This window comes from Streptomyces sp. NPDC050509, from assembly GCF_044457965.1.
In the GTDB taxonomy this organism is placed as follows: domain Bacteria; phylum Actinomycetota; class Actinomycetes; order Streptomycetales; family Streptomycetaceae; genus Streptomyces.
The window spans coordinates 455,410-512,287 of record NZ_JBITHL010000005.1 but is presented as its reverse complement, the minus strand read 5'-3'; the positions used below and the strand labels follow the sequence as shown (position 1 = coordinate 512,287).

Annotated in this window: 51 protein-coding genes (2 of these 51 running past the window's edge); 27 read left to right on the top strand and 24 right to left on the bottom strand. The window is 70.8% G+C overall.

What is annotated here, in order from left to right; all coding sequences use genetic code 11:
* From ACIBJC_RS17805 to ACIBJC_RS17785, 5 genes are all read left to right on the top strand, one after another.
* Positions 1-1,566, top strand: the 3' portion of a protein-coding gene (locus tag ACIBJC_RS17805; protein ID WP_399293005.1) for an ATP-binding protein. Its footprint begins 123 nt before the window's first position; 1,566 of the gene's 1,689 nt are visible here — the last part of the coding sequence; its start codon lies off the left edge, out of view; its stop codon occupies positions 1,564-1,566.
* Positions 1,563-2,273, top strand: a complete 711-nt coding sequence (locus ACIBJC_RS17800) for a response regulator (protein ID WP_399293003.1) — start codon at positions 1,563-1,565, stop codon at positions 2,271-2,273. Before ACIBJC_RS17805 ends, ACIBJC_RS17800 begins: the two co-directional genes overlap by 4 nt.
* Positions 2,274-2,414: 141 nt before the next feature.
* Positions 2,415-3,779: an ABC transporter substrate-binding protein gene (locus tag ACIBJC_RS17795; protein ID WP_399293001.1), complete on the top strand. Its 1,365-nt coding sequence runs from the start codon at positions 2,415-2,417 to the stop codon at positions 3,777-3,779.
* Positions 3,780-3,928: 149 nt separating this feature from the next.
* Entirely contained in the window at positions 3,929-4,774 is an 846-nt protein-coding gene (locus ACIBJC_RS17790; RefSeq protein ID WP_399293213.1) for a carbohydrate ABC transporter permease, read from the top strand.
* A gap of 134 nt (positions 4,775-4,908) precedes the next feature.
* A complete protein-coding gene (locus ACIBJC_RS17785) occupies positions 4,909-5,688 on the top strand; it encodes a carbohydrate ABC transporter permease (RefSeq protein WP_399292999.1) in 780 nt (259 codons plus the stop codon).
* Between the two features lie 28 nt (positions 5,689-5,716).
* Here ACIBJC_RS17785 and ACIBJC_RS17780 read toward each other — a convergent pair whose 3' ends face one another.
* Positions 5,717-6,742 carry an ATP-dependent 6-phosphofructokinase gene (locus tag ACIBJC_RS17780; protein ID WP_399292997.1) on the bottom strand — a complete coding sequence of 342 codons (1,026 nt, stop codon included), beginning with the start codon at positions 6,740-6,742 and terminating at the stop codon, positions 5,717-5,719.
* 456 nt (positions 6,743-7,198) lie between these two features.
* On the opposite strand from ACIBJC_RS17780, the gene pta reads away from it, so the two are divergent.
* From pta to pyk, 3 genes are all read left to right on the top strand, one after another.
* Complete coding sequence (pta, locus tag ACIBJC_RS17775; RefSeq protein WP_399292995.1) at positions 7,199-9,274, top strand: phosphate acetyltransferase; 2,076 nt, start codon at positions 7,199-7,201, stop codon at positions 9,272-9,274.
* Positions 9,271-10,581 (top strand): acetate kinase, encoded by a 1,311-nt coding sequence (locus tag ACIBJC_RS17770; protein WP_399292993.1) that lies wholly within the window; start codon positions 9,271-9,273, stop codon positions 10,579-10,581. The genes pta and ACIBJC_RS17770 overlap by 4 nt, the downstream gene beginning before the upstream one ends.
* Positions 10,582-10,655: 74 nt before the next feature.
* Positions 10,656-12,083 carry a pyruvate kinase gene (gene pyk / locus ACIBJC_RS17765; protein ID WP_399292991.1) on the top strand — a complete coding sequence of 476 codons (1,428 nt, stop codon included), beginning with the start codon at positions 10,656-10,658 and terminating at the stop codon, positions 12,081-12,083.
* Positions 12,084-12,177: 94 nt separating this feature from the next.
* Here pyk and ACIBJC_RS17760 read toward each other — a convergent pair whose 3' ends face one another.
* From ACIBJC_RS17760 to ACIBJC_RS17745, 4 genes are all read right to left on the bottom strand, one after another.
* Complete coding sequence (locus tag ACIBJC_RS17760; protein WP_399292989.1) at positions 12,178-13,542, bottom strand: hypothetical protein; 1,365 nt, start codon at positions 13,540-13,542, stop codon at positions 12,178-12,180.
* Positions 13,532-14,110, bottom strand: coding sequence for a DUF6114 domain-containing protein (locus ACIBJC_RS17755; RefSeq protein WP_399292987.1), 579 nt, complete (start codon positions 14,108-14,110; stop codon positions 13,532-13,534). Before ACIBJC_RS17755 ends, ACIBJC_RS17760 begins: the two co-directional genes overlap by 11 nt.
* Positions 14,111-14,208: 98 nt before the next feature.
* Complete coding sequence (locus ACIBJC_RS17750) at positions 14,209-14,844, bottom strand: DUF6230 family protein (RefSeq protein WP_399292985.1); 636 nt, start codon at positions 14,842-14,844, stop codon at positions 14,209-14,211.
* 650 nt (positions 14,845-15,494) lie between these two features.
* Positions 15,495-16,475 carry a tetratricopeptide repeat protein gene (locus ACIBJC_RS17745; protein WP_399292983.1) on the bottom strand — a complete coding sequence of 327 codons (981 nt, stop codon included), beginning with the start codon at positions 16,473-16,475 and terminating at the stop codon, positions 15,495-15,497.
* 174 nt (positions 16,476-16,649) lie between these two features.
* On the opposite strand from ACIBJC_RS17745, the gene ACIBJC_RS17740 reads away from it, so the two are divergent.
* Entirely contained in the window at positions 16,650-17,285 is a 636-nt protein-coding gene (locus tag ACIBJC_RS17740) for a TetR/AcrR family transcriptional regulator (protein WP_399292981.1), read from the top strand.
* Between the two features lie 54 nt (positions 17,286-17,339).
* On the opposite strand, the gene ACIBJC_RS17735 is transcribed toward ACIBJC_RS17740, so the two are convergent.
* The 7 genes from ACIBJC_RS17735 to ACIBJC_RS17705 form a co-directional block, all read right to left on the bottom strand.
* Entirely contained in the window at positions 17,340-18,227 is an 888-nt protein-coding gene (locus tag ACIBJC_RS17735; RefSeq protein ID WP_399292979.1) for an ABC transporter permease, read from the bottom strand.
* Entirely contained in the window at positions 18,187-19,074 is an 888-nt protein-coding gene (locus tag ACIBJC_RS17730; protein WP_399292977.1) for an ABC transporter ATP-binding protein, read from the bottom strand. The genes ACIBJC_RS17735 and ACIBJC_RS17730 overlap by 41 nt, the downstream gene beginning before the upstream one ends.
* On the bottom strand, positions 19,071-19,583 hold the full coding sequence (locus ACIBJC_RS17725) for a MarR family winged helix-turn-helix transcriptional regulator (protein WP_399292975.1): 513 nt from the start codon (positions 19,581-19,583) through the stop codon (positions 19,071-19,073). Before ACIBJC_RS17725 ends, ACIBJC_RS17730 begins: the two co-directional genes overlap by 4 nt.
* 95 nt (positions 19,584-19,678) lie before the next feature.
* The gene (locus ACIBJC_RS17720; RefSeq protein WP_399292973.1) at positions 19,679-21,379 is read right to left on the bottom strand and encodes a methylmalonyl-CoA mutase; all 1,701 of its coding nucleotides are present in this window, start codon (positions 21,377-21,379) and stop codon (positions 19,679-19,681) included.
* 117 nt (positions 21,380-21,496) lie between these two features.
* Entirely contained in the window at positions 21,497-21,826 is a 330-nt protein-coding gene (locus tag ACIBJC_RS17715) for a DUF3817 domain-containing protein (protein ID WP_399292971.1), read from the bottom strand.
* Positions 21,827-21,908: 82 nt separating this feature from the next.
* A complete protein-coding gene (locus tag ACIBJC_RS17710; RefSeq protein ID WP_399292969.1) occupies positions 21,909-22,415 on the bottom strand; it encodes a MarR family winged helix-turn-helix transcriptional regulator in 507 nt (168 codons plus the stop codon).
* A 10-nt stretch (positions 22,416-22,425) separates the two neighbouring features.
* Entirely contained in the window at positions 22,426-23,712 is a 1,287-nt protein-coding gene (locus ACIBJC_RS17705; RefSeq protein ID WP_399292967.1) for an MFS transporter, read from the bottom strand.
* A 136-nt stretch (positions 23,713-23,848) separates the two neighbouring features.
* Here ACIBJC_RS17705 and ACIBJC_RS17700 point away from each other — a divergent pair, with 136 nt between their 5' ends.
* On the top strand, positions 23,849-24,841 hold the full coding sequence (locus ACIBJC_RS17700) for a DUF5937 family protein (RefSeq protein ID WP_399293211.1): 993 nt from the start codon (positions 23,849-23,851) through the stop codon (positions 24,839-24,841).
* Positions 24,842-24,922: 81 nt separating this feature from the next.
* Positions 24,923-26,005 (top strand): glycoside hydrolase family 6 protein, encoded by a 1,083-nt coding sequence (locus tag ACIBJC_RS17695; protein WP_399292965.1) that lies wholly within the window; start codon positions 24,923-24,925, stop codon positions 26,003-26,005.
* 32 nt (positions 26,006-26,037) lie between these two features.
* Here ACIBJC_RS17695 and ACIBJC_RS17690 read toward each other — a convergent pair whose 3' ends face one another.
* Positions 26,038-26,373, bottom strand: coding sequence for an EthD domain-containing protein (locus ACIBJC_RS17690; protein ID WP_399292963.1), 336 nt, complete (start codon positions 26,371-26,373; stop codon positions 26,038-26,040).
* A 144-nt stretch (positions 26,374-26,517) separates the two neighbouring features.
* On the opposite strand from ACIBJC_RS17690, the gene ACIBJC_RS17685 reads away from it, so the two are divergent.
* Both ACIBJC_RS17685 and ACIBJC_RS17680 read left to right on the top strand, forming a co-directional pair.
* On the top strand, positions 26,518-26,925 hold the full coding sequence (locus ACIBJC_RS17685; protein WP_399292961.1) for a MerR family transcriptional regulator: 408 nt from the start codon (positions 26,518-26,520) through the stop codon (positions 26,923-26,925).
* Between the two features lie 356 nt (positions 26,926-27,281).
* Positions 27,282-30,026 carry a hypothetical protein gene (locus tag ACIBJC_RS17680; RefSeq protein WP_399292959.1) on the top strand — a complete coding sequence of 915 codons (2,745 nt, stop codon included), beginning with the start codon at positions 27,282-27,284 and terminating at the stop codon, positions 30,024-30,026.
* A 115-nt stretch (positions 30,027-30,141) separates the two neighbouring features.
* Here the strand turns inward: ACIBJC_RS17680 and ACIBJC_RS17675 are convergent, their stop codons facing one another.
* The 4 genes from ACIBJC_RS17675 to ACIBJC_RS17660 all read right to left on the bottom strand — a co-directional run bounded on the left by ACIBJC_RS17675 (position 30,142) and on the right by ACIBJC_RS17660 (position 34,871).
* Positions 30,142-32,121, bottom strand: a complete 1,980-nt coding sequence (locus ACIBJC_RS17675; protein WP_399292957.1) for a galactose oxidase-like domain-containing protein — start codon at positions 32,119-32,121, stop codon at positions 30,142-30,144.
* Positions 32,122-32,124: 3 nt separating this feature from the next.
* Entirely contained in the window at positions 32,125-33,942 is a 1,818-nt protein-coding gene (locus ACIBJC_RS17670; RefSeq protein WP_399293209.1) for a glycosyltransferase family 2 protein, read from the bottom strand.
* Positions 33,943-34,236: 294 nt separating this feature from the next.
* Positions 34,237-34,530, bottom strand: a complete 294-nt coding sequence (locus ACIBJC_RS17665) for an MTH1187 family thiamine-binding protein (protein WP_384992994.1) — start codon at positions 34,528-34,530, stop codon at positions 34,237-34,239.
* Positions 34,527-34,871, bottom strand: a complete 345-nt coding sequence (locus tag ACIBJC_RS17660) for a DUF3817 domain-containing protein (protein WP_329829525.1) — start codon at positions 34,869-34,871, stop codon at positions 34,527-34,529. The genes ACIBJC_RS17665 and ACIBJC_RS17660 overlap by 4 nt, the downstream gene beginning before the upstream one ends.
* Positions 34,872-35,095: 224 nt before the next feature.
* On the opposite strand from ACIBJC_RS17660, the gene ACIBJC_RS17655 reads away from it, so the two are divergent.
* The 4 genes from ACIBJC_RS17655 (at position 35,096) to ACIBJC_RS17640 (ending at position 37,776) form a co-directional block, all read left to right on the top strand.
* Positions 35,096-35,734 (top strand): AIM24 family protein, encoded by a 639-nt coding sequence (locus tag ACIBJC_RS17655; RefSeq protein WP_399292954.1) that lies wholly within the window; start codon positions 35,096-35,098, stop codon positions 35,732-35,734.
* Complete coding sequence (locus ACIBJC_RS17650; RefSeq protein WP_399292952.1) at positions 35,734-36,384, top strand: AIM24 family protein; 651 nt, start codon at positions 35,734-35,736, stop codon at positions 36,382-36,384. Before ACIBJC_RS17655 ends, ACIBJC_RS17650 begins: the two co-directional genes overlap by 1 nt.
* An 11-nt stretch (positions 36,385-36,395) precedes the next feature.
* The gene (locus ACIBJC_RS17645; RefSeq protein WP_399292950.1) at positions 36,396-37,151 is read left to right on the top strand and encodes an AIM24 family protein; all 756 of its coding nucleotides are present in this window, start codon (positions 36,396-36,398) and stop codon (positions 37,149-37,151) included.
* A gap of 148 nt (positions 37,152-37,299) precedes the next feature.
* Positions 37,300-37,776 carry a MarR family winged helix-turn-helix transcriptional regulator gene (locus ACIBJC_RS17640; RefSeq protein ID WP_399292948.1) on the top strand — a complete coding sequence of 159 codons (477 nt, stop codon included), beginning with the start codon at positions 37,300-37,302 and terminating at the stop codon, positions 37,774-37,776.
* A 90-nt stretch (positions 37,777-37,866) separates the two neighbouring features.
* Here ACIBJC_RS17640 and ACIBJC_RS17635 read toward each other — a convergent pair whose 3' ends face one another.
* Both ACIBJC_RS17635 and ACIBJC_RS17630 read right to left on the bottom strand, forming a co-directional pair.
* Entirely contained in the window at positions 37,867-39,372 is a 1,506-nt protein-coding gene (locus ACIBJC_RS17635; RefSeq protein ID WP_399292946.1) for an ATP-binding protein, read from the bottom strand.
* Positions 39,369-40,031 carry a response regulator transcription factor gene (locus ACIBJC_RS17630; protein ID WP_384993011.1) on the bottom strand — a complete coding sequence of 221 codons (663 nt, stop codon included), beginning with the start codon at positions 40,029-40,031 and terminating at the stop codon, positions 39,369-39,371. Before ACIBJC_RS17630 ends, ACIBJC_RS17635 begins: the two co-directional genes overlap by 4 nt.
* 116 nt (positions 40,032-40,147) lie before the next feature.
* On the opposite strand from ACIBJC_RS17630, the gene ACIBJC_RS17625 reads away from it, so the two are divergent.
* Positions 40,148-40,882, top strand: coding sequence for a PepSY domain-containing protein (locus ACIBJC_RS17625; RefSeq protein WP_399292943.1), 735 nt, complete (start codon positions 40,148-40,150; stop codon positions 40,880-40,882).
* Between the two features lie 107 nt (positions 40,883-40,989).
* Here the strand turns inward: ACIBJC_RS17625 and meaB are convergent, their stop codons facing one another.
* Positions 40,990-41,958, bottom strand: coding sequence for a methylmalonyl Co-A mutase-associated GTPase MeaB (meaB, locus tag ACIBJC_RS17620; RefSeq protein WP_399292941.1), 969 nt, complete (start codon positions 41,956-41,958; stop codon positions 40,990-40,992).
* A gap of 52 nt (positions 41,959-42,010) precedes the next feature.
* Positions 42,011-43,213: an acetyl-CoA C-acetyltransferase gene (locus tag ACIBJC_RS17615; protein WP_399292939.1), complete on the bottom strand. Its 1,203-nt coding sequence runs from the start codon at positions 43,211-43,213 to the stop codon at positions 42,011-42,013.
* Positions 43,214-43,460: 247 nt separating this feature from the next.
* On the opposite strand from ACIBJC_RS17615, the gene mce reads away from it, so the two are divergent.
* The 7 genes from mce (at position 43,461) to ACIBJC_RS17580 (ending at position 53,176) form a co-directional block, all read left to right on the top strand.
* Positions 43,461-43,889, top strand: coding sequence for a methylmalonyl-CoA epimerase (mce, locus tag ACIBJC_RS17610; protein WP_399292937.1), 429 nt, complete (start codon positions 43,461-43,463; stop codon positions 43,887-43,889).
* A gap of 159 nt (positions 43,890-44,048) precedes the next feature.
* Entirely contained in the window at positions 44,049-47,771 is a 3,723-nt protein-coding gene (scy, locus tag ACIBJC_RS17605) for a polarized growth protein Scy (RefSeq protein ID WP_399292935.1), read from the top strand.
* A 386-nt stretch (positions 47,772-48,157) separates the two neighbouring features.
* Positions 48,158-49,096, top strand: a complete 939-nt coding sequence (locus ACIBJC_RS17600; protein ID WP_399292933.1) for a cellulose-binding protein — start codon at positions 48,158-48,160, stop codon at positions 49,094-49,096.
* A 97-nt stretch (positions 49,097-49,193) separates the two neighbouring features.
* Positions 49,194-50,120, top strand: a complete 927-nt coding sequence (locus ACIBJC_RS17595; protein ID WP_399292931.1) for an ABC transporter ATP-binding protein — start codon at positions 49,194-49,196, stop codon at positions 50,118-50,120.
* A gap of 2 nt (positions 50,121-50,122) precedes the next feature.
* The gene (locus tag ACIBJC_RS17590) at positions 50,123-50,902 is read left to right on the top strand and encodes an ABC transporter permease subunit (protein WP_399292929.1); all 780 of its coding nucleotides are present in this window, start codon (positions 50,123-50,125) and stop codon (positions 50,900-50,902) included.
* 220 nt (positions 50,903-51,122) lie between these two features.
* A complete protein-coding gene (locus ACIBJC_RS17585; protein ID WP_399292927.1) occupies positions 51,123-52,274 on the top strand; it encodes an ABC transporter ATP-binding protein in 1,152 nt (383 codons plus the stop codon).
* Complete coding sequence (locus ACIBJC_RS17580) at positions 52,271-53,176, top strand: ABC transporter permease (RefSeq protein WP_399292925.1); 906 nt, start codon at positions 52,271-52,273, stop codon at positions 53,174-53,176. Before ACIBJC_RS17585 ends, ACIBJC_RS17580 begins: the two co-directional genes overlap by 4 nt.
* A 31-nt stretch (positions 53,177-53,207) precedes the next feature.
* On the opposite strand, the gene ACIBJC_RS17575 is transcribed toward ACIBJC_RS17580, so the two are convergent.
* A complete protein-coding gene (locus ACIBJC_RS17575; protein ID WP_329829508.1) occupies positions 53,208-53,537 on the bottom strand; it encodes an ATP/GTP-binding protein in 330 nt (109 codons plus the stop codon).
* Between the two features lie 222 nt (positions 53,538-53,759).
* Here ACIBJC_RS17575 and ACIBJC_RS17570 point away from each other — a divergent pair, with 222 nt between their 5' ends.
* Entirely contained in the window at positions 53,760-54,788 is a 1,029-nt protein-coding gene (locus ACIBJC_RS17570; protein ID WP_399292923.1) for an LLM class flavin-dependent oxidoreductase, read from the top strand.
* A 105-nt stretch (positions 54,789-54,893) separates the two neighbouring features.
* Here ACIBJC_RS17570 and ACIBJC_RS17565 read toward each other — a convergent pair whose 3' ends face one another.
* Complete coding sequence (locus ACIBJC_RS17565) at positions 54,894-55,286, bottom strand: SCO5389 family protein (protein ID WP_399292921.1); 393 nt, start codon at positions 55,284-55,286, stop codon at positions 54,894-54,896.
* 216 nt (positions 55,287-55,502) lie between these two features.
* On the opposite strand from ACIBJC_RS17565, the gene nucS reads away from it, so the two are divergent.
* Positions 55,503-56,174 (top strand): endonuclease NucS, encoded by a 672-nt coding sequence (gene nucS, locus ACIBJC_RS17560; RefSeq protein ID WP_385003485.1) that lies wholly within the window; start codon positions 55,503-55,505, stop codon positions 56,172-56,174.
* 131 nt (positions 56,175-56,305) lie between these two features.
* On the opposite strand, the gene ACIBJC_RS17555 is transcribed toward nucS, so the two are convergent.
* Positions 56,306-56,878, bottom strand: partial view of an ATP-binding protein gene (locus ACIBJC_RS17555; RefSeq protein WP_399292919.1) — the final stretch only. 2,367 nt of this gene lie beyond the right edge of the window; 573 of the gene's 2,940 nt are visible here — the last part of the coding sequence; its start codon lies beyond the right edge, outside the window — the gene reads right to left on this strand; its stop codon occupies positions 56,306-56,308.

Genomic DNA, 56,878 nt, shown 5'->3' with positions numbered 1-56,878 from the left:
GAGACCGCACGCAAGCAGGTTCTGGCCACCGCGCACGCGCTGGCCGACTCCCCGTCGGTGCGGGAGGCCATCCGTACGCCGGATCCGAGCGCCAAGCTCCAGCCGTACGCGGAGCGGGTCCGGCACGACACCGGCATCGACTTCATCACGATCATGAACCCGCGGGGCATCCGCTGGACGCACCCCGACCCCGGGCAGATCGGGCAGCGCTTCCTGGGCCGTACGGCTCCCGCGCTGCACGGCAGGACGTTCACGGAGACGTACACGGGCACGCTCGGCCCCTCCGTGCGGGCGGTGGTCCCGGTGCGGGACGGCAGCCGGATCACCGGGCTGGTCGCCGTCGGGATCACCGTGCAGCGGATCTCCAGCGAGGTGACACAGCAGGTCAGGGTCCTGGCGCTGGCGGCGGGCGCGGCGCTGGCGCTCGGCGGGCTCGGTACGTACGTGATCAACGCGCGGCTGCGCCGGCACACCCACGGGATGAACGCGGCGGAGCTGAGCGCGATGCACGACTACCACCAGGCCGCGCTGCACGCGGTGAGCGAGGGGCTGCTGATGCTGGACGGCGGGCGCAGGATCGCGCTGGTGAACGACGGCGGACGGGAGCTGCTGGGGCTTGACGAGTCCGCCGTGGGCCGCCCCGTCGCGGAGCTGGGGCTGCCCGCGCCGCTGACGGGCGCGCTGCTCGCCTCGGAGCCGCGGGTGGACGAAGTGCACATGACCGCCGACCGGATCGTGGTGGTCAATACGCGACCGGTGGTCGGCGGGGAGCAGCGCGGTACGGTGATCACCTTGCGCGATCACACGGAACTTCAGGCGCTGTCAGGTGAGTTGGACTCGGAGCGCGGGTTCACCCAGGCGCTGCGTTCGCAGGCGCACGAGGCGGCCAACCGGCTGCACACGGTGGTCTCGCTGATCGAGCTGGGACGGGTGGAGCAGGCGGTGGAGTTCGCCACGGCGGAGCTGGAGCTGGCCCAGGAGCTGACGGACAAGGTCGTCGGGGCGGTCGCCGAGCCGGTGCTCGCCGCGCTGCTGCTGGGCAAGGCGGCGCAGGCGAACGAGCGCGGTGTGGAGCTGGTGCTCGCCGACGACAGCCGGATCGACGACGGGGTGCTGCCGCCGACGCTGCCTCCCCGTGACCTGGTGACCATCCTGGGCAATCTGATCGACAACGCGGTGGACGCGGCGCAGGGCGGCGAGGGCGCGCGGGTGACGGTGACGGCACTGGTCGACGCGGCGGCCGGCGAGCTGCTGCTCGGGGTACGGGACACCGGGGCGGGGGTCGATCCGCACGACCGGGACGAGGTGTTCCTGCGCGGCTGGTCCACCCGGGGCCCCGGTCGCGGGCTGGGGCTCGGCCTCGTACGGCAGGCGGTGCACCGCGCACGCGGGACGGTGGAGCTGGCGCGGGGCGCGGAGGGCGGCGCGGAGTTCACCGTACGGCTGCCGCTGGGCCCGCGGCCGGACCGTACGGACGGGGCGGCGGACCGTACAGGCGCGTCGCCGGGCCGTACGGACGGGGCGGCGGCCGGTGCTCCGGGCGGCTCCACGGAGGCGGACCGGTGAGCGCGCTGCCCCCCACGGGCCAGGCAGGACCGGCAATCCGGGTGCTGGTCGTCGAGGACGACCCGGTCGCCGCCGACGCGCACCAGCTCTACGTGGGCCGGGTGCCCGGCTTCGCGGTCGCGGGCGTCGCCCACTCGCGCGCCGAGGCGGGGCGGCTGCTGGACCGCACCGAGATCGATCTGATCCTGCTCGACCTGTACCTCCCCGACGGGCACGGCCTCCAGTTGCTGCGCAGCCTGCGCGCCGCCGGGCACCACGCGGATGTCATCGCGGTCACCTCGGCGCGCGATCTCACGGTGGTGCGGGAGGGTGTCTCGCTCGGTGTCGTCCAGTACGTCCTGAAGCCCTTCACGTTCGCGACGCTGCGTGACCGGCTCACCCGGTACGCCGAGTTCCGCGCGGCGGCGGGCGAGGCCAGCGGACAGGAGGAGGTGGACCGGGCGCTGGGCGCGCTGCGGGCGCCGCAGCCGTCCTCGCTGCCGAAAGGGCTGAGCGCGCCGACGCTGGAGGCGGTGACCCGTACGCTCCGCGCGTCCGCGACCGGGCTGACCGCCAGCGAGATGGGCACCGAGGTGGGCATCTCGCGGATCACCGCGCGCCGCTATCTGGAACATCTGGTGACCAACGGGCGGGCGGTACGCAGTCCGCAGTACGGACAGGTGGGGCGGCCCGAGCTCCAGTACCGCTGGCTGCCCGCGTCCCACTGAGCGCGCGCCCCGGACGGTTCTGCGCCGGGGCTCACGCCGGGGGGAGCCAACTACTGGCCCCTGCACGGGGATTGACCCTGCGATTGAGCTGGTCCTACGGTCGCCGGGCAGCCCCCCGTGGCTCATGAGGAGGTCGTGCCCGTGCGCCCCACCGCCCCGCTCATCCTCGCCTCTGTCCTCGCCACCGTCCTCGCGGCCGGTTCGCTCACCGCGTGCGGCGGCGGTTCCGGCAGCGATCCGGACACCGTGAAGGTCGCGTACAACCGCTCCACCGACAACAAGATCCGCTTCAAGGACCAGCATCTGGATTCCGTGAAGCGGGAGTTCGAGAAGGCCCACCCGGGCAAGAAGGTCAAGCTGATCCCGATCCAGGCGCCGGACAACGACTACGCGACCAAGGCGCAGCAGATGATGCGCTCCGCGAAGACCGCCCCGGATCTGGTCTACGAGGACACCTTCCTGATCAACTCCGACATCAAGGCGGGCTATCTGCGCCCGCTGGACACGTACGTGGCGAAGTGGGACGCCTGGGACCAGTTCGTCGACACGGCGAAGACGGCGGCCAGGGCCGAGGACGGAAAGACGTACGGCATCCCGGACGGGACCGACACCCGCGGCCTCTGGTTCAACAAGAAGATCTTCGCGCGGGCCGGGCTGCCCGCCGACTGGGCACCGAAGAACTGGGCGGAGGTCCTGGACGCGGCCCGTACCGTCAAGGAGAAGGTCCCCGGGGTCGTCCCGCTGAACGTCTACACGGGCAAGGCGCCCGGTGAGGCGGCGGTGATGCAGGGCTTCGAGATGCTGCTGTACGGGACGGGCGCGGACCCGCTCTACGACCCGGCCGCCAAGAAGTGGGTGACCGGCGGGCAGGGGTTCCGGGACGCGCTGGACTTCGTCCGCACGGTGTACGCGGAGAAGCTGGGCCCGGACGTCTCGGACGCGCTCGACCCGAACATCGGTACGCGGGTCGCGACGGAACTCCTCCCCGAGGGAAAGCTGGCGATCTCGCTGGACGGCTCCTGGATGGGCCAGAACTGGATCAACCAGGGGCCGAAGGAGTGGTCCGCGTGGTCGCGGGAGCTGGCGCAGACGCCGATGCCCACCCAGCGCGGCCAGGCGCCGGGCGCGGTGTCGATGTCCGGCGGCTGGACGTGGGCGATCCCGCGGAAGGCCAACAACCCTGATCTGGCCTGGGAGTTCATCAAGACCTTGCAGACGGCGGAGAACGCGGTCGCGTGGGACGTCGCCGCCGCGCAGATCGCCGTACGGAAGGACGTGGCGGCCGATCCGCGCTATCTGAAGTCCATGCCGGGCATCCGGTTCTTCACCGGGCTGGTCGAGTTCACCCACTACCGGCCCGCGCTGCCGGTCTATCCGCAGGTGTCGACGGCGATCGGCGAGGCGATGGAGACGGTGACGACGGGGGACGGCACCCCGGCCGAGGCGGCGACGGCGTACGACGAGCAGCTACGGACCATCGTCGACGGCGCGGTGACCGGCGAGTGAGTACGGCGGGGCTCCGGGCCGGGACACCGGACGGGGTGCCGGGCGGTACGGCGGACGGGACGCCGGGCAGCGCGCCGGACGGGTCCGGGGCCGGTTCCGGGGCCGGCCGGCGGCGCTCCGGCCTCCGGAAGGGACGGCGCCCGAGCGGGGTGTGGCGGTGGCTGCCGATCGCCCCGGCCACCGCCCTCCTGCTGCTCTTCCTGGCCGGGCCGATCGGCTACTGCGCCTGGATCGCCTTCACCGACACGCAGTTGACGGGCTCGTCGTCCTCGGACTTCGTCGGTCTGGCGAACTTCCGCCGGGCCTTCGCCGACGAGGCGTTCCGCAACGCGGTGTGGCTCACGCTCGTCTTCACGGTCGTCTCGGCCGTCCTCGGCCAGAACACCCTGGGGCTGGCGCTCGCGGGGCTGATGCGCGCCGCCTCCCGCCCGGTCCGTACCCTCACCGGCGCGCTGGTGATCGCGGCATGGGTGCTGCCCGAGATCGTCGCCGCGTTTCTGCTCTACGCCTTCTTCCGCCGCGAGGGCACCCTCAACGCGATCCTGGAGACGCTCCATCTCCCCTCCCAGAACTGGCTGTTCACCCTGCCGATCCTGGCGGTGTCGTTCGCCAACGTCTGGCGCGGCACGGCCTTCTCGATGCTGATCTACTCGGCGGCGCTCGCCGAGATCCCCCAGGACGTGACGGAGGCGGCGCAGGTCGACGGCGCGAGCGGGGTACGGCGACTGTGGCACATCACCCTGCCGATGATCCGCCGCTCCATCGGCACCAACCTGATGCTCAACACCCTCTCCACCCTCTCCGTCTTCGGGCTGATCTGGGCGATGACCCGCGGTGGCCCCGGCAACCGCAGCCAGACGCTGCCGGTGTTCATGTACGACCAGGCGTTCCTGAAGAGCCTGATCGGCTACGGCACGGCGGTCGCGCTGCTCCTGCTGCTGGTCGGGGCGCTCTTCTCGGTGGTCTATCTGCGGCTGATGAAGGTGGAGGTGTGATGCGGCCACGGATCGGACTCCCGGAACGTACGAGACGTCGGCTCCCGGGAGGGCCACGGGCCGGACTCCCGGAACGTACGAGACGTCCGCTCACACGCCGCACACGTGGCCGACTGGCCGCCGACGCGGCCCTGTTGCTGACGGCGGCGGCGTTCGCCCTCCCCCTCGTCTGGCTGCTCCTGGCGTCCGTCGACACGGACGCCGATCTGCGGGTACGGCTCCCCTCCGCGGCCACGACGGAGAACTTCGACGCGGTCCTCACCGACGAGATCACCTTCACGCCGATGATCAACAGCGTATTGCTGTGCGGGAGCGCGACCCTGCTGACGGTGGTCTGCGCGGCGCTCGCCGCGTATCCGCTCTCCCGCTACCGCTCGCGCTTCAACCGCCCGTATCTGCTGACGATCCTGTTCACGACCTGCCTGCCGATCACCGCGATCATGGTCCCGGTGTACGGGCTCTTCGTGCAGGTCGATCTGATCGACACCCTGCACGGCACCGCGCTCTTCCTCGCCACCTCCCAACTGCCGTTCTCCATCTGGCTGATGAAGAACTTCATGGACGGTGTCCCGGTCGTCCTGGAGGAGGCCGCGTGGACGGACGGGGCGTCGAACCTCCAGACGCTGACCCGGGTGGTGCTGCCGCTGATGGGCCAGGGGCTGACCGTGGTGACGATCTACACGTTCATCCAGCTCTGGGGGAACTTCTTCGTCCCGTTCATGCTGCTGCTCACCCCGGAGCAACTGCCCGCCTCCGTCTCCATCTTCACCTTCTTCGGCAACTACGGCTCGGTGATCTACGGGCAGCTCGCGGCCTTCTCGATCCTGTACTCGGTGCCGGTGCTGGCGCTCTACATCCTGATCTCGCGCAAGCTGGGCGGCGGCTTCGCCCTCGGCGGCGCGGTGAAGGGGTAGGGCCAGGGGCCAGGGCTCCGGTGGAGGCCTAGAACACCGACTCCGCCTCGAACATCCGGTCCGCCGGCACGGTCTTGAGCTGCGTGACCGCCTCCGCCAGCGGCACCATCTCGATCGCCGTGCCGCGCAGCGCCGTCATCCGGCCGAACTCGCCGCGGTGCGCCGCCTCCACCGCGTGCCAGCCGAACCGCGTCGCGAGCACCCTGTCGTACGCCGTCGGGGTGCCGCCGCGCTGGACATGGCCCAGGATGACCGGCCTGGCCTCCTTGCCCAGCCGGCGCTCCAGCTCCGACGCGAGGACGTTGCCGATACCGCGGAACCGCTCGTGCCCGAACTGGTCGATCTCGCCCTTGCCGTACTCCATCGAGCCCTCCGCCGGGTGCGCGCCCTCGGCGACACAGATCACCGCGAACTTCTTGCCCCGGGAGAAGCGCTCCTCGACCATCTTCACCAGGCTGTCGACCTCGAAGGGCCGCTCCGGCAGGCAGATCCCGTGCGCGCCGCCCGCCATCCCGGACTCCAGCGCGATCCAGCCCGCGTGCCGCCCCATGACCTCGACGACCATCACCCGCTGGTGGGACTCGGCGGTGGTCTTGAGGCGGTCGATGGCCTCCGTGGCGACCGTGACGGCGGTGTCGAAGCCGAAGGTGCGGTCCGTGGAGTGGATGTCGTTGTCGATGGTCTTCGGTACGCCGACGACCGGCATGCCCGCGTCGGAGAGCAGCCGGGCCGCGGTCAGCGTGCCCTCGCCGCCGATCGGGATGAGGGCGTCTATGCCGTACCGGCGGGCCAGCTCGGCACAGTTCTCGGCGGCTTCGCGCAGTCTGCCGCGCTCCAGCCGGGCCGAGCCGAGGATGGTGCCGCCGCGCGCGAGGATGCCGCTGACCTCGTTGAGGTCGAGGGGGCGGTAGTGGCCGTCGAGCAGCCCCTTGAAGCCGTCCTCGAAGCCGATGACCTCGTCGCCGTGGCCGGTCATGGCGCGGTGCACGACCGAACGGATCACTGCGTTCAGGCCGGGGCAGTCGCCGCCTGCGGTGAGAACTCCGATACGCATCGTGCTGTGTCTCCTGCTCGCTCGTGGTGCCGTATGCCGCGTCGCGCGCATCTTCGTACGCGGCCCCGTGCGCGTCCGATCCTCCCACGGGTGATCGGGGCCACGTACCGGCCATCGCTCTTGTTGACCGCGTCACTGTTCGTTTCGTACGAGGGCGCCGGGGTAGCCGCCGGGGACGCGCCCAGCGGCCTGAAGAAACGCTTCGACCTGCGCTTTCTCCTGCCGTCGCAGTCGCTGTAAACCCGGGGATTCCCCGGGCGCGTTAACGACCCCCGGAGGTATTGTCAAGAGGACATGGCCACCCCAACGGGATCGCGCCATTCATGCGCCACTCACCGGGGGCGCGAACTCCCCTGGTGGTCCACACGAACCGGGACCCGTCCCGCGGGGCCACGGGGACGATCCCCCGACCGGCGCGCCGCGGAACGGGCCATGAGCAGGAACGGGAGAGCACGCGTGACGCGCAGCGTGTACGTGACCGGGATCGATCGCGGGGACGGCCGGCAGGTCGTCGAGCTGGGAGTCATGGAACTCCTGACCCGCCAGGTGGACCGGGTGGGGGTCTTCCGGCCGCTGGTCCACGACGGCCCCGACCGCCTCTTCGACCTGCTGCGCGCCCGCTACCGGCTGTCGCAGGACCCGTCCTCCGTCTACGGCCTCGACTACCACGAGGCCGCCGCCCTCCAGGCCGAGCGGGGCACCGACGAACTGGTCCAGCGGCTGGTGGAGCGGTTCCACGGGGTGGCGCGGGGGTACGAGGTCGTCCTCGTCCTGGGCACGGACTTCGCCGCCACCCAGCTCCCCGACGAGCTGTCCCTCAACGCCCGGCTCGCCAACGAGTTCGGCGCCTCCGTGATCGCCGTCGTCGGCGGCAAGGGCCAGAGCGCCGAGTCCGTACGCGCCGAGGCGCGCAACGCGCACCGCGCCTACGAGGTGCTCGGCTGCGACGTCCTGACCATGGTCGTCAACCGGGTCGCCGCCGAGGACCGGGCGGCCATCGCCGAGGGCCTGGCCGCGCAGCTCCCGGTCCCCTGCCACGTGCTGCCCGACGAGCCCGCGCTCGCCGCCCCGACCGTCGCCCAGATCACCCAGGCGCTGGGCGGCACCGTGCTGCTCGGCGACGACTCCGGGCTCGCCAGGAACGCGCTGGACTTCGTCTTCGGCGGCGCCATGCTCCCCAACTTCCTGGGCGCCCTCACCCCCGGCTGCATGGTGGTCACCCCCGGCGACCGGGCCGATCTGGTGGTCGGCGCGCTCGCCGCGCACTCGGCCGGCACCCCGCCCATCGCGGGCGTCCTGCTCACCCTCGACGAGCGGCCCGACGACACCGTCCTCACCCTCGCCGCCCGGCTCGCGCCCGGCACCCCGGTGGTCTCCGTACCGGGCCGCTCCTTCCCCACCGCCACCGAACTCTTCGGCATGGAGGGGAAGCTGAACGCGGCGACGCCCCGCAAGGCGGAGACCGCGCTCGGCCTCTTCGAGCGCCATGTCGACACCGCCGATCTGCTGGCGCGGATGTCGGTGGCCCGCAGCGGCCATGTCACGCCGATGATGTTCGAGCACGACCTGCTGGAGCAGGCGCGCTCCCTGCGCCGCCGGGTCGTACTGCCCGAGGGCACCGAGGAGCGCGTACTGCGCGCCGCCGACGTACTGCTGCGCCGCGACGTCTGCGACCTGACCCTGCTCGGCGACGTCGACGTCCTGCGCAAGAAGGCCGCCGACCTCGGCATCGACCTGTCCGCCACCCAGCTCATCGACCCTGCCACCTCCGACCTGCGCCAGGACTTCGCGGAACGGTACGCGGAGCTGCGCAAGCACAAGGGCGTCACGGTGGAGCTGGCGTACGACGTGGTGGCCGACCCGAACTACTTCGGCACGCTCATGGTCCAGCAGGGCCTCGCGGACGGCATGGTCTCGGGCTCGGTGCACTCGACGGCCGCGACGATCCGGCCCGCCTTCGAGATCATCAAGACCAAGCCCGACGCGTCGATCGTCTCGTCGGTCTTCTTCATGTGCCTCGCCGACAAGGTGCTGGTGTACGGCGACTGCGCGGTCAACCCGGACCCGAACGCGGAACAGCTCGCGGACATCGCCGTCCAGTCCGCCGTCACCGCCGCCCGGTTCGGGGTCGAGCCGCGGATCGCGATGCTCTCGTACTCGACGGGCACCTCGGGCTCCGGCGCGGACGTCGACAAGGTGCGCGAGGCGACGAAGCTGGTGCGCGAGGCCCGGCCCGAGCTGCGCATCGAGGGCCCGATCCAGTACGACGCGGCGGTCGAGCCGTCCGTCGCCGCGACCAAGCTGCCGGACTCGGAGGTGGCCGGGCAGGCGACGGTGCTGATCTTCCCGGACCTGAACACCGGCAACAACACCTACAAGGCCGTGCAGCGCTCGGCGGGCGCCGTGGCCGTGGGTCCGGTGCTCCAGGGGCTGCGCAAGCCGGTCAACGACCTGTCGCGCGGCGCGCTGGTGCAGGACATCGTGAACACCGTCGCCATCACCGCGATACAGGCGCAGGACGCCCCCGTATGACCGCGCCGCACTCCCAGTCCCGTCCCCGTCCAGCAGAAGGCCAGCAGCCAGTGACTCCCCGCGCCACCCGTGTCCTCGTCCTCAACTCCGGTTCCTCGTCCGTGAAGTACCAGCTCCTGGACATGGCGGACAGCTCCCGGCTCGCCGTCGGACTGGTCGAGCGCATCGGCGAGGAGAACTCCCGCCTGGTGCACACCCCGCTGGCGTCAGGACCCGGCGGGAAGCGCGAACGTACGGGCAGGATCGCCGACCACGCGGCGGCGCTGGAGGCCGTCGCGGCGGAGCTGGCGCACGACGGGCTCGGTCTCGACTCCCCCGAGCTGGCGGCGATCGGCCACCGGGTGGTGCACGGCGGGCTGAAGTTCAGCGCGCCGACGGTCGTGGACGACGCCGTACTGGCGGAGATCGAGCGGCTGGTGCCGGTCGCGCCGCTGCACAATCCGGCCAACCTCACCGGGATCCGTACCGCCCAGCGGCTCCGCCCCGACCTGCCGCAGGTCGCCGTCTTCGACACCGCGTTCCACACGACGATGCCGGAGCACGCCGCGCGGTACGCGATCGACACGGCGACGGCCGACGCGCACCGTATCCGCCGCTACGGCTTCCACGGCACGTCGCACGCGTACGTCTCGCGCAGGACGGCCGAGCTGCTGGGCAAGGACCCGTCCGAGGTCAATGTCATCGTGCTGCACCTCGGCAACGGCGCCTCCGCGTCGGCCGTCGAGGGGGGCCGCTGCGTGGACACGTCGATGGGGCTGACGCCGCTGGAGGGGCTGGTGATGGGGACGCGCTCCGGGGACATCGATCCGGCGGTCACGTTCCATCTCAAGCGGGTGGCGGGCATGTCCGTGGACGAGATCGATGAACTTCTGAACAAGAAGAGCGGTCTGGTCGGCCTCTGCGGGGACAACGACATGCGCGAGATCCGCCGCCGGGTGGAGGAGGGCGACGAGCGGGCGCGGCTCGCGTTCGACGTCTACATCCACCGGTTGAGGAAGTACATCGGCGCGTACACGGCGGTACTCGGCCGGGTGGACGCGGTGGCGTTCACGGCGGGTGTCGGGGAAAACGCGGCGGCGGTACGGGAAGCTGCGGTGGCGGGCCTGGAGAACCTGGGTCTGGCGGTGGACGCCGAGCGCAATACCGTACGTTCCGACGAACCGCGGGTCATCTCGCCGGACGGTGCCCGGGTGGTGGTGGCCGTGGTGCCGACCGACGAGGAGCTGGAGATCGCGCGGCAGAGCTTCGCCCTGGTGGAGCGGACGGACGGCGACGAAACGCCCACCCTTCGCACACCTATCGCCTGAGCGCACACCCGCCCATTTGTACTTTCCACCAGACGGAATATTCCGCATCGAAACAAACCGATAGGATCCGCCTCATGCGCCGTTCCAAAATCGTCTGCACCCTGGGCCCAGCCGTCGACTCGTACGAGCAGTTGAAGTCGCTCATCGAGGCCGGCATGAATGTGGCCCGTCTGAACATGAGCCACGGGAGCCACCCGGAGCACGAGGAGCGGTACCACCGCGTCCGCAAGGCCGCGGAGGACACCGGTCGCGCGGTCGGCGTGCTCGTCGACCTCCAGGGCCCCAAGATCCGCCTGGAGACCTTCGCCGAGGGACCGGTCGAGCTGGTGCGCGGTGACGAGTTCACCATCACCACCGAGGACGTCGCCGGCGACAAGTCGATCTGCGGCACCACCTACAAGGGCCTGCCCGGCGACGTCTCCAAGGGCGACCAGATCCTCATCAACGACGGCAACGTCGAGCTGCGGGTCGTCGAGGTCGAGGGCCCCGAGGTCAAGTCCATCGTCATCGAGGGCGGTGTGATCTCCGACCACAAGGGCATCAACCTGCCCGGCGCGGCGGTCAACGTCCCGGCCCTCTCCGAGAAGGACATCGACGACCTGCGCTTCGGGCTGCGGATGGGCTGCGACATGGTCGCGCTGTCGTTCGTCCGCGACGCGCACGACGTGCTGGACGTCCACAAGATCATGGACGAGGAGGGCCGCCGGGTCCCCGTCATCGCCAAGGTCGAGAAGCCGCAGGCCGTCGCCAACATGGAGGCCGTCGTCGCGGCGTTCGACAGCGTCATGGTGGCCCGTGGTGACCTGGCCGTCGAGTACCCGCTCGAAAAGGTCCCGATGGTGCAGAAGCGCCTCATCGAGCTGTGCCGCCGCAACGCCAAGCCGGTGATCGTGGCGACCCAGATGATGGAGTCGATGATCACCAACTCCCGTCCGACGCGCGCCGAGGCGTCCGACGTCGCGAACGCGATCCTGGACGGCGCGGACGCGGTCATGCTCTCCGCCGAGTCGTCGGTGGGCGCGTACCCGATCGAGACCGTCAAGACGATGTCGAAGATCGTGGTCGCGGCGGAGGAGGAGCTGCTCTCCAAGGGCCTCCAGCCGCTGGTCCCGGGCAAGAAGCCCCGTACGCAGGGCGGTTCCGTGGCCCGCGCGGCGTGCGAGATCGCGGACTTCCTGGGCGGCAAGGCGCTGATCGCCTTCACCCAGTCCGGCGACACGGCCCGCAGGCTCTCCCGCTACCGCGCCGAGCAGCCGATCCTGGCCTTCACGACGGACGAGTCGACCCGCAACCAGCTCGCGCTGAGCTGGGGCGTGGAGTCCTTCATCGTCCGCTGGGTGCACAGCACGGACGAGATGGTCGACCTGGTCGACGAGGAACTGCTGAAGCTCCAGCGCTACAACGAGGGCGACTCCATGATCATCACCGCGGGCTCGCCCCCCGGCGTCCCCGGCACGACGAACATGGTCCGCGTCCACCACCTGGGCGGCGCCTCCGCCTGACGCACCCGCTCGTCCCCGCGGCCCCGCCGGCGCTCTGCCTGCGGGGCCGCGGCGCGAGCTGGACCGGGGGCAACCGGGCCCCGGGGCAGCCGGCTCAGCCGGTGATGTAGTTGTGGAGGCCCGGGATGGTCAGGGTGCCGCCGAACTGGCCCGCCTGGGTGACCTTGACGTCCGTGAAGAAGGCGAACGGGACGTTCAGCGGGGGCGGGGTCTCCGGGCTGAAGGTGATCGGGATCAGGCCGAAGAGATTGCCCTTCAGCTCCTCCGTGTACATCGTCACCTCGCCGTCGCGGATGGTCGACGTGGAGCCCGCGCGCGCCTCCACATGGGCCGTCCGGCCCTGGGGGTAGACGACGGTCTGGTCCAGGTCCTTGATGTCCAGGGACGCGGCCGTGAACTTCAGGACCTTCTTGACCTTGCCGCTGTAGGTCCGTACCTCGACGATGCCCTTGTAGTCGAGGCCGTTCAGCGTCAGCAGCGAACTGTTGAGTGTCCAGGGGTCGTCGGGGAGCAGCGGGAGTCCCTGCTCCTCCGTGGCCGCGGCGAGGGCGTCGGGGTCGGCCGTCGGGCAGGGGTAGGGTTCCTTGCCCTTCGCGCCGGCCGGGATGTCGTCGTCCTCGCGGGCCTTGAGCCCCTTGGCGTCGTCGCCGAGTTCCTCGACCTCGGCGCCGGCCTTCCTGGCCGCCTCCTTGATCGCGTCCTTGGCCTTCTCGGCCGCCGGGTCGTCCTTCGTACCCTCGTCGTCCGAGCCCGCCCCGTCGTCCGACGATCCGGTGGACGGCTTCCCGGCGGGCTTCTTCTCGTCGTCCTTCCCCGCCTCGTCGTCCTTCCCCGCCTCGTCCGGCTTCCCGGTGGCGGAGGCGCCGGTGCTCGGCGCGGGGCTGCTCGTCGCGTCCTTGTCCGGTACGCCGAGGAGGTCGCCCAGCGCGTCACCGAGCCCCAGCGGGTCCAGCGGGTTCGTGGACTCCGTAGAGGTGGGGGTGGGGCTGGGGCTGGAGGTGGCCGTGGGGTCCGGGTCGACGGGCTTCTGCGCATCGCCCGCTCCGGAGCCGGACCCGGACCCCGCGCCGGACCCCGACGGCTCCGGCCGCGCGGTGTCCGAGGCCGAGGGCGACGGGGACGCGCCGGGCTCCTCCGTGTCCGGGTCCGTACCCGGCTTCGTCGCGGACGCCGAGGGCGACGGCGACTCCGAGGCCGACGCGGACGGCTCGTCCGAGCGGGTCACGCACGGGCCCGGCGCGAAGGGGATGTCGTCGCTGCCCTCGGCCATCGCGAGCCGGGGCGTGAGCCCCATGCCCACGAAGACCGCGGTGGGCATCGCCGCCAGGGCCATCGCCTTGCCGGCGGGTATCTGGAGCTTCGTCAGAAGGGACTTCTTCGGGGCCGCGTGCCGCGGCCCTTTTCTCACCCTGGGGCCATCGCCACCCGCCGCGATGCGCTGTGCGTCGTCACCCCGCACTGTTCCTCCCGCCGTTGGCATGGGCAGTCGTATCCGTCACGTTCGGGTCCTCCCCGTCCCGTGAACCGGGGAAGGGAAGGCGGTCACCGGAGCCGTCGGGCCCCGGAGCCTCGTGCGGGGTGCGGCCCTCGGTGCCGGGCGCGGCCGGTACGCCGGGAGCCCAGGAGATCGAGAGCGCGCCGCCGATCAGGGCGAACAGGAAGCCGATGAGAAAGCCGCCGAGATTGGAGACCGGGATCGACACCAACGCCAGCAGGATCGTAGCGACGCCCGCGAACACTCTGACGATCGAGTGGAACCACATCGTCAGGCCGAGCGTGACCAGCAGGACGCCGATGATCAGCGACCCGGCGCCGGCCGTCGTCGCCATCGCCAGGGTGAGTCCCCCGATCTTCACTTCCGCGTAGGGGAAGTAGGCGATCGGCAGCCCGCTGAGCAACGTGAGCAGCCCCGCCCAGAAGGGCCGGGTACCGCGCCAGGCCCGGAAACGCAGCCGCCAGTAGGTGAATGGGCCGGGAGAACCGGGGGAATCCGAGGAGCCTCGGGGATCAGAAGACTCGGCGCTCATGGAAAACAGCTCCCTGGTACCGGTGTTGCCGTGAGAAAGAGTTCGGAGCGGGCGGACGGGCCCGTGCCGTAACGGAACCCGCCCGCCCCGGGCGGTGCTTAGTAGCACTCCTTGACGCCCTTGTGCAGCTTCAGGCTCAGATTGCTCAGCGTGAAGGTGCCGGCCGTGGTCGCCCATGCCGTCTGCTCCACGTTGGTGAGCGTGGCCTTCTCGGCACGCTGCGCGAAGCCGAACTCGTTGGCCTGATCACCAGGGTTGATGCCGGTCTTGTTGTTCTTGTCGCCCGCCGCCACACCGATGTCGATCTTCTCGAACTCGGCGTCGGCGTCCAACTGGGCGATGTCGATGTAGATGTTGGTCGCCTTGACCGGCTTGTTCGCGTTCGTACCGGCCCGCAGCTCCAGGCTGACAGAGCCGAAGATCGGCACGTTCGGCGTGACCACCGACTGGCACATGTTGGTAATCGTGGCCCGGCTGAATCCGGAGACGGCGACCGGGTTGGCGGTCTTGTTCCCCTTCAGGTCCGTGCCCGCGTCGATGCTGCCGTACTGAATGAAGTCGTAACCGACCAGTTGGTCCGCGCTGACCTTGAAGCTCTGGCCGGACACGCTGAACGAGGCCGCGAGCGCGCCCTGTGCCAGCGCGACACCTATCGCTGCCGTCGCGGCCACACTCGGCACCATGACGACGGCGAACCGCCTCCATCTGGTCCCGCCACGAACTTGGGACTCCATGAATGTCCTCCTTCTCGGACGTACATCTCCGGATCGGGTGGGAGCCCGTCCTGGGATGGGAGAAGTGCTACGTCCTCGGGAAGGAGAGCGCCTGCCTCCGGAGGCGCCAACCGCGTCCCGGAATCACCGGCGATCACCCCCGAGCGACAACCACTGGCCACGCGTTCGCGCAACCTCTGGACAGGCCCTGCCGGGTGGGCAGGAACCCCCCTGTCCGGGCCGGCGGCAGTGCCGCCGGACCGCTCGGTGGGGACCCATGGACCGAGGGCGCGACTGGCTGCCGTGCTGATGCGGAAATGGACCGAGCGTCGCCGATCGTGGTGCATTCGCGCTGTTGACACAAGGGGTTCGTTACTCGCTGGTAACGGCCAGATAACCGGCACGCGACCAGGCGATATCGCGCGACCACACAGGGTGCCGCGTGCCGATGCGTCAGAAGCGGTGATTGCCCCCCATAGCGGGACAGACCAAGGGAGTTGATTTACTGCGGGTAACAGTAATCTCTTTTACCAAGTTTTGGTAAAGAGCGACGCCTGTTGGCGTCAAGTCGCCAAATCTGCGGTGGGACCGCGGAGTCGGCCGTGCCGACACCACCACCGACCGGTTCACCGGTGCGCCGGCACGACGGACGCCTCGTCAGCACCCCGGAATCAGAAGAGGACCCGGGCCAGCGACGACCGTGCCGCGGTCACCCTCGGATCGTCCCCGCCGATCACCTCGAACAGCTCCAGCAGCCGGACCCGCGCCGCCTCCCTGTCGTCACCGGCGGTACGGCGTACGGCTTCCACGAGCCGGCCGAACGCGTCCTCCACATGCCCGCCGACCAGATCCAGGTCGGCCGCGGCGATCTGCGCCGCCACATCGGCCGGCCGGTCCGCCGCGTCCTTGCGCACCTGCGCCTGGTCCATCCCCTGGACCCGCGCGAGCAGTTCCGCCTGGGCGAGGCCGAGCTTGGCCTCGGTGTTGCCGGGATCGTCGGAGAGCACGCTGCGGTAGGCCTCGGCGGCGGCGGGGAAGTCATTGGCGTCCAGCGCCTGTACGGCCGCTTCCAGCAGGGCGTCGTACGGACCCTCCGGTACGGCGGCCTCCTGCTCCGCGGCGTCGTCATCCTCGCCGTCGGTCGCGTCGACCGCGATCCCGGTGAGCCCGAAGCGCTCCTCACCGACCTGGATGAGCTGGTCCAGCGTCTGACGGATCTGGGTCTCGGGGGCCGCGCCCTGGAAGAGCGGCAGCGCCTGCCCGGCCACCACCGCGAAGACCGCGGGGATGCCCTGGATCCCGAACTGCTGCATCAGCATCTGGTTGGCGTCGACATCGATCTTGGCGAGAACGAACCGGCCGTTGTACTCACGGGCCAGGCGTTCCAGTACGGGGCTCAACTGCTTGCACGGCTCGCACCACTCGGCCCAGAAGTCGATGACGACCGGTACCTCGGTGGAACGCTGGAGGACATCGCGCTCGAAGCCGGCTTCGTCGACGTCGATCACCAGGCTGGACGGGGGTACGGCGCCGGCGCCGCCCTGCCGGGCGGACTCGGCACGGGCCTGCTCCGCCTTCACCTTGGCCTCACCGGCCGCCTTCACCGCGGCGAGGTCGACGACGCCGCTCATGGACATGTTCCTAGGCTGCATGAGTACATCCTCCCCCCTCGGCGCGCACTTGAGAAAAGCGGTGGGCCCGCTCCGGCCGCACACCGCTTCCGCTACGGGTCGTAGCGTAACTGTCGCGTCAGCGACGTGTACAGACTCCCCCCGGCTCCCCCGGTGAGCCGGCTCACACCCCTACCGGCCGGTATGGTCGCGGGCATGCGCAGCGACAGCCGCCCCGGCCCCCGTGACAGCCGCTCCGGGCCGCGTGGACGCCCCCGCAGCGCCGAGGCCGACGCCGCGATCCTGGAGGCGACCAGGGCGGCCCTGGGTGAGCTCGGGTGGACGAAGTTGACGATGGGCGACGTGGCGGCCCGCGCGGGCGTCGCCAAGACGACGCTCTACCGGCGCTGGCCGTCCAAGAGCGAGCTGGTGGTGGACGCCGTCGCGGCCCCGTTCGACTTGATGGAACTCGCCGACCTGGGCAGTCTGGCGGCCGACGTCGAGAGCGCCGTCCTGCAGTTCGCGGCGCTGCTGGAGCGGCCGGAGACCAAGACCGCGCTCATGGCGGTGATCGCGGAGTCCACCCGGGACGAGGCGCTGCGGCGGCGGATCAGGGTCTCGATCGTCGAACGGCAGAAACGGCTGGTGCTGCTGGGCCGCGAGCGCGCCCAGGCCCGCGGTGAACTCCCGTACGAACCGGACGCCGCGACGGCGGCCCGTACCGCGGACCTGATCTTCGACGTGATCGCCGGCGCCGTGGTCAACCGCACCATGGTGAGCGCGGAGCCGGTGGACGAGGTGTGGGCCCGTACGTTCACGGAACTCCTGCTGGGCGGCCTGACCCCGAGGTGACCCGGGGCGGGCCGCTTGTCCTCACGCGGGGCATCCCGCAGGCATCCCGGGGTGTCATCTCGCCAGCCGGCCCAGCAGCGACGAGGCCGCCGCGATCCCCAGCACCGCCGCCCCCAGCAGCACCCCGTAGTCCAGCGCGAGATGCGACGGCGTACCGAGCAGCAGCCCGCGCAACGCGTCCACCTGGTAGCTCAGCGGGTTGATCCGGCTGACCGTCTGGAGCCAGCCGGGCATGATCGCCACCGGGTAGAGGGCGTTCGAGGCGAAGAACAGCGGCATCGTGATGGCCTGGCCGATGCCCATCAGCCGGTCGCGGGTCAGCACGATGCCCGCGATCGTCATGGACAGGCAGGAGAAGAAGGCCGAGCCGAGGATCACCGCGACGGCCACGCCGAGCAGTCGCAGCGGGTTCCAGGTCAGCCCCACCCCGAGGGCCGCCGCGATGACGATCACCACGACCGCCTGGATCAGCGCCTTCACCCCGGACGCGAACGCCTTGCCGCTGATCAGCGCGGCTCTCGGGGTGGGTGTGACCAGCAGTTTGGTCAGGATGCCCGCATCACGCTCCCAGATGATCATGATGCCGTAGAAGATCGCGATAAACATCGCGGACTGGGCGATGATGCCGGGCGCGAGATAGTCGATGTACGGGATGCCACCGGTCGGGATGGCCTTGATACGGGTGAACGTCTCGCCGAAGATCAGCAGCCAGAGGGCGGGCTGAACGGCCCGGGTGTACAGCTCGGTGCGGTCGTGGCGCAGCTTCTGGAGCTCCACGACACACATCGCGAGGACCCAGGCGGGCAGCACGCGCCAGCCGGTGCGGGCCCGCGGCGGGACCAGCAGCAGGGCGAACCGCCCGGCGTCGGGGCCCGGGCCCGTACCCCCGCCCTCGGCCGTCTCAGCCGACCCGGGACGCGGTGCGGCGGGTGGACCTGACATCACGGAAGTCGCCTCCCTCTTCGTCCAGACCACTGCCGGCGACGTCCCTGAAGACGTCCTCCAGCGTCGGAACGGGGTCCCCCGGACCGGCGAGGGCCCCGGCGACCCGGCGGTCGCGCAGCTCGGCCCGCAGCTCGTCGGGCGTGCCGAGGGCGTGGACGCGCCCGCGGTGCATCAGCGCGACGCGGTCGCAGTACTGGTCGGCCTCGTCCATGTAGTGCGTGGTGACGAGGACGGTCATGCCCGTGGCGTTCCTCACGGCGTTGATGTGCTCCCACACGCTGGTGCGGGCGATCGGGTCGAGGCCGATCGTCGGCTCGTCCAGCATGAGCAGCCGGGGCGCGCTGACCAGGGCCTGCGCGAGTTCGAGGCGGCGGATCATGCCGCCGGAGTACGTCTTGGTCATGCGGTCGGCGGAGCCGGTCAGATCGACGGCCGCCAGCGCCTGCGCGACGCGCTCGGACCGCTCGCGGCGCGGTACGTCGAAGACGCGGGCGAACAGCGTCACGTTCTCGCGGCCCGTCAGCGCGGCGTCGGCGGAGAGCTGCTGCGGTACGTACCCGAGCAGCCTGCGGACGGCCATCTTCTCCTTCGCCGCGTCGTGCCCGAAGACCCGGACCATGCCCGCCGGGACGGGCAGGAGGGTGGTGATGCAGCGGATCGCGGTGGTCTTGCCCGCGCCGTTCGGCCCGAGCAGTCCGAAGACCTCACCCGCGCCGACGGAGAGGTCGAGGGCGGCGACGGCCTTGGTCTCGCCGAAGGCGTAGGTGAGCCCGGAGCACCGCACGGCGGCCACGGCGTCGGGTCCCCCGGTGGGATCCGGGGCGGATTCGGGGGTGTGGGTCATGTGCCCTCCCCTTCCTCGTGTTCTTCTTCGCGTTCTTCTTCGTGTTCCTCGTGGAGGTGGTGCGCGAGTCTGCGCAGCGCCGGCAGGGCCGCCGCCAGGGCCTCTCGGTCCTCGTCCGTCAGCCGCGCCACCTGCTCGCGTACGAGAGCGGACCGGCGCGCCCGCCAGTCGCTCAGCCGGGCCTCACCGGCCGGGGTGGGCGACAGCAGCGTGGAGCGCCGGTCGGCCGGATCGGTCTCCCGGCGCAGACAGCCGGCCAGGACGAGTTGGTTGACCAGCGTGGAGACGGAGTTGTCCGCGAGCCACAGCTCCCGGGCGGCGTCCGACACCCGGATCCCGGGGCGCGCCGCGACCAGCCGCAACAGCTCGACCTGGGTTCCGCGCAGCGGCGCGGCGGTCATTCCGCCGCGCAGCCGTCGCCGGATCGTGCGCTGCACGCCTGCCAGCGCGTCCGCGAGCGAGTCGGGGAACTCCCCGGAGAGCCCTTCGCGGACTTCCTCGGTGGACATACCACCCATTTCAGCTCTCACTCCGAGGTAATTCACCCGGACGAGTGACCACGGAAGGTCGGTCCAGCTCCAGAAGCCGGGCCTAGAAGCCGGGGCTAGAACCCGGGCGGTTCCGTGTACGTCCCCCACTCGTCCCGCAGCGCGTCGCAGATCTCGCCGAGCGTCGCCTCCGCCCGTACCGCCTCCAGCATCGGGGCGATCATGTTCGAGCCGTCGCGGGCCGCCGTCAGCATGGCTTCCAGCGCCGTACGCACCCGTGCGTCGTCGCGCGCGGCCCGGCGCTCCGCCAGGACCTGGACCTGGTCCCGCTCGACCTCGTGGCTGACCCGCAGGATCTCCAGGTCGCCGGTGACCGAGCCGTGGTGGACGTTGACGCCCACGACCCGCTTGTCGCCCTTCTCCAGCGCCCGCTGGTACTGGAACGCGGACTCGGCGATCTCGCCGGTGAACCAGCCGTCCTCTATGCCGCGCAGGATGCCCGAGGTGACGGGCCCTATCGGATGCCGCCCGTCCGGATGGGCGCGCAGACCGCGCTCCTTGATCTGCTCGAAGATCTTCTCGGCGTCGGCCTCCATCCGGTCGGTGAGCTGCTCGACGTACCAGGAGCCGCCGAGCGGATCCGCCACGTTGACGACACCGGTCTCCTCCATCAGCACCTGCTGGGTGCGCAGCGCGATCTCGGCGGCCTGCTCGCTCGGCAGGGCGAGGGTCTCGTCGAGCGCGTTGGTGTGCAGGGAGTTCGTCCCGCCGAGAACGGCCGCAAGCGCCTGGGCCGCCGTCCGTACGACGTTGTTGTACGGCTGCTGCGCGGTCAGCGAGACGCCCGCGGTCTGGGTGTGGAAGCGCAGCCACTGGGCCTTGTCGGTGCGCGCCCCGTACACCTCCTTCATCCAGCGCGCCCAGATCCGCCGGGCCGCGCGGAACTTGGCGATCTCCTCGAAGAAGTCGAGATGGGCGTCGAAGAAGAAGGAGAGCCCGGGCGCGAAGGTGTCCACGTCCATCCCCCGGCTGAGCCCCAGCTCCACGTAGCCGAAGCCGTCCGCGAGGGTGTACGCCAGCTCCTGCGCGGCCGTCGCGCCCGCCTCACGGATGTGGTACCCGGAGACGGAGAGCGGCTTGTACGCGGGGATGGCGGCGGCGCAGTGCTCCATCAGGTCGCCGATCAGCCGCAGATGCGGCTCGGGCTGGAACAGCCACTCCTTCTGGGCGATGTACTCCTTGAAGATGTCGGTCTGGAGGGTGCCGTTGAGGACGCCCGGGTCGACGCCCTGGCGCTCCGCCGCGACCAGGTACATGCAGAAGACGGGGACGGCGGGGCCGCTGATCGTCATCGAGGTGGTGACGTCGCCGAGCGGGATGTCCGCGAAGAGGATCTCCATGTCGGCGGCCGAGTCGATGGCGACCCCGCAGTGGCCGACCTCGCCGAGCGAGCGGGGGTCGTCCGAGTCGCGGCCCATGAGCGTGGGCATGTCGAAGGCGACGGAGAGCCCGCCGCCGCCGGCCGCCAGGATCATCTTGTAGCGCTCGTTGGTCTGCCGGGCGTTGCCGAAGCCGGCGAACTGCCGGATGGTCCAGGTCCGGCCCCGGTAGCCGGTCGGGTGCAGGCCACGGGTGTACGGGTACTCCCCGGGCCAGCCGATCCGCTCGAAGCCCTCGTAGGTGTCGCCGGGCCGGGGCCCGTAGACCGGCTCCACGGGGTCCCCGGAGAGCGTCGTGAAGTCCGCGTCACGCTTGCGGGCCTTGTCGTACCGGGCCTGCCAGCGCCGGCGGCCCTCTTCGATGGCGTCAGCGTTCATAGGACCAATTTACTAGGACGTCCAAGTAAATGTCGATGGCCGTAGTGGCGCGACCGGGTGGCCCCACTGGACGAAACGGCCGCCCGCAGAAGGTGCGGGCGGCGGATGAAGAAGCTTCTAGTAGGCCTGGGCGGTTTCCGGGGCGCGGTCCGTGAGCAGCGGCTGGACCTCGCGGGTGATCTTCGGCTCGACGAAGAACGACGCGACGGGGATACAGCCGGCGGCCAGCACCCACAGCAGCTTCCCGAAGGACCACTTCGCCTTGGAGCCCAGGTCGAAGGCGAAGACCACATAGATGATGAAGAGCACACCGTGGATCTGCGAGATCACCATCGTGTTGCCGGTATCGAACCCGTACTTCAGGATGATCGCCACGGTGAAGACCAGCAGCCATACGGCGGTGACGTACGCCATCACCCGGTAGCGGGACAGCACATTCGACTTCATGGGCTGAGCCTAACCGGGCACAAAGGGCGATCTTCGCCCGCCCCTCCCCCGGGCCTCCGTGCCCCGGGCCTCCGTGCCGGGCTCAGCCCTCGAAGTCCTGGGCGGCCACCCGCAGCGGGCGCAGCATCGCGAAGATCTCGGCGCACTCCTCCGCGTCGTAGACCCCGAGCCCGAAGTCCATCTCCATCAGGTCGCGGGTGGCGGCCTCCACCACCTCGCGGCCCTTGTCGGTGATGGAGGCGAGCGTGCCGCGCCCGTCGTTGGGGTTGGGCCGTTTGTCGACCAGTCCGGAGGTCACGAGCCGGTCCACCGTGTTGGTGACGGAGGTCGGATGGACCATCAGCCGCTCACCGATCTTGGACATCGGCAGTTCGCCGGCCTTGGAGAAGGTGAGCAGCACCAGCGCCTCGTACCGGGCGAAGGTGAGACCGTACGGCTTGACGACGGCGTCCACCCCGGCGAGCAGGATCTGGTGCGCGCGCATGATCGACGTGATGGCCCCCATGGAGGGGACGGGCCCCCAGCGCTGCTGCCAGAGTTCGTCGGCGCGGGCGATGGGGTCGAAGGGCAGGCTGAGCGGCTTGGACACGCCACCGACCTTACCCACTGGTCACTTGCGGGTCAGCCTCGTCTCGCACTTCGGTCGTACGGTCCGGCCCCGGCGCCCGGTGCTCGGGATCCCGCGCCCGGGTGCGGTGGACCTCACGCACCAGGACGAGGCAGCAGAGCGTGCCGATCGCCCCCGCCGCGGCGACGACCTGGTGGACGGGCAGGAACTCGGCGGCCAGTCCCGCGGCGGCCATGCCGAGCCCCTGGATCGTCATCAGACCGGCCGTGAGCAGCGTCATCGCCCGGCCGCGCAGTTCCTCCGGAACCGCCGCGACGAACCACTGGTCGAGGCCGATGACGTACGCGGCTCCCGCCCCGGCGAGGACGAGCGCGCTCAGCGCCCAGCCGAGGCCGGGTTCGGCCGCGTACACGAGCAGCGGCAGCACGCCGAAGGCGGCGGCCGGCAGGACGAGGCGGGAGCGGGCCCTCGAGGAGAGCGCCGTACCGACGTACAGCTCCGCCACGATGTGCCCCACGGGCATCGCGCACATCAGCAGCCCCAGGGCGGCCGGGCCGAGGCCGAGGGCGTCGGCGTACGGTGCGGCCAGGGCCTCGGGCGCCACGACGAACATCGCGGGCACCCAGAAGAGCAGCAACAGCCCCCGCGTACGCCGGTCGCCGAGCAGCAGCCGGGCCCCGCCGAACGAATCCCCCAGCAGCGCGCCGTTCCGGCCGGTGGCGCGGGCGGGCCGGTCGCGGGTCCCGAAGCGCAGCAGCGCGGCCGAGCAGAGGAACGTACCGGCAGTGACACAGATCGCGCCCCGCGCCGGGATGACGGCGAGCAGCACCCCACCGACCCCGAACCCGGCGAGCTGCGCGCTCTGCGAGACGATCCGCAGCAGGGAGCGGCCGAGTACGTACAGGTCGCCCTCGCCGAGGATGTCGGTCAGCGCGGCCATCCTGGTCCCGGTGAAGACGGGCGCGATCGCGGCGACGACACAGCGCAGGGCCAGCAGCCCGGCGATCGGCGTACCGGGCAGCACCATCACCCCGACGCACACGGCGCAGAGCAGATCGCAGACCACCAGCACCCGCCGGGCCGGGTAGCGGTCGGCGACCCCCGCGAGAAGGGTCCCGCCGACGATGTAGGGGAGCAGGCCAAGGGCGAAGGTGAGGGCGCTGAGCAGCGGGGAGCCGGTGAGTTCGTAGACGAGGAAGGTCAGCGCGATCTCACTGACGACCACGCCGAGCAGCGAGAGAAGATGCGCGGCGAAGACGAACCGGAACTCGTGGACGGCGAAGACGGCGCCGTATCCACGGCGAGCGTTCTTGGACATGACGGCAGACTGGCGGGGCGGGGGCTCCCGCCCACAGACATTCGGACAAGTCCGAATCTTCGATACTGAAGAACCTCGACCGCTCCAGAACGTCGACGTTCCAGAACTCCCGGACCGAATGGGGACCGCCCGCGCCATGCCGTTCCAGCTCCACTTCGATGAGGGCGATCTGCTCCGCTGCCGGTTCGCCGTCTCACCCCTCTGGGAGACGCAGGAGGCGGTACGCACCCTCGCGCGCCCCGAGCGGCACGCGTACCACCTGCCGTGGCTGCGCCGCATCCGGTCGGCGGCGATCGACCTCGCACCGCTCCATCTCCTGATGCCCGAGCACGGGCACAATCCGGACTTCCTCGCCCGGCCGCCGTCGGTCCCCCTCCCCTCCTTCGAGGAGGAGATCGCGGCCGTCCGCGCCACCGACCCGGAGCTGGTCAGGACCGACATCGCCCTGGCGCTCGCCGACACCCCAGGTGCCGCGGCGACCCCCTGGGGCCGGGCGATGGCGGCGGATCCGGCGCGGTCCCTCACGATGCTGGCCGGACTGCTGGAGCGGGCATGGCACGAACTGGTCGAACCCGACTGGCCCCGGCTGCGCACCCTGCTGGACGCCGATGTGGCATACCACTCGCGGCGGTTGGCGGAGAACGGGCTGCACGGGCTGCTGGGTGAGCTGAGCCCGCAGCTCGCCTGGACGGCCGGCTCCACGCTGACGATCAGAGGGACGCACGTCAGCCACACACGGGTCCTCGGCGGCGAGGGGCTGGTCCTGATGCCGAGCGTGTTCTGCTGGCCGCGCGTCGTCAGCGGCTACCGGCCGCCGTGGCAGCCGGCCGTGATCTACCCGGTGCGCGGCATCGGCGGGCTGTGGACACGGCCGACGGACCGCACGCCCGACGCCCTGGCCCGGCTTCTGGGCCGGGCGCGGGCCGATGTGCTGTGCGCACTGGACGAACCGGCCGGGACGACGACGCTGGCACGGCTGCTGGGGCTGGCCCCGTCCTCCGTGTCGGCGCACCTCTCGGCGCTGCGCGGGGCGGGATTGCTGACATCACGGCGGTACGGACACCAGGTGCTGTACGAGCGGACGCCGCTCGGTATCGCACTGTCGGTGTCGCAGAGCACTACCGACTGAACGTTATGTAACGATATGCCGGTCTTGCCATTCCCAACGTCGCCCAGTCCGTCGCGCCCAGTCGACTTCCGAGGGGGCTGGATGTCCGGCCGCAGACCACACCCGTCATCGCCGTCGCCGTCGCCGTCGCACGGCAGGCGCGCCACATCGACGGCCGTCGTCGCGGTCCTGCTCGGGCTCGCCGCGGCGGTGAGCTGCGCCCCGTCCGGGCCCGGGGGCGACGCGCCCGCCGCTCCCCGCGCGCGGACGACCCCGGCGGTCCAGGGCGAGGCGGCCCCGTCTGCGGCGTCGCCGTTCTGGATCGACCCGGACAGTGACGCGGTCCAGCAGGTCAAGGAGTGGGAGAAGCAGGGGCGTTCGGACGACGCGAAGCTCCTCAAGCGGATCGCGGACCGCGCGGTCGCCGTCTGGCCGGCCGGCGACAACCCCGAGCCGCAGGTCCGCCGGGCGGTACGGGGCGCGACCGCCGACAAGCGGACCGCGGTCTTCGTCGCGTACAACATCCCGCACCGCGACTGCGGGCTCTACTCGGCGGGCGGCGCCCCCGACGGGCAGTCCTACCGCGACTGGATCGACACCTTCGCGAGCGCGATCGGCGATGCCAAGGCCGTCGTCGTCCTGGAGCCGGACGCGGTCCCGCACCTCGCGGACGGCTGTACCCCCGCCGAGCACCACACCGAGCGGTACGAGCTCCTCTCCCACGCGGTCGGCCGTCTGAAGCGGCAGCCGCACACCCGCGTGTACGTGGACGCCGGCAACCCGGACTGGATCTCCGACCCGGCCAAGATCGCGGGCGCGCTCCAGCGGGCGGGCGTCGGCGCGGCGGACGGCTTCTCGCTCAACGTGTCCAACTTCCAGACGAACGACACGGTCAAGACGTACGGCACCCAGCTCGCCGGCCTGCTCGGCGAGACCCACTTCACGATGGACACCAGCAGAAACGGCGGAGGCCCGCTCCCCGGCGACCGCGACGAGGCCTGGTGCAACCCCCCGGGCCGCGCCCTGGGCACCCCGCCGACCACGAACACCGGCAACGAACTGGTCGACGCGTTCCTCTGGATCAAACGCCCCGGCGAATCGGACGGCCCCTGCCGCGGCGGCCCGGCGGCGGGCACCTGGTGGCCGGAGTACGCACTGGGCCTGGCGCGCCGGGCGAAGGGCTGAGCGGGGCGCGCGGACAGCGCGCGCCCGAGGAGTCAGACCACGACAGTCTCCTCGGTGACCATGACCGCTACCGAATTCATGTCGATGAACCGGCCCTCGTCCGGGTTCACCAATTCCTTGTAGTTGTCGGACGCGAAAAAGGCGTCGTGGTCCCCCCAGCTTGCGAACCAGATTTCCGTGAGGCCGTCGTAGGCGGGACGCGGATACCCTTCGGCGGGCACCGGGTGGGAGACGGTGTACTTCTTCACGTACTGCCGCGCCTCCGGGATGGACGTGAACAACGGCGCATGGCGGTTCCGGTGATGCTCGACGAATTCCTCGAAGCTCATCCCGTCGATACGGTTGATCATGAAAGCGAACTTGATCACAGTCTTCTCCCTTTCGCGCTCCGGACATCGGTGAGCCGGCGGCCGGATGCTCCGACGCCAGGTCGCCGGTCATGGGGTTAACCTAAACGCTCACATCGATGTCAAGGGCAAGTCATGGTGGCCCGTCGCACACGAGGGGTTGAGATGCGGATTGGCGAACTGTCCACCAGGACGGGAGCAAGCCGTCGGTCGCTGCGCTACTACGAGCAGCAGGGGCTGCTGGTCAGCACAAGGTCCCCGAGCGGCCAGCGGTACTACGACGAGGATCACGTCCAGCGGGTGGCACTGATCCAGGTGTTCCTGGCCGCCGGAATGTCCAGCAGGGCCATCGCCCAGATGGTTCCCTGCATGACGGAGCCCGACGCGGACAAAGCCCGGAAAGCCCTGACCGCGATGGATCAGGAGCGAACCCGCCTTTCCTGCACCATCGACAACCTCACCAACGCCAGAGAATCGCTTGATCAGCTCATCGACGTGAACCGGAACTTTCTGGCAAACGGAGGCCCTACTACTCCATCCGCGGACCGTGGTCCGAGAGAGGCGCGTCGGTGAGGGACGGCCGTTGTTCCAGCCACGCCCCGTCGGCCCTGATGACTCTCCCGCGCCGTTCGTTTGTCCGCCGTCCATCGTGGGGGCGATCAACACCACTCGGACCACCTGGTGGTTCTACGAGTAACGGGGCGCACGCCCCGACCTGACGACCGCACGCGGCCTGAGCGACAGGATCACGCCACGCGCTCCACGGCCCGGGGGCCGCCCGGGATGACGTCAGGACCACCCCTACGGGTGGAGGTTGTGTGCAGTGCGTCCCCTTCCACGTTCCGTGAGCGGTAACGTGTCGAATTCCTCTGCTGGGGCATCGTTACACCAGTCGAGCGTCATTCGAACACGGTTTCAACGGGGAGATCATGACACCCGTATTCGAGAACGCCAACAAGGTCTTCGAGCTGCTGGCCACCCTGGTGCGCAGGCCGAGAAAAGGTGAGTTACCCGCGGAACTCGCGGACCGTAACGGAATTCCCGTGGTCTGTCTGGTCGGTGACGATCTGGCGGAGCTGACCCACGGCATCAAGGCTTCGCTCGGTGAGGCCACGCCGCACCGGATCCCGCACGAGTTCATCTCCATGTCCGCGATTCGGGACGAAGTCGCTCAGGAATCGGACCCTTTGCCCGCCGAATGGCAGCCGGTCGAGGTGTACCGGCGGGCGCTGGTGGCGCTCGCGCAGGAGTTCTCCTCGGTACGGAACGGGCGCGACGAGCGGGTACGGTTCCGGCGGTTCGGGCTGGTCAACTGGCTGCTGGAGTCGGATTACCCGGCCCGGGAGCCGGATCCACAGCAGGACCGGGAACTGCTGCGCAGGCTGCGTGAGCGGGAGTTCCAGCGCCGGCGGCTGTTCGGTGTGCTGCGGAGTCCGGACACCGAGGTCTCGATGCAGGGAAGCGTTCCCTGGTGGGTTCTGGTCCTCGGACTTCATCTCTTTCCGCTCGCCTGGTTCCGGGCCTGGCGCGGAGTGGGGGCCGAGTACCGGTGGCTCGTGCGGCAGCCGTACATGGCGCCTCGCGACCCGGGGACATTCGCCGGGTTCGCCATGCGGCTGACGCGGCCCCGGCGGGGGCGGGAAAACCCCGAGCAGGTCGGCAAGTTGATGATCAACGCCTTTCTGGAAGACCTCCGGGTGGCATACCGGCGCCGATTCCGGCGGCGCAGGGCGGCGCGCCGTACCGCCTATTGCGTGGCGTTCCTGACGGACGTGAACGACACCAACCACGGCACGGCACTGATCCGGTCGCTGGTGGACGTACGCAACGAGACCGGGGTTTTCGATCCGCTGGCCGTCTTCTGCACCGGAACGGGGCTCGGGGGCGAACTCCTCGGCCACGAACTGCGCGGGCAGGGGCCGCTGTCGGAGGATCTGTACGGGATCTGGCGCCACCACTTCGAGGCCGCGGGGCGGAGCCGTTCGGCCGGGGTCTGGTATCTGCCGGTCGACGTGCCCGCGCCGCTGGCCCCGGACGCGCCCACGTACCAGCAGCAGAAGAACCGGGTCGAACTGGTCAGACAGCTCACGGTGGACCCGCCGCCGGGGTGGGCGCGGCGCAGGGTGACGGCGCTGGCGGGGGTGGTCGCGGTGGCGCTGCTCGCGGGCGGGTTCGCCCAGGCCTTCGACCCCGGGCCCGCGCTGAAGTGGCGGGAGCTGCACTGCGGGCTGAGCCGGTCGGACCCCGACGCGGCGACGCTGGAGCGCCGCTCGACCGGGGAGTGCGTCGGGGTCGCGCCGAACGGCTACGCCTTCGGCTCCAAGGACCCGGCGCTCAAGGAGACGCTGAGCACGATCGCCCGCCAGAACCGCGAGGCCGACAAGATCCACCGGGCGTTCGGGGAGCGGCCGGTGGTGACGCTGGTCCATCTCTCCGCGCTGCTCAGCAGCTCCGGGCAGCCGCCGAGCTCACTCACGTACGTACGGGAGGCACTACAGGGCGCGGCGAGCGCGCAGCGGCGTCAACTGGACAAGCGGGGGGCCACCGATCCGGTGCTGCGGATCTTTCCGGCGAGTGCCGGCTCCGGGATGCGGTTCGGCGCCGACGTGGCCCGCACGGTGGAGCGGATGATGCGGAGCGACCCGTCCATCGTCGGTGTCACCGGGCTCGACCAGAGCCGTACGGCCACCATCAGGACGATAGAGGAACTGACCCGGATCGGCCTGCCGATGGTGGCGACGTCGCTGTCGGCGGACACCCTCGACGACCACTCGCCCATGTACTACCAGGTGTCGCCGCAGAACCGGCGCCAGGCGACGGTCGCCGCGGCGTACGCGGCGCACCTGGCCGCGGAGAAGAGCATTCCCCAGCGCAGCGTACGGATCGTCTACTCGGCGGATCGGACCGACGAGTACAGCGAGAACCTGCGGGCCGACGCGGCGACGAGCTTCGACTCCATCGGCTTCACGGTCGAGCAGCAGGGGTACAAGCCGTCACCCGCGTCGTCCACGCCCTCCGGGTATCCGGGGCCGCGGACCGTGGGCGAGCAGTTGTGCGGGTACGACGGGCTGGTGTTCTTCACCGGACGGCCGGAGGATTTCGAGACGCTGCTGGCGGGGGTGAACGCGGCGTGCGGTTCGAGCCCGCCGGTCCTGCTCGGGGGTGACGACGTGGCGCGGATGGCGGCGGACCCGGTCCGGCGTACCGCGTACCCCAAAGTGCCCTTCGAGTTCCTGGACTTCACCCTGGGCTCCACGTCCTGCACGGCCAAGAGCGATCTTTACAGCACCCTGCGGAAGCTGTTCCCCACGGAGTGCGAGCAGTTGGCGAACACGTCGCTGGACGGCCATGCCTCGCTGGCCTTCGACGCGGTCAACCTGTACCTCAAGGCGGTGGGGCAGCTCCAGGACGCGGCGTCGCGGCTGCCGCTCTCCTCGCTGACCGTGTGGCACTCGCTCAGCAGCATCCACGGGACGGCGGCGCTGGACGGGGAGAGCGGGCGGATCGACTTCGGCGGGGTGGTGGACCGTCAGATTCCGCTCGACAAAATCATATCGGTGCAGCGGGTCGACGGGGTGAAGCGTCCCGCGCAGGTCGGGTTCTGCGGGCGGTGGGGGACGCTGAGCCAGAGCGCGTGGTGTCCACCGCCGGAGAAGCGTGGAGGGACTGAGTAGACCTGGGTGTGTGAAGCAGGAAAGCCACGGGATGCGCGTACGCGGGGTTGCCGCAGAGGGGCGCGTACGCGAGGGCCCTGCTCCCCGCGTACGCGCACCCCACCGCCTGCGGTCGCTACTCGACCTGGATCCACTTCGCCTCGGAAGGGATGCCCGCCGCGTCCGTGACGAACAGCATGTACCAGCCGGGCGGTACCAGGGCGCGGTCCTTCGGGACCTCCACGGTCAGCGAGCCCTTGCCCTTCTCCATCGTGAGGTCGACCGAGCGCTGCTCGACGTCCGTCGTGTGGGTGACCGCGCTCGGGCGCATCAGCCGCGCCTTGGCGATGGCCTCGGGGTGGTCCGTACGGAACGTGGCCCGGCCGTTCGCGCCGGCCCGCTGCGGGCCCGCGCCCAGCTTCGGGCGCATCTCCTGGGCCTTGTCGCCCTGGAGGTACGGCGGGGTGTAGATCTCCACACGCTGCTCGAACGTGCCGAGCTTGGTGTTGTCCGCGTCGTCGAAGAGCGGGTCGGAGCCGAAGGTCACCACGCGGCCGTCCGGCAGCAGCAGCGCCTCCGAGTGGTAGTTGCGACCCACGGTCGGGTCGGCGGCGCGGCGGAAGGTGTTGGACTTCGGGTCGTAGAACTGCGCCTTCAGGATGTCGCTGGCGCTGCGGCCCCGGTAGTCCGAGGAACCGCCGGTGGTGAACACCGAGTCGTCCGGCAGCAGCACACTGCTCAGGTACCGGGTGCCCTGCGGCAGCTTCGGGCCCTCCTGGAAGGCCGGGTTGTCCGCCTTCAGGTCGACGACGGCCGTACGGGCGGTGGCCTTGGAGGACTCGCCGACCCCGCCGCCGCCCAGCAGCATCACCCGCTGGTCCTGTACGGGCGGCAGCATCAGGGAGGCGGAGGTCTCGGTCTGGTCGAGGTCGGTGAGCCCGCCGATCCCGGTGAACGTGTTGGTCCTCACGTCCCACAGCCCCGGCTCGCGGCCCTTGTCGGCGGGGCCGTACCCGGCGTTGGAGCCGGAGTAGAAGAGCTTGCCGCCCTTGGTGAGGAAGAGCGCGGGGTAGGTCGGGAAGTAGCGGGTGGGGCCCTTGGACCACTTCTTGGTCTTCGGGTCGTACAGCTCGTTGTCCCCGGTGAGTACGGCGCCCACGTCGTCCAGACCGGAGACGGCGAGCACCTTGCCGTCCTCCAGGGTGACGAGCGTGGGGTACCAGCGGGCCTCCTTCATCGGGTCGACGGGGATGTACTTCTCGGCCCTGGGGTCGAACTCGTACGCGGCCTTGATGCCCTGGAAGTCCTGCTTCTCCGTGGTGATCTTCTGGGCGAGGCCGTAGAGGTCGTCGGCGTCCTTGCCCTTGAGGCCGAGGATCTCGTACTGCGCCGCCTGCGTCGTCAGCGCCTGCGGGCCCGTCTGCGCCGCCTCCACGAAGACGCGCGCCTCGCCGGCCGTGACCTTGGTCCTCCAGGGCAGCATCCGGCCGCTGGACGCGTACGAGACCTTGAACTCGCGCTTCGCCTTGGGGACGGTGACATCGAACCTGCTGAGGTACTCGACGCCCGACGGGGAGCGGAAGCGCGTCCCCTTCTTGAAGGTGTGCGCCTTGTTCGGGTTCTCGTTCTTGACCCGCATCCCGCCGCCCGCGCGATCGATCTTGCCGTCGAGCACCTCGTAGCGCGCCGTGCCGCCCGCGACCAGCAGCCGGCCGTCGGGGAGCTGGGAGTGGCCCGAGCAGAAGAAGTCCTCGGGGGTGGGGATCTTCTTGAACGAGTCGTCGGCCGGGTTCCACAGGATGGTGTCGAAGGAGCCCTTGTCGAACTTCTTCTGGTTGTTGCCGGAGCCCGCGATGATCAGCACCTTGCCGCTGTGCAGCAGGGCCGCGTGGATCGCGTTCGTACGGTACTCCTCGGGCACGGCGAGGGTGCTCCAGGAGCCGAACTGCCGCTTGTAGCCGGGCTGGGCGATCTTGTACGCGTGGTACTTCTCCTGGGCGAAGGAGACGGCGGCGGGGGCGTTGAGGCCCACGAGCACCACCACCGCTCCCCCGCCCATCAGCGTCTTCCTGAGCTTGTTCGACGGCCGGCGTCGGGGCCGGTACTGCTCGGGCATCGGTCAGTTCCCTCCGGTCGACGTCGACACGGGCCTCGCGCGGTCCACCAGCGACTCGGGTGGTCCCACGGGTTTGGGCGGTGCCACCGGCTTCGGCGGGAACGCCGGCCTGGGCGGGATCGCGGGCTGCGTCGCGGCCCGCGGCTCGGGGGCGGCGGGGGCGAGTGCCGGGGCGGGGGCGAGTGCCGCCCTCCGTTCGGCGCGCTCCTGGCTGAGCGTCCAGCCCCAGACCGCGACCGGGGCCAGCGCGATCGCGAGGGCCAGGGCGGCCCAGGTGCGCATCGCCGCATGGGAGTGGCCGAGGAACACGGACGCGATGAGCGAGCTGATCAGTACGGCGGCCCAGTAGAGGTGCACCCGGAACGTCAGCAGCCGGTCGGGGCTGGCCTCCCCGCCCTTGGGGGTGACGACGAAGCGGCCACGGGTGCGCAGCACCGCCGAACACAGGGACTTGAGGTAGATCGGCGCGGAGAGCGCGGACATCGCCATCCCCGCGAGTCCGCCGGAGCCCTCGGGTTCGTGCGGTGAGACGTTGTGGCGCCGGTTCCAGAGGTAGAGCCCTATCTGGAGGGCGGCGGCGTCGCTGTAGAGCATCAGCAGGATCGAGGACGAGACCTGGGTGCCGGAGGCGCCGAGCCACAGGAACAGGACGCAGCTCAGGATGCCCAGGAACCAGTTGACCGCGGTCATCGGGTAGTAGACGAGCATCATCGTGTAGCTGAAGAGCCGCCCGGGCGGCACCCGGAAGGGCGCCTTCCAGTACTGCTTGAAGAGGGTCTCGTACGTGCCCCTGGACCAGCGGAGCTGCTGGGTGAAGAAGTCCGTCCAGGAGGCGGGCCCCTCGCCGACGGCCAGCACGTCGGGGGTGTAGACGGACCGCCAGAACCGGCCGGTGAGCGGGTTTTTGCGGCGGTGCAGTTCGAAGCCGGTGGCCATGTCCTCGGTGATCGAGTCGTACAGCCCGCCGACCTGCTTGAGCGCGGTGATCCGTACGACGTTGTTGGTGCCGACGAACATGGGCGCGCGGTAGCGGTTGCCGGCCCGCTGGATCAGCGCGTGGAAGAGGAACTGCTGGGACTCGGCGGCCTTGGTGACCGGCGAGGTGTAGTTGCCGTACACCTGGGGGCCGACGACGAAGGCGACGTCCGGGTCGCGGAAGTAACCGAGCATCCGCTCCAGGAAGTTGGGGAGCGGTATGTGGTCGGTGTCGACGGAGGCGAAGAAGTCGTAGTCGTCGCCGTGCATCGCGACCCAGGCGTTGTAGTTGCCGTGCTTCGTCCTGGCCTTGTGGACACCGCGCGGACGGTTCCACTCGGGCACCCCGCGGCGGGTGAAGTGGCGTACGCCCAGCTCAGCGCAGAGCGCGCGGGCGGCGGGGCTGTCGCCCTCGTCGAGCAGCCAGATGTCGAGCGGGCCGCTGTGGCGCAGGCGCCCGGCGCCTTCCAGCGTGTCCCGCACCATGGCGAGGGGTTCCTTGCCGGGGACGTACGTGGTGAGGAACGCGACCCGGGTGCCCGTCTCGGCGGGTACCGGTACGGGGTCCTGGGCGACCATCGTGGCGTGGGCCACGGAGACCACGTTGACCAGCATGAAGAAGGCTATGAGCCCGATCGAGCCGAGCATCACGTGGTCGAAGACGATGAGCCAGCGGTCGCCGCCCTCGCGCTCGGTGCGGTGGCTGGGCCAGACCAGGTAGACGAGCAGGGTCCCGGAGAGGAGGGGCGCCAGGGCCATCAGCGCGACGGCACGTATTCGGCGGGGTTCCCGCGAGAGCAGACTCCGGTACCGCACCCGGTAGGCGACCGTCCGGTCCGGCTCCATGAGGGGGCCGGCCAGGCAGCTGTGGATGTCGTAGTCGTACTCGAAGCTCTCCGGGCGCACGGTGCCACCAGCTTTCTCACGAGGTCGATGCCCCCACAAAAAGGGACATTTACCGGCGTGTCGACTGGAGGGGTCCGTGCGAGGGGCTTTACCTTCGAGGGTTCGCCCGTACGGAGGCCCCGGACCGAAGCCCGTACGGAGGCGGCCCCGGACCGAGGCGGGGACCCGCACCACGATCGTGCGGATCCCCTGGGGCTTGCGTTCGATCAGGCCGTTCGGATCAGGCCGTTCGGATCAGGCGGAGAGGTGGCGTTCCACCGTCTCGACCTTCGAGGTCAGGCCGTCGGTGACGCCGGGCCTGATGTCGGCCTTGAGGACGAGCGAGACGCGCCCGGCGCGGGCCTCCACGGCGGCGACGGCGCGCTTGACCACGTCCATCACCTCGTCCCACTCCCCCTCGATCGAGGTGAACATGGCGTCCGTACGGTTCGGCAGTCCGGAGTCGCGGACGACGCGGACGGCGTCGGCGACGTACTCGCCGACATCCTCCCCGACGCCGAGGGGCGACACGGAGAAGGCGACGATCACGCGCTCACCGTGCCTTCGCGGCGGGCGCGGGAGGCGATGACCTCGTCGTCGGCGGCGCGCTTGAGCTTGCGCTCGGCGAAGAAGCCGCCGGCGGGCAGGACGGAGAGCACGAAGTAGAGGGCGGCCGTGCCGAAGGACCACTTGGTGCGGTTCCAGGCGTCCAGCCAGAAGAGCACGTACAGGACGAAGAGCAGACCGTGGACGGCGCCCATCACGGGGACCGCGTTGAACTCCGTCGTCCGCTTGAGGACCGAGCAGACGAGGAGCAGGAGGAAGGACACGGCCTCCGGGGCGGAGACCAGGCGGAGGCGGTGGAGGGAGGAGGCGGTCTTGATGTCCACGGGGCAGGCACCTTCGTCATCGGGGGCAGCGTGAGGGCAGGTCGACACGCGGCTTCACGCACGCGATCTTGTGAAAGCGCGCACAAGCGCTTCCTCATTGTGGCAGGACCATTTGACCCGACCGTTATCAGGGTCCGGGTCCGGGCCCGCGTCCGGGAAGAGTCGGGGCCGTGTCGGGGCCGTGGCCCCTGTTCCGGGTCGGCGGCGCCGGATACCTTCGATCCGTGGCTCAGTTCCGACTGCAAGGCAGCAAGGTGCTCGCCGTCGACCTGACCGGCGACGCCGTCAAAGCGAAGAACGGCTCGATGGTCGCGTACGACGGGCGGATGACCTTCAAGAAGATGACCGGGGGCGGTGACGGACTGCGCGGGATGGTGACGCGCCGTCTCACCGGCGAGCAGATGACCGTGATGGAGGTGAAGGGCCAGGGCACGTGTTACTTCGCCGACCGGGCGAGCGAGATCAACCTCGTCTCCCTCCATGGCGACAAGCTCTATGTCGAGTCGAGCAATCTGCTCTGCACGGACGCCGGGCTGCGTACGGGCACGGCCTTCACCGGGCTGCGGGGCGGCGCGACCGGAAATGGCTTGTTCACGACCACGGTCGAGGGCACGGGGCAGGCGGCGGTCATGTCGGACGGCGAGGCGGTGGTCCTCCGGGTGGCGCCGCAGTACCCGCTGTACGTCGACCCCGGCGCGTACATCGCGCATCAGGGCAACCTCCAGCAGAAGTTCCAGTCCGGGGTGAACTTCAGAACGTTCATGGGCGAGGGGTCGGGCGAGTCCTTCCAGATCCGCTTCGAGGGCGACGGTCTGGTCTATGTGCAGCCGAGCGAGCGGAACACGATCGGGGGCGATGTCTGATGCCGTTCCGCGAGATCAACTCACGGATGGTCGAGGCGACGGTGGCGCCCGGCCAGAAGCTGTTCAGCCAGCGCGGCGCGATGCTCGCGTACCGGGGCGAGGTCAGCTTCACGCCGAACGTCCAGGGCGGCCAGGGCGGGCTGATGTCGATGATCGGCCGGCGGGTGGCCAACGAGGCGACGCCCCTGATGACGGTCGAGGGCAGCGGCACGGTCATGTTCGGGCACGGCGGCCACCACATCCAGGTGATCAATCTGGCGGGCGACACCCTGTACGTGGAGGCGGACCGGCTGCTCGCCTTCGACGGCACCCTCCAGCAGGGCACGATGTTCATGGGCTCGCAGGGCGGTGTGATGGGCATGGTGCGCGGCCAGGTGACCGGCCAGGGGCTGTTCACGACCACGCTCAAGGGCCACGGCGCGGTCGCGGTGATGGCGCACGGCGGGGTGATCGAGGTGCCGATCACCCCGGGGCGGGACGTCCATGTGGACCCGCAGGCGTATGTCGCCCACCACGGCGACGTACGGAACAAGCTCTCCACGGCGCTCGGCTGGCGCGACATGGTGGGGCGCGGCTCGGGTGAGGCGTTCCAGTTGGAGCTGAGCGGCAGCGGCGTGGTGTTCGTCCAGGCGTCGGAGGAGAAGCTGTGAGCGGAGGAGTCATGAGCGCGCCGGTGATCCACGATCCGGTGACGCTGCCGAGCGACGACAACGTCAACGCGTACACCTTCTGTGTGGAGTTGAAGGGGAGCCGGTGGTTCCTCCAGAAGGGCAAGATGATCGCCTACTACGGGCAGATCAACTTCGACGGGATCGGCCACGGCCGCTTCGAGGGGCTGGTGCGCAGCAGCTTCCACTCGCCGCTGCACGCGGCGGACTGGGTGGTCGCGGAGGGCAGCGGCAAGATGCTGCTCGCCGACCGCGCCTTCGACGTCAACTCCTTCGACCTGGAGGAGGGCAATCTGACGATCCGGTCGGGGAATCTGCTGGCGTACCAGCCCTCGCTGGCGCTGAAGCAGTCGATCGTGCCGGGCTTTCTGACCCTGATCGGGACCGGGAAGTTCGTCGCGGCGTCCAACGGTCCTGTGGTCTTCATGGAGCCGCCGCTGCGGGTGGACCCACAGGCGCTGGTCGGCTGGGCCGACTGCCCCTCGCCCTGCCACCATTACGATCATGGCTATATGTCCGGTGTGCTCGGCGGTCTCCGGTCGCTGACGGGGATCGGGGGCGTCTCGGGCGAGGAGCACCAATTCGAGTTCGTCGGCGCCGGTACGGTGCTGCTGCAGTCGACGGAGACGCTGATGGCCGAGCAGCCGACGGGCGCGGCGGCCCCGGAGGCGGGGGTGCCGGCAGGCGGAGGCGGTCCGTCCTCCGGACAGGGAGGACTTGGCGATCTCCAGCGCCGCTTCGGGCTGTGAGCGGTAGTCTGCGGAGTGTGACGTCGAACGCGTGCGCCTTTCCCGTGGCGTGTCCGCTTCCCTGTGGCGCGTCCGCGTGCCGGGCGTCACACGTATCACCTCTCCCATATTTCGTCCAGAATTCAACTTCTTAGGTAGAATCGATTACATGGAGACCGAGACGGCCACCCGCTGGCTGAGCGATGCGGAGCAGTGCGCCTGGCGCACCCACCTGGATGTCAGCAAGCTGCTGACGCACCAGTTGGAGAAGGACCTCCAGCCGTTCGGGCTGACCATGAACGACTACGAGATCCTGGTCAATCTGTCGGAGTCGGCGGAGCGGCGCATGCGGATGAGTGATCTCGCCGCCATGACGCTCCAGTCCAAGAGCCGGCTCTCGCACCAGATCACCCGCATGGAAACCGCGGGCCTGGTGCGCAGGGAGAACTGCGAGTCCGACCGGCGCGGGCTCTTCGCGGTCCTGACCGACCAGGGCATGGAGACGATGCAGCGGGTCGCCCCGCACCATGTCGAGTCCGTACGGCGGCACTTCATCGATCTGCTCTCGCCCGAGGCGCTGGCGGAGCTGCGGGCGTCGCTGACCCCGGTCGCCGAGCAGCTCCGCGGACGGCGCGGCAAGATCTGAGCCGGGCGGGGCCCGCACGCCCCGCACGCCGGACCCTGAGCGCCGGGTCCTGAGCGCCGGGCTTACGAGCCAGGCCCCGCACGCCGGGCTCTACGCGCCCGCCTCGCCGTCGCCGGTCGCCGCGGGCAGCCGCAGTTCGAACAGGGCGCCGCCGGACGGCGCCCCGCCGACCGTGAGCGTGCCGCCGTGGCGCTCCGCCACATCGCGCGCGATGGCCAGCCCGAGACCGGCCCCGCCGTCGTCACGGCTGCGGGCGTCGTCGAGCCGTACGAACCGCTCGAAGATCCGCTCGCGCTCCGCCTCCGGTACCCCGGCCCCGTCGTCGGCGACCGCGAGCACCACCCAGGCGCCCACCCTCCGTACCGACGCCTCGACCGAACCGGCCGCGTGCCGCTGCGCGTTGTCGAGGAGGTTGCCGAGCACCCGGGCGAGCTGACCGCGCGAACCGTCCACGTCGAACCCCTCCCGGGCGCGCACCGCGACCGGGATACGGTCCGTGGCCCGCTGCGAGACCTCCTCGCGGACCAGCGCGCCCAGATCGGTCCTGGTGCGCCCCGGCCGCTCCCCCGCGTCCAGCCGCGCCAGCAGCAGCAGGTCCCCGGCGAGCTGCTGGAGCCGTACGGTGTCGGCGACCGCGCCCGGCACGTCCAGCAGCCCCGGGTGGGCGTGGCCCACTTCGAGCTGGGTGCGCAACGAGGCGATCGGGCTGCGCAGTTCGTGCGAGGCGTCCGCGACGAAGCGGCGCTGCCGTTCGACGGCGGCCTCCAGCGCGGTCAGCGTCTCGTTGGTGGTCCTGGCCAGCCTGGCCACCTCGTCGTGCGTGGCTGGCTCCGGCACCCGCCGGGACAGGTCCTCGGAGGCGGTGATGGCCGCCATCTCGCTCCGGATGCCCTCCACCGGCCGGAGCGCGCGCCGCGTGACGAGCCAGGTCACTCCCCCGACGATCAGCAGCAGGACCGGCAGGCCCAGCAGCATCGCGGCGGCGGTCGTGTTGACCGCGCTCTGCCGGTCGGCGAGGCTCGCGCCCGCATGGACGAGGACGGTCCTGCCGGTGCGGTCGGTGGCCTCCACGGTCGCGAAGCGGTACTCCCCCGCCCGGCCGTCGACCGTCGCGCTCCCGTCGCTGTACGCGGTGGTGTCGTCGATCTCCCCGACGGCCGGGTCGTCGTCCCCGTCCTTCCCACCGTCGTCATCGCCGTCGTCGTCATCGTCGCCGGAGGTGCCCGTGCCGGAGGTGGCTGTCGGCCGCGGTGCCGCCGTCCGCGCCGTGTCGACCGTGGCCACACCGGAGCCGCTGATCCGCTCCAGGCCCTCGCTGAGGGCGAGCAGCCGCCCGTCCTCGTCGGTCACCTGCACCGGATGGTCCTCGGCGTCCGGCAGCTCCAGCTTCGCGTACGGGATCCGGTCGGGGGCCTGCGCGGCGATCTCCAGGGCCACCTCGCGCGCCGCCCGGTCCGCCTCGCGGTCCGCCTGTCCGGTGAGGTTCACGCGCAGCGAGAGCAGGACCGCGATCCCGGCGGCCACCAGCGCCACCGCGACGACCGCCGTCGCGCCGAGCGACGCCTTGGCCCGTACGGACGAGAAGCGCCCCCTCACAGCGCGACCAGCCGGTAGCCGGCGCCGCGCACCGTCTGGATGGACGCGGCGCCGATCTTGCGGCGCAGCGCGCTGACGTACACCTCGATGATGTTGGGGTCGCCCTCATAGGCGAAGTCCCAGACGTGCTCCAGGATCTCCGGCTTGCCGACGACCTGCCCGGCCCGTACCGCCAACTGTTCCAGTACGGCGAACTCCTTGGCCGTGAGCGCCACTTCCGTACCGTCGCGGAAGACGCGCCGCGCGGCGGTGTCGACGGTGAGCCCGCCGATGCGCAGCACGGGCGAGGCGCCGGCCGAACCGCGGCGGCGCAGCAGGGCCTTCACCCGGGCGACGAGGACGACGTACGAGAACGGCTTGGTCAGATAGTCGTCGGCGCCCGTGTCGAGCCCCTCCGCCTCGTCGTACTCGCCGTCCTTCGCGGTGAGCATCAGGATCGGTACGTCATGGCCGGCGGCGCGCAGTGCGGCGCAGACCCGGTAGCCGTTCATGCCGGGCAGCATGATGTCGAGGACGACCAGGTCGTACACCCCCTCACCGGCACGGTGGAGCCCTTCGAGGCCGTCGTGGACGACATCGACGGCGAACCCCTCGGCGGTCAGACCCTTGGCGAGCGACACCGCGAGCCGCTTCTCGTCCTCCACGATCAACAGGCGCATGCGCACAGCTTCGCAAACGGAACCTGAAGATCACTTCAGGTGACTTCAGCCTGGCTTCAGCTTCGGTACGGCACATTGAAGGCGTTCGACACGGACCGACTCGGGAGGCCCTCCTCATGAAGCGCAACTTCGTCATCGCAGCGATCACCGCGGCGGCCCTGATCGGCGGCGGCACCTACACGGCCGCGGCCGCGCTGAGCAGCGACCACGGGCAGGACGGCACGGACGCGGCGCCGGTGGTGCCGGTCGTCACCGCGACGCCCACGGCCTCGGACGGCGCCTCGGACGACAACGGTGGCGACCGGGACGACCGGGACGGCCGGGACGACGACGCGGGCGACGACACCACCGTCGCGCCGGCCCCGCCGCGGACGACCGACCCGACGCCGAGCGCGCCCCGGGGCAACCTCTCGGCGGCCCAGGCCGTCGCGGCGGCGCTCGCGGCGCACCCGGGGGCGGTGTCGTCGGTCGAGCGGGACGACGACGGTGCCGCCGCCGACCGCTGGGAGATCGATCTGCTCGGCAAGGACAACCGCTGGGTGGAGCTGCGGGTCGACGCGGCGAGCGGCGCGGTCCGGGTGGTCCCGGACGACGACGGTGCGGACGACGACGCCGATGACCGCGCGGCCCTGCGCGCCGCCACGGTCGACGTCCGGCGGGCGATGTCCGCCGCCCTCGCCTCCGTACCCGGAACGGTGACCTCCGCCGAGCTGGACGACGACCGGGGCGGGCCCTGGGAGGTCGACGTACGCGGCAAGGACGGCCGTACGCACGAGCTGAACGTCCACGCGAAGACCGCCACGGTGACGGTGGACCGCGACGACGACAGCGACGACGGTGACGACGACTGACGGCGGCAGGCAACGGCCGACAGCGGCCGACGCGCTGACGCGCTGAGACGCTGACGCGCTGACAACACGAGCCGGACGGGCCGGGAATGGCGGCCCGTCCGGCGGACTCAGACGGCGGACGGGCCGGTCGTGATCCCCGCGACCAGCTCGTCCGCCGCCGTGTACGGGTCCAGCTCCCCCGCCACGATGCGCTCGGCCAGCGCGTCCAGACGGCGGTCGCCGTGCAGGTTCCCGATGCGCCTGCGCAGGGTCGTGACGGCGATGGTCTCCACCTCGTGGGCCGCGCGGGCGGCCCGGCGCTCGGCGAGGACGCCGTGCTCCTCCATCCAGGCGCGGTGCTTCTCCAGCGCCTGGACCAGCTCGTCGGTGCCCTCGCCCCGCGCGGCGACGGTCTTCACGATCGGCGGGCGCCAGTCGCCGGGCCCCCGGGACTCGCCGAGGCCGAGCATGTGGTTCAGCTCGCGGGCCGTGGCGTCGGCGCCGTCCCGGTCCGCCTTGTTGACCACGTACACGTCACCGATCTCCAGGATGCCCGCCTTGGCCGCCTGGATGCCGTCGCCCATGCCGGGCGCCAGCAGCACCACCGAGGTGTCGGCCTGGGAGGCGATCTCGACCTCCGACTGGCCGACCCCGACGGTCTCCACGATGATCACGTCGCACCCCGCCGCGTCCAGCACCCGGATCGCCTGCGGGGCCGCCCAGGCCAGGCCGCCGAGATGGCCGCGGGTCGCCATCGAGCGGATGTAGACGCCCGGGTCGGAGGCGTGCTCGGACATCCGGACCCGGTCGCCGAGGAGCGCGCCGCCGGAGAACGGGGACGAGGGGTCGACCGCCAGTACGGCGACCCGCCGGCCCGCCCGGCGGTACGCGGAGACCAGCGCGGAGGTCGAGGTCGACTTGCCGACACCGGGCGATCCGGTCAGGCCGACGACGTACGCGTTGCCCGCGAGCGGGGCCAGCGCCGCCATCACCTCGCGGAGCTGCGGGGACGCCCCCTCGACCAGGGAGATCAGCCGGGCCACGGCCCGCGGCCGGCCCTCACGTGCCTGAGCCACCAGCCCGGGGACGTCCTGCATCACAGCTCCGTTCCTGTCGCTCTCCCGCACGTCATATATGGCTGATTTCCTGTCACTGCCCGGGCACGCGGACGATCAGCGCGTCGCCCTGGCCGCCGCCCCCGCAGAGCGCCGCCGCGCCGGTCCCGCCGCCGCGCCGCTTCAGCTCCAGCGCGAGATGGAGCACGAGCCGGGCGCCGGACATCCCGATCGGGTGGCCGAGAGCGATCGCACCCCCGTTCACGTTCACCTTTTCCGGGGACACCCCGAGGTCCTTCATCGACTGCACGGCGACCGCCGCGAACGCCTCGTTGATCTCGATGAGGTCCAGCTCCTCGATGTCGAGGCCGTCCTTCTCCAGGGCGTGCAGAATCGCGTTCGAGGGCTGGGACTGGAGGGAGTTGTCCGGGCCCGCCACGTTGCCGTGCGCGCCGATCTCGGCCAGCCACTCCAGGCCCAGTTCCTCGGCCTTCGCCCTGCTCATGACGACGACCGCCGCCGCGCCGTCGGAGATCTGCGAGGAGGTGCCCGCCGTGATCGTGCCGTCCCCGGCGAACGCGGGGCGCAGCCGGGCCAGCGACTCCACGGTGGTCTCGGGGCGGATCCCCTCGTCCTCCGAGAAGACCACGGGCTCGCCCTTGCGCTGCGGGATCTCCACGGGGGTGATCTCCTCCTCGAAGATCCCGTTCTTCCGGGCGGCGGCGGCCCGCTGGTGGGAGAGCGCGCCGAACTCGTCCTGCGGAGCGCGGGCGATTCCGAGGCGGGCGTTGTGCTTCTCCGTGGAGGCGCCCATGGCGATGGACTCGAAGGAGTCGGTCAGCCCGTCGTACGCCATGGAGTCCAGCATCTCGATCGCACCGTACTTGTGGCCCTCGCGGGACTTGGGCAGCAGGTGTGGGGCGTTCGTCATCGATTCCTGGCCACCGGCGACGACGATGTCGAACTCGCCCGCGCGGATGAGCTGGTCCGCCAGGGCGATGGCGTCGAGCCCGGAGAGACAGACCTTGTTGACGGTGAGGGCGGGCACGTTCATCGGGATGCCGCCCTTGACGGCGGCCTGGCGCGCCGGGATCTGGCCCGCCCCGGCCTGGAGCACCTGACCCATGATCACGTACTGCACCTGTTCGCCGCCGATACCGGCCCGCTCCAGGGCGGCCTTGATGGCGAAGCCGCCCAGGTCGGCGCCGGAGAAGGTCTTGAGCGAGCCGAGGAGCCGCCCCATGGGGGTACGGGCGCCGGCGACGATCACGGAGGTGGTGGTGTTCGTTCCAGACATGGGACGCGATCCCCTTTGTGTGCGACTGCGTGCGGCTGAGTGCGGCATGAGGAGTGGGCAGTGGTGGAGTGGACGGTGCGGAAGCGGACGGTGCGGAAGCGGACAGTGGTGGAGTGGACAGTGGTGGACAGTCGTGTGAACGACGGTTCACTTCAAATGTACTGAGCGGTACGGCTCCGGGTCACCCGGCGGCACGTGTGACGGCGCGCACGTTGCGTAATCACCTCCCTACCGCTGCACTGTCAGCATGCTGACGAGAATCGACCACATCGGAATCGCCTGTTTCGACCTCGATACGACCGTCGAGTTCTACCGGGCCACCTACGGCTTCGAGGTGTTCCACACCGAGGTCAACGAGGAGCAGGGCGTCCGCGAGGCCATGCTCAAGATCAACGAGACGTCCGACGGCGGGGCCTCGTACCTCCAGCTCCTCGAACCCGTCCGGGAGGATTCGGCCGTCGGCAAGTGGCTGGCCAAGAACGGGGAGGGCGTCCATCACATCGCGTTCGGGACCGCGGACGTGGACGGGGACGCCCAGGCCGTGCGGGACAAGGGTGTACGGGTCCTCTACGACGAGCCGCGCACCGGCTCGATGGGGTCGCGCATCACGTTCCTCCACCCCAAGGACTGCCACGGCGTTCTCACAGAACTGGTCACCTCCCGCCCGGAGCACTGACCTTAAGGATTCCCGGCCCGGTAGAGTGGCGCTTCCGGGCCGGGGCCGGGCCGGGGCCGCGCCCCTGTCATCGATCTGTCACCATTCCCCCGGGGGTCCGTTCGCCGAGAACGGTGCCCAATAGGGCAGTTGCGACCAGGGGACGGATGGGACCGCGCAGTGCGGGGCTACGAAAGCCAGCAGAGCCACCGAGCTGAGGACGACCACCTCTCGCGGTTCGAAGCCGAGATGGACCGGCTGAAGACCGCGCGGGAGAAGGCCGTCCAGCACGCCGAGGACCTCGGGTACCAGGTCGAGGTGTTGCGCGCCAAGCTCCACGAGGCACGGCGCGCTCTGGCGACCCGTCCTTCTTCCTCGTACGACAGCGGCGACCTCGGTTACCAGGCCGAACAGCATCTGCGGAACGCCCAGATGCAGGCCGAGCAGATGCGCCAGGACGCCGAGCGCGAGCTGCGCGACGCGCGCGCCCAGACGCAGCGCATCCTCCAGGAGCACGCCGAGCACCAGGCACGCCTCCAGGCGGAGCTTCACACGGAGGCCGTCCAGCGCCGCCAGCGGCTCGACCAGGAGCTGGCGGAGCGCCGGCAGACCGTCGAGTCCCACGTCAACGAGAACGTCGCCTGGGCCGAACAGCTCCGTGCCCGTACGGAGGCCCAGGCCAGGCGGCTGATGGACGAGTCGCGCGCCGAGGCGGAGCAGGCGCTCGCCGCCGCCCGCGCGGAGGCCGCCCGGGTCGCCGACGAGGCGCGGCGCCGGCTGGGCTCCGAGACCGAGTCGGCCAGGTCCGAGGCCGAGGCACTGCTGCTGCGGGCCCGCAGGGACGCCGAGCGGATGATGAACGCCGCCTCGTCGCAGGCCCAGGAGGCCACCAGCCACGCCGAGCAGCTCCGTACCTCCACCACCGCCGAGGCCGACCAGACCCGTCAGCAGGCCACCGAGCTGAGCCGCGCCGCCGAGCAGCGGATGCACTCCGCCGAGGAGCGGATGCGGGAGGCCAGGGCCGAGGCCGAGAAGGTCGTCACGGAGGCGAAGGAGACCGCGGCCAAGCGGCTCGCCGGCGCCGAGTCGCAGAACGAACAGCGCACCCGTACGGCCAAGTCGGAGATCGCCCGGCTCGTCAACGAGGCGACCAAGGAGGCCGAGGCCACCAAGGCGGAGGCCGAGCAGGCCCTCGCCGACGCCCGCGCCGAGGGCGAGAAGCTGGTCGCGGAGGCCGCCGAGAAGGCCCGCGCGGTCGCCGCCGAGGACACCGCGGCCCAGCTCGCCAAGGCGGCCCGTACCGCCGAAGAGGTCCTGACGAAGGCGTCCGACGACGCCCAGGCCACCACCCGCTCGGCGAGCGAGGAGGCCGACCGGATCCGCCACGAGGCCGAGGCCGAGGCGGACCGGCTGCGCGGCGAGGCGGCCGAGCAGGCCGACCAGCTCAAGGGTGCCGCCAAGGACGACACGAAGGAGTACCGCGCCAAGACGGTCGAGCTCCAGGAGGAGGCGCGCCGGCTGCGCGGCGAGGCCGAGCAGCTCAGGTCCGAGGCGGTCGCGGAGGGCGAGCGGATCCGCGGCGAGGCCCGCAGGGAGGCCGTCCAGCAGATCGAGGAGGCGGCCAGGTCCGCCGAGGAACTGCTGACGAAGGCGAAGGCCGACGCCGACGAGCTGCGCAACAGCGCGACGACCGAGAGCGAGCGGGTACGTACCGAGGCCATCGAGCGCGCCACGACGCTGCGCCGGCAGGCCGAGGAGACCCTGGAGCGCACCCGCGCGGAGGCCGAGCGGCTGCGTGAGGAGGGCGAGGACCTCGCCGAGGTCATGCGGGTCGCCGCCGAGCAGGCGGCCACGGAGCTGCGCGAGGAGGCCGAGCGGGGCGTCGAGGCCCGCAAGGCCGAGGCGGCCGGTGAGCTGACCCGGCTGCACACGGAGGCGGAGGCGCGTTTCGCGTCCGCCGAGGAGGCGCTGACCGAGGCGCGCGCCGAGGGCGAGCGGATCCGCCGCGAGGCGGCCGAGGAGGCCGAGCGGCTGCGTACGGAGACCGCGGAGCGCAGCCGTACGCTCCAGGCGCAGGCCGAGGCGGAGGCGGAGCGGCTGCGCACGGAGGCGGCCCAGGACGCCTCGGAGTCCCGCGCGGAGGCGGAGAACGCGGCGGTACGGCTGCGTACGGACGCCGCCACCGAGGCGGAGCGGCTCAGGACCGAGGCGCAGGAGACCGCCGACCGGATCAGGGCGGAGGCCGGTGCCGCCGCCGAGCGGGTCGGCACGGAGGCCGCCGAGGCGCTGGCCGCCGCGCAGGAGGAGGCGACGCGCCGCCGCCGCGAGGCCGAGGAGACCCTGACGGGCGCCCGCGCCGAGGCGGAGCAGGAGCGCGAGCGCGCCCGCGAGCAGAGCGAGGAACTGCTCGCGTCGGCCCGTAAACGCGTCGAGGACGCGCAGACCGAGGCGCAACGGCTGGTCGGCGAGGCCGACTACCGCGCGACGGAGCTGGTGGCCGCCGCCGAGCAGACCGCCCAGCAGGTACGGGACGCGGTCGCCGGGCTGCACGACCAGGCCGAGCAGGAGATCCTGGCGCAGCGGGTCGCCGCCGAGCAGGCCGCGGACCGGCTCCAGGCGGAGACGCGCGAGGAGACGGAGCGCGTACGGGCCCAGGCGCACGCGGAGCGGGAGCGGGCCACCACGGACGCGAACCGGCTCCGTACCCGCGTCCAGGAGGAGTCGGAGGCCGCGCAGGCCCTCGCCGAACGCACCGTCAACGACGCGATCGGGGAGGCGGAGCGGCTGCGCTCCGACACCGCGGAGTACGCGCAGCGGGTACGGACGGAGGTGTCGGACGCGCAGGCGGTGGCGGAGCAGGACGCGTCGCGCACCCGTGCCGAGGCCCGCGAGGACGCCAACCGGATGCGGAGCGATGCCGCCGCGCAGGCCGACCGGCTCATCGGCGAGGCCGCGGGCGAGTCCGAGCGGATGCGTGCGGAGGCCGCGGAGACGGTGGGCTCCGCGCAGCAGGCGGCGGAGCGGATGCGGGCCGAGGCCGAGCAGCTCAAGCGGGAGAGCGAGGCCACGGCCGAGCGGGTCAGGACCGAGGCGCAGGAGGAGACGGACTGGCTGCTGGACGAGGCGCGCAAGGACGCGGCGAAGCGCCGCTCCGACGCCGCCGAGCAGGCGGACCAGCTCATCAACAAGGCCCAGGAGGAGGCGCTGCGCGCCGCCACCGAGGCCGAGGGGCAGGCCGACGCGCTGGTGGGCGCGGCCCGCAAGGAGGCGGCCCGGATCACCTCGGACGCGACGGTCGACGGGAACTCCCTCGTGGAACAGGCCCGTTCGGACGCGAACGAGCTGCTGGTGGGGGCGCGCCGGGACGCGACGGCGATCCGGGAGCGGGGCGAGGAGCTGCGTACCCGTGTCGAGAACGAGATCGAGCAGCTCCACGAGCGGGCGCGGCGCGAGACGTCCGAGCAGCTCAGGACGGCCGGCGAGCGCGTCGACAAGCTGATGAAGGCCGCCGACGAACAGCGCGCCGAGGCCGAGCAGAAGGCCAAGGAGCTGGTCGCGGACGCCAATTCGGAGGCGAGTTCGGTCCGGATCTCCGCGGTGCGCAAGGCGGAGGGGCTGCTCAAGGAGGCCGAGCAGAAGAAGGCGACCCTCGTCAGGGAGGCCGAGCAACTGCGCGCCGAGGCGGCCGCGGAGGCGAAACAGATGGTCGACGAGGGCAAACGCGAGCTGGACGTCCTGGTGCGCAGGCGCGAGGACATCCAGGCCGAGATCTCCCGTGTCCAGGACGTACTGGAGGCGTTGGAGTCGTTCGAGGCACCGCCAGGCGGCGCCAAGGACAATCCCGTCAAGGCGGGCGCAGTGGCCGGAACCACCCGTTCGAGTAGCAAGTCCTCCGACAGTTAGACCGTCCGCCAGTTGCACCGTCCGTCAGTTGCACCGTCCGTCAGTGAGACCTTCCGTCAGTTGCGGATGGGAGAAGGAACGGGGGGGTAGGTGCGTGGAGGTGCGAGGTGGCGGCCCGAGTCGACGCGCGGCGTCGGTGAGGGACGACAACGCCTCGGACGCGCATGCCCATCTCCGCGACGTCACCCCCCGGCTGACGCTCTGTCCGGGTGTCTCCGGCACCCGTCCGAGTGTCTCCGGAGCCCGTCCGGGTGTCCCCGGAGGGCGACTTGCCACTCAAAAGGCTGGACATTCTCCATATCAAAGCTGCATCGGCTCGATGACACGCCGCTTAGGCCCCTAGGATTCCCCCTATCACCTCACCGGTCTCATTCGACAGGAACCCCATGAGCGACACTTCCTCCCCATTCGGCTTCGAGCTCGTGCGGCGTGGTTACGACCGCGGTCAGGTGGACGACCGCATTACCAAACTCGTCGCCGACCGTGACAGTGCACTGGCCCGCATCACCGCTCTCGAAAAGCGCATCGAGGAACTGCACCTTGAGACGCAGAACGCCCAGGCCCAGGTAACCGACGCCGAGCCGTCGTACGCCGGCCTCGGTGCCCGCGTCGAGAAGATCCTCCGCCTCGCCGAGGAGGAGGCGAAGGACCTGCGCGAGGAGGCCCGTCGCGCGTCGGAGCAGCACCGTGAGCTCGCCGAGTCGGCGGCCCAGCAGGTGCGTAACGACGCCGAGGCGTTCGCCGTCGACCGCAAGGCGAAGGCCGAGGACGAGGGCGTCCGTATCGTCGACAAGGCGAAGGGCGACGCGGCGACGCTGCGTTCGGACGCGCAGAAGGACGCGCAGTCCAAGCGTGAGGAGGCCGACGCGCTCTTCGAGGAGACCCGTGCCAAGGCCGCCCAGGCCGCCACGGACTTCGAGACGAACCTCGCCAAGCGGCGTGAGCAGTCGGAGCGCGACCTGGCGTCCCGTCAGGCGAAGGCCGAGAAGCGCCTGGCGGAGATCGAGCACCGCGCCGAGCAGCTTCGCCTGGAGGCGGAGAAGCTGCGTACGGACGCGGAGCGCAGGGCCCGTCAGACCGTGGAGACGGCGCAGCGTCAGTCCGAGGACATCGTGGCGGACGCGAACGCCAAGGCCGACCGGATCCGCAGCGAATCGGAGCGCGAGCTGGCGGCGCTCACGAACCGCCGCGACTCGATCAACGCCCAGCTCACCAACGTCCGCGAGATGCTGGCGACGCTGACGGGTGCCGCGGTGGCCGCCGCCGGCTCCCCGGCGGACGACGAGCCGATCTCCCGCGGGGTCCCGGCGCAGCAGTCCCGCTGAGACCCTCGGCCCTACCCGGTCGATCGATCGGGTAACGATCGCGCAGCCCCCTGTCACTCCGGTGGCGGGGGGCTTTGTGCGCGTTTAGGTTGGCCGCATGATCGAGGTAGAGGGGCTCACCAAACGCTTCGGCCGTAAGGTCGCGGTCGATCACCTCTCCTTCCAGGTACGGCCCGGCGTGGTGACGGGGTTCCTCGGCCCCAACGGGGCGGGCAAGTCGACCACGATGCGGATGATGCTCGGTCTGGACCATCCGACGGGTGGCTCGGTCCGGATCGACGGGAAGCACTACCGGGACCTCGCGGAACCGCTCAAGCACATCGGGGCGCTGCTGGAGGCCAAGTCCGTGCACGGCGGGCGCACCGCCTACAACAACCTCCTCTGTCTGGCGCAGAGCAACCGGATCCCGGAGAGCCGGGTCGCGGACGTCCTCGACGTGGTCGGACTGACGGCGGTGGCGCGGAAGAAGTCGAAGGGATTCTCCCTCGGGATGGGGCAGCGGCTCGGTATCGCGGCGGCGCTGCTCGGTGATCCGGAGATCTTGATGTTCGACGAACCGGTGAATGGTCTGGACCCCGAGGGAATCCACTGGATCCGCAATCTCATGAAGGCACTCGCACACGAAGGCCGCACGATCTTCGTATCCAGTCATCTCATGAGTGAAATGGCCCTGACCGCCGATCACTTGATCGTGATCGGGCAGGGCCGGCTCCTCGCGAACACGTCGATGGCCGACTTCATCCACGCGAATTCGCGGAGTTACGCGCGACTGCGTTCCCCGCAGCGCGAGCAGGTGAAGGACGTGGTGCGCGAGGCGGGTTTCACGGCGGTCGACGCGGCCGACGGGGCCCTGGAGATCGACGGGGCGACCACGGAGGAGCTGGGTGAGCTGGCCGCACGTCACGGGATCGTGCTGCACGAGCTGAGCGCCCAGCGCGCCTCTCTCGAAGAAGCGTTCATGCGGATGACGGCGGAGTCGGTCGAGTACCACTCCCGCGGGTCCGGCGAGGGCGAGGTGGCCTGACCATGGCATCGGTTCCGGCGGTCCTCCGCTCCGAGTGGACCAAGATCCGTACGGTCTCCTCCACGACCTGGACGCTGGTCAGCGCGCTGGTGGTGACGGTGGCCCTGGGCGGGGCGCTCTCGGCGGTGGTGAACTCCCAGTTCGGCACCCTCTCGGAGATGGACCGGGCGACCTTCGACCCGACGTACACCAGCTTCTCGGGGATGGTCCTCGGGCAGCTCGCGATGGTGGTCTTCGGGGTTCTGGTGGTCGGCTCGGAGTACAGCTCGGGCATGATCCGCAGCTCGCTGGCGGCCGTACCGCAGCGCGCCACGTTCCTCTTCGGCAAGATCCTGGTGGCCGGGGTGCTGGCGCTGGTGGTCGGGCTGATCACCGGCTTCCTGGCGTTCTTCCTCGGCCAGGCGCTGCTCGGCGACCACGGTACGGGCATCGGCGAGCCGAACGTGCTGCGCGCGGTGATCGGCAGCGGTCTCTACATGACGCTGATCGCGCTGTTCTCGATGGGCGTCACCGCGATGCTGCGCAGCTCGATCCTCTCGCTCGGCATCCTGATGCCGTTCTTCTTCCTCGTCTCGCAGATCCTGGCCGCCGTCCCGGGCGCCAAGGATGTCGCCCGCTACTTCCCCGACCAGGCGGGACGCCAGATCACCCAGGTGGTGTCCGGGGCCCTGAACTCGACCCCGGCGCCGTACGGTCCGTGGCAGGGGCTGGGGATCATGGCACTGTGGGTGGTGGCCGCGCTGGCGGGCGGATACGCCGTACTGAAGAAGCGCGACGCGTAGGTCGGTCTGCGGCGCACGGGGGTTCGACTGCCGCGCGTGCCTCGGGACGTGGGGCCGGCTCCCGCGTACGGGGCCGACTCCCGCGTACGGGGCCGGCTCCCCGCCGGGACGACTTGGCCGGAACCGTCAACGCGTGGATATCCTCCTTACTCTAACGGGGGCCTTAGGTCCGGACCGGCCACTGCCCCGAAAGACCTGACCTTGTCGATGGGGCTGGAGAATGATCGAGGCAGTCGGCCTGACGAAGCGCTACGGTGCCAAGACGGCCGTGTACAACCTTTCCTTCCAGGTGAGGCCCGGCCATGTCACCGGGTTCCTGGGCCCCAACGGCTCCGGCAAGTCCACGACGATGCGGATGATCCTCGGTCTCGACCGTCCCACCAGCGGTCATGTCACGGTCGGCGGCCACCCCTTCCGGCAGCTCCCGAACGCCCCGCGCCAGGTCGGCGCGCTCCTCGACGCCAAGGCCGTGCACGGCGGGCGCAGCGCGCGCAACCACCTCCTCTCGCTCGCCCAGCTCTCCGGCATCCCGTCCGCCAGGGTCGACGAGGTCCTCGGCGTCGTCGGCCTCCAGGACGTGGCCAAGCAGCGCTCCAAGGGCTACTCGCTCGGCATGGGGCAGCGGCTGGGCATCGCGGCGGCGCTCCTCGGGGATCCGCAGGTGCTGCTCTTCGACGAGCCCGTCAACGGTCTCGACCCCGAGGGCATCCTCTGGGTCCGCAATCTGATGAAGCAGCTCGCGGGCGAGGGCCGTACGGTCTTCGTCTCCTCGCACCTCATGAGCGAGATGGCGGTGACCGCCGACCACCTCATCGTGATCGGCCGCGGCCGGCTCCTCTCCGACATGAGTGTCAAGGACTTCATTTCGGCCAACTCGGCCGACTTCGCCCGGGTCCGCACCCCTCGGGACGAGCCGGAGCTGCGGGAGAAGCTGCACGCGGCACTGACCGGGGCGGGCGGCCAGGTGCTCTCCGAGCCGGACGGCGCGCTGCGGGTCACCGGCCTGCCGCTCCCCCGGATCAGCGAACTGGCGCACGGCGCGGACGTACGGCTCTGGGAGCTGTCCCCGCACCAGGCGTCGCTGGAGGAGGCGTACATGCGGATGACGCAGTCCACCGTCGACTACCGCTCCACGGCCGACGCCCTCGCCGGCTTCACCCCGCCGCCCCAGCCGCCCGGCTACGGGCCTCCGCAGGGGTACGGGGCGGCCCCGCAGGGGTTCGCGCCGCCCGTGGTCCCCGAGGTGCCTCAGCAGGGCTGGTACGCCCCGCCGCCGCCCGGGGCCGGACCCGGCCCCGGCCCGTACCAGCAGGACCCCCCGGCGCCCGCGGCGGAGCCGACGAAGCGTGACATCAGCGAGGACCCCCGATGACGATCCCGCCGACCCCGTCCACCCCAACGACCCCGTATCAGCAGCCTCCGCACCAGCAGGTGCCGCACCAGCAGGCGGTCCCGCCGCGGCAGGCGCCGTACGCCTCGCCGATCCCGGCCCGGCGGGCCCACCTCGGGGACGCCCTGGCCTCCGAGTGGACGAAGCTGCGCTCCGTACGGGCCACGCTGTGGTCCCTGGGCGTCCTGGTCCTCCTGATCGTGGGCATCGGGGTGGCCGCGGCGCTGATCGTCGTCTCCGCCCGGGACGCCAGCGACGTGGAGGCCGAGGTCAGCGGCGAGTCCATGCTCGGCCTCGGCTTCTTCGGGGTGCTGCTGGGCTCGCTCTGCGTGATCACGCTCGGGGTGCTGACCATCACCTCGGAGTACGGCACGGGCATGATCCGCACCACGCTCACCGCCTGCCCCAGCCGTGCCCGGGTGCTGGCCGCCAAGTCGCTCGTCTTCTTCGCCGTGGTCTTCACGGTCACGACCGTGACCACGATGATCGTCGCCGCGCTCCAGACCGCGATCCTCGACGCGAACGCGCCCAGCGCCTCCGAATGGATCCGCGGGACGGTCGGTGTCAGCTTCTACCTGGCGATGCTCGGGCTGTTCTCGATGGCGGTCGGCGCGCTGGTCAAGCACTCGGCGGGGGCGATCACCGTGATGATCGGCCTGGTGCTGCTGCCGCTCGTCCTCGCGGTATTCATGATGGCCAGGTCGCTCCGCGGCGTCCAGGAGTTCCTGCTGATGTACTCGATCCCGAGCCAGATCGTCCAGCTCTACGGGGACGCCTTCGGCACTGTGGGGCCGGGAGGGGGGACGGCGCTGTGGATCATCACCGGGATGGCGGCGGTCGCGATGGTGGGCGCGTTCTTCTCGCTGGACCAGCGCGACGTGTGACGCCCGGCGCGCCGGGCGGAGGGCGCCGGGCTCAGTACCTCGGCGCGTTACGGGACCGCTGCACCCGCGAGGTCCGGCGGTCCTTCGCGTTCCAGCACGCCTGGTGCCAGTGACGCCGGTCGTCCACCCCGCCGTACTCGGGCCACGCCACCACATGGGCCACCGCGGAGGGGATCTCCTGGTCGCATCCCGGGCACCGGTACCGCTTACCGGCGGCACTTGCCCCCGCCACGTGGCGAACTGACCAGTTCTCGCCCTGCCATGTTTCCGATCGCTGGAAGCCGCCGTACCGGTCGCCCGCCTCGGCGGCTCGGTCGGTCGGGTTCTCGCCGCCTCGGGGGCGGTTGCGACGCGGGGACACGGAACACCTCACGGGGCAGACAGCACGGACCGATTCCAGCCTACGGCCAGCGCCACAGGGCAGACGCCCCTCAGCGACGCACGCACCCCGCCTCCGCAGGAGATCCACGGACGGCACTCGCCGGACAATCGCACGAGTTTCGCGTCCGGCCGTGCCTTTGGCACGTGTCAGACGTTGTTGCCAGTAGGGGGAGTCGCGTCGGCCGCGAGGAGGCAGAAGGCGATGCGTGTTGGAGCTTTTGTACTGGCCGCCCAGTTCCCGGGCCAGGGACAGGGAGAAGCGCTGCACCGGGCGGTGCGCACCACGGAGCTGGCCGAGGAGTCGGGACTCGACACGGTCTGGCTGGCCGAGCACCACTTCGTGCCGTACGGCGTCTGCCCGTCGGCCGTGACCCTGGCCGCGCTGCTGCTCGGCCGTACGCGACACATCCGGGTGGGTACGGCGGTCAGCGTGTTGCCGAACGTACATCCGGTGGCGCTCGGCGAACAGGCCGCGCTGCTCCATCTCGTCTCCGGCGGGCGGTTCACCCTCGGGGTGGGACGGGGCGGCCCCTGGGTCGACCTGGAGGTCTTCGGGACGGGCCTGAGCGCCTACGAGCGCGACTTCCCCGAGGCGCTGGAGCTGCTGCTGCGCTGGCTGCGCGGGTCGCGGGTGGGGGCCTCCGGCGACCGGTTCCACTTCCGTGAGGTCGCCGTCGTCCCCCGCGCCGACGAGCTGACGTACCCCGGCGGCCGACCCGAGACGATCATGGCCTGTACGTCCCCCAGGAGCGTGCGGCTGGCCGCCCGGCACGGGCTGCCGATGCTGCTGGGCATGCACTGCGGTGACGAGGAGAAGGCGGAGATGGTCGCGCTGTGGCGTACGCACGCGCGCGCGGCGGGCCTGGCGCCCGCGGAGATCGAGAACGCCCCGCATGTGTCGGCCGGCGTGGTGCAGCTCGCGGACAGCCGCGCCGCCGCTTCGGAAACCCTGGTCAAGGCGATGCCCGGCTGGCTGCGCCAGGGGCTCGGCGCGCATGTGACGGTCGACGGCCGGTCACGCTCGATGCGCGACCCGGTGGCGTACACGGAACTGCTCTGCGCCCTGCACCCGGTGGGGCCGCCGAGGCTGGCGGCGGACCGGCTCGCGGCCACGGCGGAGCGTACGGGCATCACGCGCTTCGCCCTGCTCGTGGAGGGCTCCGGCGATCTGGCGGCCACGGAGGAGAACGTACGGCGCCTGGGGACGGAGGTGCTCCCCCTGCTCGCGTGAGCGACCCGGCCCGTACCTACGGGACCCGTAGGTACGGGCCCGTCAGGGACGCTGCCGCTCCGGCGCCGTGGCTCACCCACGGCGCGGGAGCGGCAGCCGAAACCGTCAGCAGTCCCGGAGCTCAGGGGACTGGTTGAGCAACTGGCCCCTCACCGAGGTGAAGCGGGCCAGCCGCTCGTCGACCGAGGGGTCCAACGGGAACACCGCGACGCGGTGGCAGTTCTGGAATGCGAGCCGCACTCCGAAGTGACGCTGGAGCGCACCGCGAATGGCATCACTCGCGAGCGCGCGCAGCAGTTGACCACGTGCCTGCTCGTCCGGCGGAGGCGTCTGGTTGTCGGCGAACTGTCCACCGTCCACCTTCAGCTGAGCCACCAGAGAACTGATCATCTCCCATGCGTAGGGCAGGGAGGTCCGGACGCAGTCGACGAAAGCCGCTTCGTCGACCTCGCCTCGCTCGGCCTGTTCCAACAGTGCCGGTGAGACGTCGAGCGACATGGGTTCTCCTCTCGCGACCCCGCGGGGAACGGGGCCTTACGGGCAGGGAAGGAGGGCGACGACGACGCAGCGTGCACGACCGGCGACCTCACGCATCCACGTTAGGCGCGCCGACGGGAGGGCACCAGGAGAATGGGACCACAACCGGCCAATAACGAACGGGGGCTTCCAGGGCGAATCGCGCGCGGTGGCGGCAGTCGAGTAGCGTTGCCGACCATGCGTCTCGTCATTGCCCGCTGCTCCGTCGACTACGCGGGCCGGCTCACCGCCCACCTGCCCTCCGCCCCCCGTCTCATCCTGGTCAAGGCCGACGGCAGTGTGTCCATCCACGCCGACGACCGGGCGTACAAACCGCTCAACTGGATGTCGCCTCCCTGCACGTTGAAGGAGGGTACGGACGAGGACACCGGCGTCTGGACGGTCATCAACAAAGCGGGCGAGAAATTGATCATCACGATGGAGGAAGTCCTCCACGACTCGTCGCATGAACTGGGCGTCGACCCCGGTCTCATCAAGGACGGCGTGGAAGCGCACCTCCAGGAGCTGCTCGCCGACCGCATCGAGACGCTGGGCGAGGGGTACAGCCTCATCCGCCGCGAGTACCCGACGGCGATCGGCCCGGTGGACATCCTCTGCCGGGACGCCGACGGCGGCACGGTGGCGGTGGAGATCAAGCGGCGCGGCGAGATCGACGGCGTGGAGCAGCTCACCCGCTATCTGGAGCTGCTCAACCGCGACCCGCATCTGGCACCGGTGAAGGGTGTGTTCGCGGCGCAGGAGATCAAGCCGCAGGCGCGGGTGCTGGCGACGGACCGGGGCATCGGGTGTGTGGTGCTGGACTACAACGGCATGCGCGGCATCGAGGACGACAAGCTGCGCCTCTTCTGACGTGAGCCTGTTCCGGCGTGAATCCGTTCCGGCGTAGGTCTGTGATGACGTAACAGCCCGGTCGTACGAGGTCCGGCGGGCCGCGCGGTGTGCGCGGCCCGCCGGACTTCTCGTACGAGGCCGTCAGGCCGTCATACGACGCCCGGTTCGACCGTCCGCTCCTCGCTGAGGCTCGGGTCCGGGCCGCTCACCGAGGTCTGCGGGGTCGACGGCGCGGGCGCCGTGTCCGTGTCCGAGGGCTCGCCGGAGGGCTCCTCCGTGGGCGGTGTGACGGACGTCGAGGGCGACGGCGGCCCCGAGGGGCCGGTGGGTGTGTCCGACGGCTCCTCCGTGGGGTCCGTCGGCTGTCCCGAGGTGGACGGGGAGCCGCCCGGGGACGAGCTGGTGCCGTCCGAGGGCGTACCCGAGGACGAGGGCGAGTCGGAGGGTTCGGCGCTGTCCGTGGGGCCCGTGGGGCTCGGGGACTCGGGTCCGGCGGGCACGCCGCCCGGGTTGTACGTCGAGGTGTCGACCGGCTGCTCGGCGGGGTTGCCGTCGTCGCCGTTGCTGTCGTCCGGGTCCGTGGACTGTTCCGTACGGACCTTGTCCGGCGGCAGGGGGTCGCCGTCCGAGGTCGCGCCGAGGGTCACGACCGTACCGAGCACGGCCGCGAGTACGGCGCCCGCGCCCGCCGCGACCAGGTTGCGGCGGGCACCGCCGATCGC

Coding starts and splice junctions, on each gene's coding strand:
- ACIBJC_RS17750 (WP_399292985.1), bottom strand. CDS start 14,844: ATGGAGTCCCAAGTTCGTGGCGGGACCAGATGGAGGCGGTTCGCCGTC.
- ACIBJC_RS17780 (WP_399292997.1), bottom strand. CDS start 6,742: ATGCGTATCGGAGTTCTCACCGCAGGCGGCGACTGCCCCGGCCTGAAC.
- ACIBJC_RS17565 (WP_399292921.1), bottom strand. CDS start 55,286: ATGTCGCTCGACGTCTCACCGGCACTGTTGGAACAGGCCGAGCGAGGC.
- ACIBJC_RS17640 (WP_399292948.1), top strand. CDS start 37,300: ATGGAGACCGAGACGGCCACCCGCTGGCTGAGCGATGCGGAGCAGTGC.
- ACIBJC_RS17740 (WP_399292981.1), top strand. CDS start 16,650: ATGCGCAGCGACAGCCGCCCCGGCCCCCGTGACAGCCGCTCCGGGCCG.
- ACIBJC_RS17770 (WP_399292993.1), top strand. CDS start 9,271: ATGACCGCGCCGCACTCCCAGTCCCGTCCCCGTCCAGCAGAAGGCCAG.
- ACIBJC_RS17735 (WP_399292979.1), bottom strand. CDS start 18,227: ATGTCAGGTCCACCCGCCGCACCGCGTCCCGGGTCGGCTGAGACGGCC.
- ACIBJC_RS17675 (WP_399292957.1), bottom strand. CDS start 32,121: ATGCCCGAGCAGTACCGGCCCCGACGCCGGCCGTCGAACAAGCTCAGG.
- ACIBJC_RS17615 (WP_399292939.1), bottom strand. CDS start 43,213: ATGTCTGGAACGAACACCACCACCTCCGTGATCGTCGCCGGCGCCCGT.
- ACIBJC_RS17705 (WP_399292967.1), bottom strand. CDS start 23,712: ATGTCCAAGAACGCTCGCCGTGGATACGGCGCCGTCTTCGCCGTCCAC.
- ACIBJC_RS17600 (WP_399292933.1), top strand. CDS start 48,158: ATGAGCGACACTTCCTCCCCATTCGGCTTCGAGCTCGTGCGGCGTGGT.
- ACIBJC_RS17625 (WP_399292943.1), top strand. CDS start 40,148: ATGAAGCGCAACTTCGTCATCGCAGCGATCACCGCGGCGGCCCTGATC.
- ACIBJC_RS17670 (WP_399293209.1), bottom strand. CDS start 33,942: ATGGAGCCGGACCGGACGGTCGCCTACCGGGTGCGGTACCGGAGTCTG.
- ACIBJC_RS17630 (WP_384993011.1), bottom strand. CDS start 40,031: ATGCGCCTGTTGATCGTGGAGGACGAGAAGCGGCTCGCGGTGTCGCTC.
- ACIBJC_RS17570 (WP_399292923.1), top strand. CDS start 53,760: ATGCGTGTTGGAGCTTTTGTACTGGCCGCCCAGTTCCCGGGCCAGGGA.
- ACIBJC_RS17715 (WP_399292971.1), bottom strand. CDS start 21,826: ATGAAGTCGAATGTGCTGTCCCGCTACCGGGTGATGGCGTACGTCACC.
- ACIBJC_RS17685 (WP_399292961.1), top strand. CDS start 26,518: ATGCGGATTGGCGAACTGTCCACCAGGACGGGAGCAAGCCGTCGGTCG.
- meaB (WP_399292941.1), bottom strand. CDS start 41,958: ATGCAGGACGTCCCCGGGCTGGTGGCTCAGGCACGTGAGGGCCGGCCG.
- ACIBJC_RS17590 (WP_399292929.1), top strand. CDS start 50,123: ATGGCATCGGTTCCGGCGGTCCTCCGCTCCGAGTGGACCAAGATCCGT.
- ACIBJC_RS17595 (WP_399292931.1), top strand. CDS start 49,194: ATGATCGAGGTAGAGGGGCTCACCAAACGCTTCGGCCGTAAGGTCGCG.
- ACIBJC_RS17580 (WP_399292925.1), top strand. CDS start 52,271: ATGACGATCCCGCCGACCCCGTCCACCCCAACGACCCCGTATCAGCAG.
- ACIBJC_RS17585 (WP_399292927.1), top strand. CDS start 51,123: ATGATCGAGGCAGTCGGCCTGACGAAGCGCTACGGTGCCAAGACGGCC.
- ACIBJC_RS17650 (WP_399292952.1), top strand. CDS start 35,734: ATGCCGTTCCGCGAGATCAACTCACGGATGGTCGAGGCGACGGTGGCG.
- ACIBJC_RS17745 (WP_399292983.1), bottom strand. CDS start 16,475: ATGCAGCCTAGGAACATGTCCATGAGCGGCGTCGTCGACCTCGCCGCG.
- ACIBJC_RS17695 (WP_399292965.1), top strand. CDS start 24,923: ATGTCCGGCCGCAGACCACACCCGTCATCGCCGTCGCCGTCGCCGTCG.
- ACIBJC_RS17755 (WP_399292987.1), bottom strand. CDS start 14,110: ATGAGCGCCGAGTCTTCTGATCCCCGAGGCTCCTCGGATTCCCCCGGT.
- ACIBJC_RS17720 (WP_399292973.1), bottom strand. CDS start 21,379: ATGAACGCTGACGCCATCGAAGAGGGCCGCCGGCGCTGGCAGGCCCGG.
- nucS (WP_385003485.1), top strand. CDS start 55,503: ATGCGTCTCGTCATTGCCCGCTGCTCCGTCGACTACGCGGGCCGGCTC.
- ACIBJC_RS17700 (WP_399293211.1), top strand. CDS start 23,849: ATGCCGTTCCAGCTCCACTTCGATGAGGGCGATCTGCTCCGCTGCCGG.
- mce (WP_399292937.1), top strand. CDS start 43,461: ATGCTGACGAGAATCGACCACATCGGAATCGCCTGTTTCGACCTCGAT.
- ACIBJC_RS17725 (WP_399292975.1), bottom strand. CDS start 19,583: ATGTCCACCGAGGAAGTCCGCGAAGGGCTCTCCGGGGAGTTCCCCGAC.
- ACIBJC_RS17645 (WP_399292950.1), top strand. CDS start 36,396: ATGAGCGCGCCGGTGATCCACGATCCGGTGACGCTGCCGAGCGACGAC.
- ACIBJC_RS17680 (WP_399292959.1), top strand. CDS start 27,282: ATGACACCCGTATTCGAGAACGCCAACAAGGTCTTCGAGCTGCTGGCC.
- pyk (WP_399292991.1), top strand. CDS start 10,656: ATGCGCCGTTCCAAAATCGTCTGCACCCTGGGCCCAGCCGTCGACTCG.
- ACIBJC_RS17730 (WP_399292977.1), bottom strand. CDS start 19,074: ATGACCCACACCCCCGAATCCGCCCCGGATCCCACCGGGGGACCCGAC.